The following is a 55588-nucleotide window of genomic DNA, read 5'->3' as shown; positions in this document are numbered from 1 at the left end:
CGCCTCCAGATCACGGCGGAAATGGTCCGGATGGGCACAGTTGATCATGTAGTAGGCGGGCGCCCTGCCGGTGGCCTCGTCCACCTGCGCGATCGCCGCGCGCAGGCTCTGGCCGGACGGCAGCCGGCCGTCGGTCTCGACGGTGAACGAGACCACGAGCGGCATCGCCGCTTCCCGGGCTGCCCGGGCGATGCCGACCGCCTCCTCGGCATAGGTGAGAGTCACAGCACTCACCATGTCGGCTTCCGTGCCGGCGAAGCTGTTCATCTGGGCGCCGTGGTAGGCCTGCGCCTCGTCCGGCGTCATCCGAGCCTCGGCACGGTAGCCGTCGCCGCGCGGGCCGATGATCCCGCTGATCACGATCGGGCCGGCCCCATCGGCGAACTCGTCCCGCAGTTCCTCCAACAGGGCCACGGAGCGACGGTTGATCTGGGCAAGCGCGGCGGCGCCGTAGCCCAGGCGGCTGCCCCAGTCGGGGCTCGCCCGCTAGGTCGGCGTGTCGAGCACGAAGCCGCGGCCGTGCTCTTGGGCGATCTGCAGATAGGGCAGGAAGTAGCGACGCAGGGCCTGGCGGCCGCGCTCGTCCGCCACCAGCGGGAACGAGGCGAACAGCGGCAGGTCCATCCCTTCCTGGAAGATCAGGGTGGTCTCCAGGCCGCCATCGGTCAGGAACAGGTCGCCGCCCAGCTGCGGCAGGTCGTGGCGATAGCGCGGCATCGGCATTCAACCTCATTGGTCGCAAAAGACGGATGAGGCGAAACTAGCCGACAGCGGCGGCTCATGCTGTGTCGGGCATCACCTGGTCAGCCGGCACCCGCGAGGCTGCCATGGGCGCGGGTGAGCGCGTCCAGGAAGTTCTGGATCTGCGCCTTGTCGATGTCGCGGACGATGAACACGAGCCGCGTGTCCCGGTCCGCCGACGGCCACCGGTCCAGCGTGACCGGCGGGTGCATCACATGCTGGACCGCGTGGAAGACCAGGGGCCGCTCCGGCTCCTCGGCGATGTGCACGATGCCCTTGACCCGGAGCAGGTCGGCGCCGCGCTGGGCGGTCAGGAGGTCCAGGAACAGGGAGAAGGCCTGGGCCGGGATCGGCTCCGACTTGCGGATGGCGAACGCGCGGATGTGCTCGTCATGGCGGTTCACGTCATGGGCGTGCTGGCCGTCATGGTGACGGTGGTCGTGCGCATGGTCATGGTCATGGTGATGACCGTGGTCATGGGTGTGCCCGTGATAGGCTTCTTCCGCCAGCCAGCGCTGGACGTCGATCGACTTGGTCGCCGGGTCGTAGAGGCCGCCGCACAGGAGCTGGTCGGGCGCGATCTGGCCATGAACGACCTTCAGGATCGGGGCTGCCGGGTTCAGCCGGCGCAGCCGGTCCTCCAGGGCCTGGATGCGGTCCAGGGATGCCAGGTCCGTCTTGGTCAGCACCAGCCGGTCGGCGACCGCCGCCTGCTTGACCGCCTCCGGCTGCCGGTCGAGCGTATCGGCGCCATTCACGCCATCCACCAGGGTGACCACCGCCTCCAGCCGGAAGAAATGGTCGATCGCGGCGTCCTGCATCAGGGTCTGCAGGATCGGCGCTGGGTCGGCGAGCCCGGTGGTCTCGATCACGACCCGGTGGAACGACCGGATCTTGCCCTCCCGCATCCGGCCATAGAGGCCGTGCATGGTGCGGGCGAGGTCGCCGCGGATCGTGCAGCACAGGCAGCCCGACGCCAGCTCGACCGTGCCCTCGGACTCGTCGCCCGCCTCCACCAGGTCGTGGTCCAGGCCGATCTCGCCGAACTCGTTGATGATCACCGCCGTGCCGGCCATGGCCGGGTCCTTGAGGAGCCGTGCCAGCAGCGTGGTCTTGCCCGAGCCGAGAAAGCCCGTCAGCAGCACGACCGGCAGCTTCTGCTCCGGTCCGGGAATCTCCACCTGCATCCTCGCTCCGTTCCCGCCTGGGCGCCACGCGAACGGCACCGCCTGACATGTGTGTCACCGAACAACATTCGGCGGGATCCCTCTGGCACGAGGACCCGGCCGATGCCTCGCCGCCTGCCCATGACCGTGCTGCCCGGCTTCCCGGCAGCGGCAAGGCGACGCCACTCCAGCATGTGCTCGCCCTGGGCGCAGGCCGCAAGGTGGCGGTGATCGTCAGCGACATGACGAGGCGAGCATCGATGAGCAGCCGGATCAGGCCGCCCGGTAAACCGTCAAGACACCTGGAATGGCTGCGGATGCGGAGCCGTCCGGATCGCGCATCCCTGCCATGAGGTGGGTGCAAGAGGCGCTGGCAACCGGACCCGGCCCCGCCTGGCCCGGTTGCGCGAAGATTGACAGAGGCTTGCGGAAACCTAGGTTGCGCGCCAGCGACCCGTTGATCATCTCTGCCGCTATCATGGCTTCGCGCACGCCGGAGGATGCGATCGTGCAGGCAAGACGGCCCCTTTCGCCGCATCTTCAGATCTACCGCTGGTATGCCAGCATGATGATGTCGATCCTGCACCGCGCAACCGGCATCGCTCTTTCTGTGGCGCTCCTGCTGCTGGTCTGGTGGCTGGTGGCGCTGGCTTCGGGTCCGGACGCATTCGAGCGCGTGCATTCCCTGGCCGGCAGCTGGTTCGGCCTCCTGGTGATGTTCGGGATCACCGTGGCCTGGGCCTATCACCTGCTGAACGGCATCCGGCACCTGGCCTGGGACGCGGGCTACGGCTTCCACCCGGCACAGTTCCGGCGGACCGGCATGATCGTGGCGGTTGGCACGGGCGTCCTGACCGTCCTGGTCTGGATCGCCTTCCTGATCGCCCGCTGAGGAGGCCGTTCATGGCAACGTCATTCCGCACCCCTCTGGCACGGGCACGCGGCCTCGGCTCGGCCAAGGAGGGGGTTCACCATTGGAAGCTGCAGCGGATCACCTCGATTTCCGAGCTGCTGCTCGAGATCTGGTTCGTCACCCAGCTCATCCGCATGGCCGGGTCCGGCTATTCGGAATGGGTGGCGTGGTTCTCGTCGCCGATCAATGCCAGCCTGATGTCGGCCTGGATGATCTCGATCTTCTACCACACCAAGCTCGGTGTGCAGGTGGTGATCGAGGACTATGTCCACGGCCGGCCCTACAAGATCGCGGCCCTGCTGGCCCTCAATCTGGTCGCGGTGGCGCTGGCCGTCGCGGCCATCTTCTCCATCGTGACCATCTCCCTGCGGGGTTGAGGCAATGAGCACCGCCTATCCGATCACCGAACATGCCTACGACGCACTGGTCGTGGGCGCCGGCGGCGCCGGCCTGCGTGCCGCGGTGGGCATGGTCGAGGCGGGGCTGAAGGTCGCCTGCGTCACCAAGGTCTACCCGACCCGCTCCCACACCGTGGCAGCGCAGGGCGGCATCAACGCTGCGCTCGGCAACATGAACGAGGACGACTGGCGCTTCCACATGTACGACACCGTGAAGGGGTCGGACTGGCTGGGCGACCAGGACGCCATCGAGTACATGACCAAGAATGCGCCGGCCTCGGTGATCGAGCTGGAGCATTACGGTGTGCCGTTCTCGCGCACCAAGGAAGGCAAGATCTACCAGCGGGCCTTCGGCGGCCAGTCGGTGGGCTTCGGCAAGTCCCAGGCTTACCGGACCTGCGCCGCTGCCGACCGCACCGGCCACGTCATCCTGCACACGCTCTACCAGCAGGCACTCAAGAACAAGGTCCAGTTCTTTTCCGAGTATTTCGCGCTCGACCTGCTCATGGACGACGAGGGGGCGTGCCGCGGCATCATCGCGATGAACATCGCGGATGGCTCGATCCATCGCTTCCGCAGCCAGCTCACCTGCCTGGCCACCGGGGGCTATGGCCGGGTCTACTTCTCGGCCACCTCCGCCCATACCTGCACCGGCGACGGCAACGCCATGGTCCTGCGGGCCGGTTTGCCGCTCCAGGACCTGGAATTCGTCCAATTCCATCCTTCCGGGATCTATGGCGCCGGTTGCCTGATCACCGAGGGCGCCCGGGGCGAGGGCGGCTACCTCACCAACAGCGAGGGTGAGCGCTTCATGGAGCGCTATGCCCCCTCGGCCAAGGACCTGGCGTCGCGCGACGTGGTCAGCCGCGCCATGACCATCGAGATCAACGAGGGTCGTGGCGTGGGCGAGCACAAGGACCACATCCACCTGCATCTGGAGCACCTGGACCCGAAGGTCCTGCACGAGCGCCTGCCCGGCATCTCCGAGACCGCCAAGGTCTTCGCCGGCGTCGACGTGACCAAGCAGCCGATCCCGGTGGTGCCGACCTGCCACTACAACATGGGCGGGATCCCGACCAACTGGCGGACCGAGGTGCTGACCCGCAAGGGCGACGATCCGGACGTGCCGGTGCCGGGCCTGATGGCGGTGGGCGAGGCGGCCTGCGCCTCGGTGCATGGTGCCAATCGTCTGGGCGGCAACTCGCTGATCGATCTCGTGGTGTTCGGCCGCGCGGCGGCGCACCGGGCAGCGGAGCTGATCACCCCCGGCAGCGCCCACAAGCCGCTGGCGAGGGACAATGCCGAGCAGGCGCTGGAGCGGCTGGACCGGCTCCGCCATGCCTCGGGCGGGTCGCGGGTCGGCGAGATCCGCCTCGCGATGCAGCGGACCATGCAGCGTCATGCGGCGGTCTTCCGCGAGGGCCCGATCCTGGACGAGGGCTGCGTGAAGATCGCGGAGGTCGCCGAGAGCCTGGCCGACATCCGCATCGACGACCGCTCCAAGGTCTGGAACAGCGACCTGGTCGAGGCATTGGAGCTGCAGAACCTGATGCTGCAGGCGGTCACCACCATGGAATCGGCGCGCTATCGCACCGAGAGCCGTGGCGCCCATGCGCGTGAGGACTATCCCGAGCGCGACGACGAGAACTGGATGAAGCACACGATCATCTGGATCGACGACCGGTACAAGACCGCGATCTCCGACCGCCCGGTGCACATGAACACGCTGAGCAACGAGGTGGAGACGGTGAAGCCTGCCAAGCGGGTTTATTGAACCTTGTTCAGCAGGTCCCCACATATCGCCTGCCGGCGGAGGGCATGTTCCTCCGCTCGGGCGGGCGATATGCCGGCCGGCACCTCGTCCGATCATTTCATGTCTATTCTCGGTGGAGCCCGCTGCCTGCGGCCGGCTCGTCGTAACGTGTCGCAGAACCGTCGGGCGTGGCGCTGACGTTCGGGCGACCTGGGACTGGAACTTCACATGGCCGAATTCGCCCTTCCGAAGAACTCCCGCCCGGTCGAGGGCGAGCGGCACAAGGCCGCCGACGGTGCCACGAACGTCAAGGAGTTCCGGATCTATCGCTACGATCCGGAATGGGGCACCAATCCGCGCATCGACACCTACGAGCTCGACCTGGACAAGTGCGGCCCGATGGTCCTGGACGCGCTGATCAAGATCAAAGGTGAGGTCGACGGCACGCTGACCTTCCGGCGCTCCTGCCGTGAAGGGATCTGCGGCTCCTGCTCGATGAACATCGACGGCGAGAACACGCTGGCCTGCCTGAAGGCGATCGACGACTGCAAGGGCGCGGTGAAGATCTACCCGCTGCCGCACATGGAGGTCATCAAGGACCTGGTCGTCGACTTCACCCATTTCTGGGCGCAGTACGAATCGATCCAGCCCTGGCTCAAGACCGAGAGCCCGGAGCCGGCGCGCGAGCGCGTCCAGTCGGTCGAGGAGCGCGAGAAGCTCGACGGCCTCTACGACTGCATCCTGTGCGCCTGCTGCACGACCTCCTGCCCGTCCTACTGGTGGAACGGCGACAAGTATCTCGGCCCGGCGACCTTGCTCCAGGCCCATCGGTGGATCGCCGACAGCCGCGACGAGGCCACCGGCGAGCGCCTGGACGACCTTGAGGATCCGTTCAAGCTCTACCGCTGCCACACCATCATGAACTGCGCCAACACCTGCCCCAAGGGGCTGAACCCGGCCAAGGCGATCTCCGAGATCAAGAAACTGATCGTCGAGCGGACCCTGTAAGCTTCCTTCGACAAGCCACTTGTGGAGTCATCAGAATCCAATAAGATCGGACCATACGAAGAGGCATAAGCCCACACACGCAGGTCCGAGTTGAAAAGGGAGGTGTAAGCCTCCCTTTTGTTTTTGCGCCACCTCTCGCCGCTGCTGCCGCGCGCACCGGGTTGCTTGGATGCGCCCGGAGGATGGCGACGGGAGCCGGCGGCAGGAAGCGGACGAAGATGGCCAGCACGAACGAGGACGCGGTGGTCCTGGCGAGCATCCGCCATGACGATCGGCTGCTGATCCTGCGCCACCTGCCCGACCGCGGGACGGTGGAACTCGGCTGGTGGACCCGCGACGAGGCCGGCTCGCCGGCCCAGGCCGATGCCATGGAGCTGGCCGCCGAGGCGATCGAGGTCGACGCCTTCCTCGTCTTGTGCCGCCAGGCCCAGGCGGGGCTGCAGGGCGAGCCTGCCGACGGCGTGGTGCTCGCCGGCTCGGGCCGGCTGGCCGATGGTGCCGAGCTGGTGGCGCGCCGGGTGGCCGGTGCGGTGCTGCTGGAACGGGCCGGCGAGGAGATCAGCCGGGTCGAGCTGCCGGCCGATGCGCTGGACCGGCTGGTCGAGCAGCTCCCGAAGGCACGTGGAAGGCTCGACCTGCTGGGCTTCGGCCTGCCGCAGCAGGGCTGACCCCGTCGCCCTGGCGAGTGACCCCCTTCCTTCCTAGGCTGACAACACGTCGTCCGGTGACGGCGGCAGGAGGGGCTCGGCGCCATGCGCCGATAAAACGTTTTGCGACAGAAGGAAGCGGTGGTCGTGAACTACGACTATGTGGTGATCGGGGGCGGCAGCGCTGGCTGCGTGGCCGCATGGCGGCTGACCCAGGAGTTCGGCGCCAAGGTGCTCCTGCTGGAGGCAGGCGGGCCGGACGACAACTGGCTGCTCCGGATCCCCGCGGGCTTCGTGAAGCTGCTTTCCAACAAGAAATACGTCACCCACTACGAGACCGTGCCGCAGCCGCAACTGGACAACCGGGTGCTGTCCATCCCGCAGGGTGCGGTGCTGGGCGGCGGCAGCAGCATCAACGCCCAGGCCTACATGCGCGGGCGCATTCGCGACTATGACGAATGGGGTGAGATGAGCGGCAGCCCGCTCTGGTCCTGGGCGAAGATCCTCCCGCACTTCCGGGCGCTCGAGGGCAATGTCCGCTTCAACAACGAGTTCCACGGCATCGATGGACCCCTAAAGGTCGGCCAGGGCGGCTTCGTCTGCGAGATGACCAACATCTTCCTGCGCACCGCGCAGGGGCTGGGCCTGCCGTTTCGCCACGACTTCAACAATGGCGCGCCCGGCGGGGTCGGCTACCTGCAGATCACCGGCACGCCCGGCCGGCGCTGCAGCGCAGTGGACGCCTTCCTGCGCCCGGTGATGGACGCGCCGAACCTCCATCTGCGCACCCGCGCGCTCGTCTCGCGGATCGTGGTGGAGAACGGCCGGGCGGTGGCGGTGGAATACCGGCACGAGGGCCGCCAGGAGACGGCCAGGGTGGACGGCGAGGTCCTGCTGGCGGCCGGCGCCTTCGTCTCGCCCAAGCTCCTGATGCTGTCCGGCATCGGCCCGGCCGACCATCTGCGGGAGCATGGCGTCGCGGTGCAGGTCGACCTGCCGGGCGTGGGCCAGAACCTCCAGGATCATCCGGGCTCGCCGGTGGTGGCCGCCACCAACGGCGACTACGGCCATTTCGGGCAGGATCGCGGCCTGAAGATGGCGCTCAACGGCGTGGAGTACCTCCTGTTCCGCCGCGGCCGGATCACCAGCACGGGCGTGGAATCCTGCTCCTTCCATGTGCCCGAGGACGGCCATGGCGACCCGGTCATGCAGGTCTACTGCGTGCCGACCACCAGCTATGCCGGCGACGTGCCGAACGTCGACGGGGTGACCCTGCACACCGTGCTGCTCCGCCCGCGCGCGGTGGGCTGGCTGAAGCTGCGCTCGGCCGACCCGGCGGACAAGGCCCTGGTCCACCCGAACTATCTGGGCCACCCCGACGACCTGCGCCATCACATCCTGGGCGTGCGCGCTGCCCGGCAGATTCTCGCGGCTCGGCCGATGCGCGACGTGGTCACGACCGAGCTCCTGCCGGGGCCGCAGGCGCAGAGCGACGAGGACATCACCCGCCACCTGCGCCGCACCGCCCGCACCGACTTCCACCCGGTCGGCACCTGCCGGATGGGCAGGGAGGGTGCTGCCGACACGGTGGTGGGTCCCGACCTGCGCGTGCAGGGGGTGGACGGGCTGCGGGTGATCGACGCCTCGATCATGCCCAAGCTGGTCTCGGCCAACACCAACGCCCCGACCATGGCGATCGCGGACCGGGCGATCTCGATCATGCGGGGCGTGGAGCGCGCCTGAGGCTCGACGGCCGGGCGAGGCATGCCGGAAACCTCGCCCGCCCCGATTGATTCCGCGGCGGGTTCGGGCGATCTGATTAGGTGAGCGCTTCCGCTCGGCCTGCCGGAGCACCGGATGTCCGACCAACGACTGCAGCAGATCGCCAACGCCAGCCTGTCCGGCTACCTGCGCTACAGCACGGGCGACCGGCGCGCGGACGAGGCGACCGGGCGCAGGCATGGTGCCGCCGGCGAGCCCAAGCCCAACGACCGCGAATCCCTCTATTATGCGAGCCTGGTCGGCGAGGCGAAGGCGGCACTGGCGGCCTATGAGCGGGAACGGGCCGAACTGGTCCAGGCCAAGGCGCGCGAGGCGGACCAGCTCGCCCGCGAGAGCGACGAGAACTACCAGAAGCGCAAGGCGGCAGTCCTGGAGGAGCGTGCCAGTGCGATCGCGGCGCTGGACAAGACGATCGGCCCGCGCAGCAGCCGGATGCAGGCAGCGGCCGAGCAGCAGGTCGAGGCGCGGGCGAGGGCCGCCCAGATCGAGGCCGATCTCGGCCGGCCGCTGCGCACCAGCATGGTGCCGGTCTACCCCTTCGTGCTGCTGGTGATCGCGATCGCCGAGATCCCGATCAACCGGCTGGCCTTCGAGCTGTTCTTCCAGGAAGCGCCGATCGTTTCCCTGTTCCTGTCGTTCGCGGTGGGCCTGCTCCTGGCCTTCTTCGCCCATCAGGCGGGGCTGTGGCTGCGCCAGGCGAGCAGCTACAAGACACTGGGCGGCAAGCTCGGCCATCTGGCCGGCGTGGTGCTGATCCTCGTGATCGCCCTGCCGCTCATCTATTTCATCGCGGCGATGCGCCAGCACTACCTGGCCCTGATCGAGGCCGAGGCCGCCAACGACTTCGGGGCCCTGCTGCGCCAGGGCCTGGAGGGCGGGCTCGGCAGTGCCCGGGAAGTGCTCTCGGTCGAGCTGGGCGGCCCTGGCTGGACGCTCCTGATCCTCAACCTGGCCCTGCTGGTGGTTGGCGCCATCATCTCCTTCATCCGCCACGACCCGCACCCCGACTACGAGGCGGCGGTGACCCGGGCGGAGCGGGCGCAGCGTCGGCTGAACCGCCTGCGCAGCGCCTATGAGCGCCAGGAGGCCAAGCTGTCCCGGCAGTATGACGAGCGGATCTCGACGCTCGACCGCCAGCTCGTGCGGATCGAGAACGAGCTGGAGATGGCGAGGCGCACGCTCCAGCAGGCGGGGGCCCACCGCCCGCAGATGATCCGGGCGATCGCCGGCACGTTGGTGCAGCGCTTCGGCGCCTACCGGCTGGGCAACCGGCTGGGCCGCACCGACGGCCAGAGCCCGGCCTGCCTCGATGATTTCAGCGAGTCTGCTCTCGTGCAGGCCTTGCACCGGAGCCTGGACGATGCGCCGATGGCTGGCATCGATGATGCTGACAATGTGGTGGGCATGCGGCCTGCCGGCTGAGGCCCGCGCCGCCACCGACTACTGTGCCGGCAGCGAGCGCGCGGTCCTGTTCCTGATCGACCGTACCACGGCCTATGACGAGCGGGACCAGGAGGTCCTGGTCGGCGGCATGGAGCGCTTCTTCGGCGAGCTCGGCACCGGCGACCGGCTGCTGCTCTACACGATCGGCGCCAGCCCCGCCGACAGCCGGCGGCTGTTCGATCGCTGCGTGCCGGGCTGCCCGGAGGAAGGGTTCCTCGGCAACCTGTTCAGCAGCTGCAAGGCGATGGTGGCGCGTGCCGACCGGCAGGTCTTCACCCGCGACCTGGTGACGATGCTGGTCGATCTCCTGCACGACCCCCAGGACTACGCGGCCTCGGCCATCATCGAGACGATCCGCAGCGTCGCCGCGAGCAACCGTGCCAGCCGCCCCGCCCGGATGGTCCTGTTCTCCGACATGCTGGAGAACACCGAGCTTTTGACCTTCGAGCAGCTCCTGCGCGAGGGCACCGGGCCGGCCCTCGCACGGGTCGAGCAGGCCGGCATGATCCCGGACCTGGCGGGCATGGAGGTGGACGCCTTCGGCCTCGGCCGCAGCCATGCGGTGGACCGGCCGGCCCTGTCGGGGGAGGCCATGCGCACCCTCACGGAGTTCTGGGAGGCCCTGTTCGCCAAGGCGGGGGCCGCGGGCATCACCATCGGCCCGGACTATGTCGAGGATGCGGGCTGAGCAGCGCTACTCGATCGCCGGCAGGGCCAGGTCGCCCACCAGGGTCGGTGCCCCGCCGAACCCTTCCAGCAGCAGCGGGCGCAGCCCCTCCATCCCCATCACCGGATGATCGCCATCGGGAAATGCGCCCGAAACGAAGCCGATGTCCCGGAAGGGCTGCACCAGTTCCGGCGAGGTGGCGAGCACGTGGACCGGGACGTGATGGCCCGGCTCGGTCCCCAGCACGCGGGCGGCCGGCTCGTGGTCACCCAGGATGATCGCCAGGCGCGGGCGAGGCACCGGCAGCGCCGCCCAGGACGCGATGACCTCGAGGGTGTCGGCGATCGTCCCCGCATAGGCCTGCCGCAGCGCTGCCGGGTCGGCCCACAACTCGACCGCACCCGGCCCCTCGGGCATCCGGCCGGCAAAGGCGCTGCCGTCGCCCAGTCCGTCCCAGGGCAGGAGCGGCGGCACGGGCGGGGTGAACGGCGCATGGCTGCCGATCAGCGCCACCTGGCCATACCAGGCAGGTGCCGCTTCCGAGGAGCCGGCCAGCAGCTCCTCGACCCGTTGCAGGGTGAACTGGTCGGGCATGGTGACATAGCCCGGGCGAGGGCCGGCATAGTCGAGCCCTTCGGCGAACAGCAGCCGGTCGAAGCCCAGCGTCAGCGCTTCGGGAAAGGGCCGCACGATCGCCGGCTGCACCATCATCGTGGCATGGCCGGCCCGGCGGAACAGATGGGCCAGGTCGGCATCGGCCGACTGCAGATAGACCCGCCAGCCGCCCTGCCCGGTAATGGGGATGCCCGAGGCCACCGTCGCGTGCGCCAGCCAGGACTGGCCGCCGACCGTGGGCGAGCGGAGGAAGCCGGAAACCAGGGTCTTGCCGCCCTGCCCGGCCGCCACCTCCAGCCGTTGGAGCGGCGGCCGGGCCAGGGCCGCCACGTCCGGCTGGTCAAAGGCCGAGCGGCCATAGGACTCGACGAACACCACGAGCACGTCGGCCCCGGCCAGCCCCGGGAACAGCCGGCTGGGCTCCGCGGTACGCCAGGGGTCGGCGGCGCGCGCCTCGGCAAAGCGCTGCTCGGCCGCCCGGGCCTGGACCGTCCGGTCGACCTGCCTGACCAGCTGGTCCAGGCCGAACCCGGACAGCGGCCCGCCGGCCAGCCAGACGCCCACCAGCGCCACCGCCGGCAGTGCCGCCAGCCTCGGCAGCCGGGCCGCGGCATCGATGCCATGGACGAGCGGCCAGGCGAGCAGGAGCAGGCAGGAAGCGCCCAGCGCCACCACGGCCGCCGCAGGCAGGAGGCGCCAGCCGCCCGAGCCGACCTCCAGGAGCGGCACCACCAGCTCCAGGTCGGTCGCCAGGACCAGCTCGCGGCCGAACCAGAGCCAGACCAGCCGGTCGACGATCCGGACCAGGATCATCAGGGCGAGGCAGGCACCCATCGCCCGGGCGGGCCAGGCGCCGAGCCGCCGGCCGCACAGGACGACGAGCAGCACGGCCAGCACGAACTCGACCGGCGGCCGCCAGAACCAGGACTGGGCCGCCTCGGTCACCGAGCCCGGCAGGTTGAGGCCGAGGCTGGTCAGCAGCAGGGCGACCAGGAACAACCAGAGACGGCCGATCATGCCGCTGGCCCCGGAACCCGTCGCTGCTGCCACTGGTGGGCGAGGTCGATCAGGAAGGATGCGGCCAGCAGCAGCACGGCCAGCGCGGCCGCCGGCACCGCCAGGCGCGATCCCGCCAGTGGCCAGGGGACGGCCAGCAGCAGGAAGATCGGCAGCGCGCACAGGATGCGGCGGCGCAGCGACGGCGGCAGCGGCCGCTCGAGCCAGGGCAGGGCCCGCCCGGCCAGGAGCCAGGCCGGGCGCAGAAGCGGTGCCGCCAGCACGAACGGGCCTGTGACCGGCATGGCGGCCAGGCTCGCGGCACCCAGCAGCACCGCGTCGGTCTCCAGGTCGAACCGCGCCCCGAACCTGGTGGCGCTGGCGGTGCGCCGGGCGATCCAGCCATCGGCCGCATCGGTGCTGAGCGCCAGCAGCAACAGGGCCGCGACCAGCCCGCCCGGAGGGCTGCCGCACAGCACGCTGACGCCGATGCCGATCGCCATGCCGAGCCTGAGACCGGTCACCAGGTCCGCCGGCCCCGGGCCGTCGCTGGACGGCTGGCTGGCTGCCGCCAGCACCAGCAGGGCTGAGCACGAGGCCAGCAGCACGACCGGCAGCAGCGTCGCCGCCCCCATCACCGCGGCGGCCGCGGTGGCGGCCAGAACCAGCTCGGCCAGGAGGCCCCCGAGTATCCAGGGAGCGCGATTCACGTTGGCCAGGCTGGCGATCGGCGAGACTCCCTCGATCATGTGCGGGCATAACGACATGACGCAGGCGCCAGCCCGTTTTCAATGGAAAAGCCGGGCTAGCGCCTGCGGGGGGCGCTGCCCACTTATCGATGTACGCGTTTCGGATTCAGTCGGATCTCGGGGAAAAGAATGCTCGGGCGGAGCGAGAAGGCGGACCAGGTCCCCGCAGCCAGTGAATCGATCCGACGACGGGTGCGGCTGGCGGCAGCCGAGGCAGTGCTGCGTGAGGGTGGGGTCGTCCGGATCGCGGCGCTCGGGCAGCCGGAGGTGGACTGCGTGGCACTCGACGGGGCCGGCACCGAAGCCTCGCTGGCCTTTGCCCGGAGTTCCGGGCCGACGGTCCGCATGGTGCTGACCGCCTCGCGCGCCCGGGCCCTGGGGCTGGATGCCGGCGGTGCCGTATGCGTGGCGCTGGCCGTGCCGCGTGCGGGCGGTGCCGAGCTTTTGGAAACCCTGGCCGGGCTGCCGGTGGGCAGCCGGCGGCCGGTGGCCCTGCCCGAGCTGGCGCTGGAGCCGGCCAGCCGGGCCGAGGCCGCCGCGGTCGACATCGCCAAGCGCGCCTCCCTCCTGCCCGCCCTGGTAGTGGCGCCGGTGGCCGAGCGCGAGGTCGACGTGATCGTCGAGATCGAGGTGGACGAGGTCGAGACGGCGGTGATCGACCCGCCGCTCGTGCCCACCGTCCAGGCCGAGCTGCCGATCAGCCTGACCGAGAGCGCCCGGATCGTGGCGTTCCGCGCACCGGACGTGGCCTATGAGCATGTGGCCCTGGTGGTGGGCGAACTCGGCAGCACGCCAGCACCACTGGTGCGGCTCCATTCGGAATGCCTCACCGGCGACGTGTTCGGCTCGCTGCGCTGCGACTGCGGCCCGCAGCTTCAGGCCGCGCTCGCCCAGATGGCGAAGGAAGGTGCCGGGGCCCTGCTCTATCTGCGCCAGGAAGGCCGCGGCATCGGCCTCACCAACAAGCTGCGCGCCTACCGGCTCCAGGAAACCGGCCTCGACACGCTGGATGCCAACACCCATCTGGGCTTCGAGCCGGACGAGCGCGACTTCCGGACGGCGGCCCGCATGCTCCAGGCGCTGGGGCTGCGCCAGGTGCGCCTGCTGACCAACAACCCGCAAAAGGTGCGCACGCTCGCCCGCCACGGCGTGGACGTGACCGAGCGCGTGCCGTTGTCGATCGCTGCGAACCGGCACAATCTCCGTTATCTTCAGACCAAGACGCAGCGTGCCGGCCATCTCGGGCTGCCGGCGGTGAACGACGAGGATGGTGGATGAGGCGACCGGTCGGCCTGCTCGCGTGCCTGCTGATGCTCGTGGGCGTGATGATGGTGCCGAAGACCGGTGATGCCGGCACCCGCTGGCGGCTCGATCCCGAGCATACCACCGTGATGTTCGAGGCGCCGCATATCGGCTACGCCCGCATTTTCGGCCTGTTCCAGCGGGTCGAGGGCGAGTTCGACTTCGACGAGTCGACCCGCGCTCTCACCTATCTGCGGGTCAAGGTCGACCTGGACAGCGTGTTCACCAACAACCAGCGGCGCGACCGCCATCTGCGCTCCGAGGACTTCCTCGACGCCTATGACCACCGGATCGCCGAGTTCGTGATGACCGATGCCGATCCTGGTTCCAACACGACCGGGCAGATCATCGGCGACCTGCGCTTTCGCGGCATGACCAAGCCCGTCACCCTGGACGTCACGCTCAACCGCATCGGGCCCTACCCGTTCGGCGGGAACTACGTGTTGGGTGCCTCGGCCACCACGGTGATCCGCCGGTCCGACTTCGGCAGCAGCTACGGCGTCGCGGAGGGCTGGGTGCCCGACGAGATCCCGGTGCGGATCGAGATCGAGGCGATCCGGGAGGATCCGGCGCGTTGAAGCGGGCGGCATCCGATTGGCGCTGGATCGCCCTGCTCGAAAGCCGCGCCACCGGCCGGCCGCTGCCGGACGGCGCTGCCGCATGGCCCGGGCTGTTCGCCCTCTACCGCGACCAGCTGCAGGCGGCGAGCGCCGATGGCCTCCATGTGGTGGCCCATCTCGGCCAGAGCCTGGACGGGCGGATCGCCACCGCGAGTGGCCACTCCGCCTATGTGACCGGGCCGGAGGACCTGGTCCACATGCACCGGCTGCGTGCCCTGGCCGATGCGGTGCTGGTCGGCGGCGGCACCGTGTTCCACGACGACCCGCAGCTCACCGTGCGCCTGTGCGATGGCCCCTCGCCGGTGCGGGTGGTGCTCGATCCCTGGCGCCGGCTGGGGACCGGCTACCGGGTCTTCCAAGATCAAGCCAGCCGGACCCTGCTCCTGACCCGCCCGGAGAACCTGGATGGCGGCCGGCATGGGCATGCGGAGGTCGTGGCGGTGCAGCCCGGCAGCGACGGCGCTGCCTACTGCCCGCGCTCGGTCCTCCGGGCACTGGCGGGGCTCGGCCTGCGCCGGCTGCTGATCGAGGGCGGCGGCGCCACGGTGGCATGCTTTTGGCAGCATGACTGCCTGGACCGCGTCGACCTGTGCGTGGCGCCGGTCGTGATCGGCCAGGGCCGCGACGCGCTGCCCCTGCCCTCGGCCATGTCGATGCAGGACGCCGAGCGCTTCCGGCCTGAATGCCTGCCGCTGGGTGATGACCGCCTCTACGTCCTTCGCCGGGCGCGACGCCCGGTAGGGCTAGGGCCGGGGCAGGAACAGGAGGTCGCGATGGCCGACCCGGAGCCCGGTGGTGCGCAGGTGGCGTCGCTCCCGCCATGAGCCTGGGGCGGCCGCCGCATCGGCGATGCCGTCGATCATCGCGTGGAGCATCGGTCCATCCGCCTCGCCCAGCCGCCAGGGCGAGTTACCGGACAGCACCTGGCCATGCCCTTCGAGCCGCTTGGCCAGAGCCTGGTGGGCATCTGCGCCGAGTGCCGGGCCGAAGCCCTTGTCGCGCCGCATGTCGGCGCTGAACGCGGCCAGCACCTCGGCATCGCCCTCCAGCGGCGGCGTGAAGGCGAGGTCGCCGTCGACGGTCAGCCCGATCCAGGCGGCGCAGCGATGGCGGCGCAGCAGCCCGGCCAGCCGGTCGAGCCAAGCGGCGGAGACCAGATCGATCAGGGCGGAGGCGGTGACCAGATCCACGCCTCCGCTCACCACCACCTCCAGGTCGCGCGCCAGGTCCAGCTGGTGGTAAGTGATCCGCCCATTCGCCGGAAGACGAGCAGTGCCGGCCGCCACCAGAGCCGGATCGTGCTCGACCAGGGTCCAGCGCGCATCCTCGGGCAGAAAGGGGCTCAGGGCTCGCCAGGCGCTGCCCGTGCCGGCCCCCAGATCGACCACCCGCAGCCCGCTGCGCCCGGCGGACCAGGCGGCCAGCGTATGGAGCAGCTCGGGTGCCCGGGCCGAGACGTCATGCGGCTCGCGCAGCTCCAGCCAGCCAGCGGCAAAGCCGGTCAAGCCTGTGCCACCCGGTCGAGTGCCGCGGCCACGGCGGCAGCGCAGGCTGTCCAGTCCGGCAGGTGGGCGCGGGCGGCCAGCGCCGCGGTGCGCAACCGATGGCGCCGGTCGGGCTCGGCCAGGACGGAGCGCAGCGCCAGCGCCAGCTCGTCCGGACGGTCCGGCGGCACCAGCACGGCGGCGTCGCGGTCCATCCAGTCGGCCACCGCCCCGCCGGCCACCGCGACCACCGGCAGGCCGGCCGCGACCGCCTCGGCCAGCGCCATGCCGAACCCTTCATAGCGCGAGCTGGAAACGAACAGGTCGCTGCGATGGAGGAGGGCGTGCAGCTCGTCGGCAGCAACCTCGCCTGTGAGCGACACCCGCTCCGCCAGCCCATGCCGGTCGATCGCGGCCCGCAACCGGCCGGCCTCGACGAGATCGCGCACGAGGCTTCCGGCGATCACCAGCCGCCAGGGCAGATCCTGGAGAGTCGCCAGCGCATCGACCAGGGCCGGGAAATCCTTGCGCGGCAGGACCGAGCCCACCGCCAGCAATGCGGGGGCAGCATCGCCGGAGCCCGTCGCCACCGGCAGCGGGTCGGTGCCGGGCAGGGCGACGGTCAGCTTGGCTTCGGCCACGCCGAACGTGGTCGCCAGTGTTTGCGCGGTGGTGGTGGAGGTGACCACCACATGGCGGGCATGGGCAAGCGCGGCGCGCTCGCTTGCCACCAGCCGGTCCGCCGCCTGCGGGGACAGGCCGGTCTCGTAGCCCAGCGGATGATGGACCAGGGCCACCAGGCGCAGCCGGGCGGCATGCCGCGCCACCACCTCCGGCATGGCGCCGAACGCCAGGCCGTCGATCATGACCGGCATGTCGTCGGGCAGGCCCGCCAGCAGCCGGTTGGTTGCCGCGAGATCCGCGGCATCGGGAAACGGAAAGCCGTCCGGCAGGCGCACCGGCCGCACCTGCCAGTCCTGCCGGGGCAGCTCCGCGGCGAGGCGACGGTCGTAGAGATAGCCGCCGGTGCGCTGGTCCGGATCGCCCGGGATGGCGAAGGCGAATTCAGCCACGCCCCGGGACCGGCGCCTTGTAGCCGGCCCTGGCGACATGGCTCTCGTGCAACTCCACGCCCACCGCGGTCACCTGGTCGGAGCCGGGGCCGAGTTCGCCGGCTTTCAGCGCATCCACGAAGCGGCCCCAGATCCAGCGGGACAGGAACTCCGTGGTGGTGTTCTTGCCCGCGAACATGTCGAGCTCGTCCAGGTTCTGGTAGTTGATCTCGGCGCAGACCGCCTTCAGCCGGTCGATCGCCCGGCCGATATCGACCACGATGCCGTCCTCGTCGATCTCCGGGCGCTCGAAGGTCACGTCGACCACGAAAGTGGCGCCGTGCAGCTTCTGCGCCGGGCCGAACACCTCGCCCCGGAAGCTGTGGGCGATCATCACATGGTCGCGGACGGTGACGCTGTACATCGGTCGAGGCCTCTCCTGGCTATTGGCTACCGGGGTAGACGACGAGCGGGGCGCGGCCGTCGTCCGGGTCCAGGAGCCTCGTCAGCGCCTGGGCCGGCAGCTCGTCGAAGGGTAGCGGCGGCCCGATCAGCGCGTCCAGGGCAGGGTCCGCCAGCAGCCGGGCAGCACGGTGCCGGCGCTCGGCGTAGTCGACCCGGGCGCGCATCGCCGGTGCCACCGCGCCGACCTGGGAGGAGACCAGGCGCAGCCGCTGGCTGTGGAAGGCGCCGCCAAGCGCCACCGGTGCCGTGTGCTCGCCGTACCAGGACAGGACCAGCAGGGTCGCTTCGCGGCCGCAGGCGGAGATGGCCGGCTCCAGCGCCTCCGGCCGGCCGGTCGCCTCGACCACCAGATCGCAGCCCGCGACCGGCACTTCTGCGAACGGGACGTCCAGGACGTCGGCCAGCATCCGGCGCCTGGGATCATGGTCGACCAGGACGATCTCGACCCCGGGCGTCTGCCGGGCGATCCGCGCGAACAGGCAGCCCAGCACGCCGGCACCCAATACCAGGACGCGCATGCCCGGCATCAGCGGGGCGTCCCAGGCGGCATTGAGCGCGGTTTCCAGGTTGGCGAGCAGCACGGCGCGCTCGGGCGGCACCCCGTCCGGCACCGGGGTCAGCGCATCGGCATGCCCGACGGCGAAGCACTCCTGGTGCGGGTGGAGGGTGAAGACGGTGCGGCCCTCCCAGCCGGCCGGGCCGCGTTCCACCTCACCCACCACGCAGTAGCCGTACTTGACCGGGAACGGGAAGCCGCCGCCCATGGCGGGGCAGGCCATCCGCTCCCACTCGCTTGGGGGAACAGCACCAGTCGCAACCAGCCGCTCGGTTCCGCGCGAAAGCGCGCCGTATCTGGCGCGGATCAGGAACGCGCCGTCGCCCGGCAGTTCCGGGCGCAGCTCGCCCTGCTCCTTGCCGACCCACCAGAACGCCCGCGCCATGCTGGACTTGATCAGCGGGTCAGGCCTTGCCGGTCAGCCAAGCCAGGCACTGCCGCCAGAGCTGGCCATAGCCCGGCCACTGCACGAAGGTCTCGGGCAGCCAGTGCGGGCCGATGTCCGAGGTCCAGGCGAGCGTGCGGCCCTGGCCGTAGCCGCCGGCCACCAGCAACGGATGGCTGCCCTGGTCAGCCGGCGTGCGCGCCAGGAGCTGCACGCCCGGCTCGTTCTTCACCACCACCTCGTTGATGCCGAGCAGCACCGGCCAGTCAGACGGCAGGCCCGCCAGGATCGGATGGCCGGGCTCGACGATCTCGGGCGCGAAGCCCTCCGGGATCTCGATGCGGTCGTCGACCTGGAGGCAGGTCACCGGCAGCACTTCCTCCACCGCGGTCCGGCCATAGCGGGCCGCCCCATTGATGCCCTGGAAGGACAGGTAGCCGCCAATCATGAACAGGCCGCCGCCCATCTCCACATAGTCGCGCAGCAGCTTCAGCCGGTTCGGCACGGTCTTGCCGTGCAGCCAGACATCCGGGTGCAGGAGCAGCGAGTTGGCGCCGATATCGGACAGGATCACGGCGTCGTAGCGCTGCAGATCCTCCAGCGTCAGCGGGAAGGCGGTCTGGGCCTCGTGGGAGGGCATGTAGCGCAGGGCGAACTCGCTGTCGGCCAGCGCCTTGACCAGCGGCTCGGCACCGAGATGGAAGGTGGTGGAGTTGAACTGGTCGAAGCCCTTGGTGTGGACGGCGGAGGTCGACCAGCTTTCACCGGCCAGGAGAACGTTCTTCTTCGACATCGAGAACTCCAAGGGCTTCTTCGTCAGGTGGTGGCGTCGAATGCGCTGCGCGGATTGTGGACCAGCATGCGCTGGATGGCATCCTCCGCAACGCCGTGACGGCGCAGGCGCGGCACGAAATGGCGCAGCACGAAGGCGTAGCCGTTGCCGCCATAAGCGGTGAGCATGTTCTTCAGGAACACGTCCTGCGAGAGCAGCAGCTTGTGGCCGTAGCCGTCGTCGACCAAGCGGCTTATGGCGCGGGCATATTCCTCGTCCGACGGGCACTGCACGCCCTGGTCGGCATAGAAGAAGTCCATGCCGATCATGTCGTACTCGATGAAGGCGCCCCGGTCGGCGCAGGCCTTCTGGTAGGCGGGATCGTCGAAGGACGGGTTCATGTGGCAGAGGATGGTGTGGTTGGGATCCGCACCCTCCGCCTCGATCAGGTCCAGCACCGGGAGGCCCAGGCGGAACCAGCCGGGCAGGTGGACCATCAGAGGCAGCCCCGTCCGCTTCTGCGCCCTGGCTGCCCCCTGGAGCGACTTGCGCTCCTCGGGCGTGAAGTCCGAGCTGACCCCGATCTCGCCGATCAGCCCGATGCGGACCCCGTCCACGCCTTCCAGCGCTTCCCGCACGATCTGGTCGGCCACGTCGTCCACCGACATGGAAGCGAGTTCCGGCGGATGCGAGCTCTGCAGATAGTAGCCCGAGCCCATCACGATCTGCAGGCCGGTGGCCAGCGCGATCCGCTGCAGTGCCACCGGATTACGGCCGATGCCCCGGCAGGTGGGGTCGACCACGGTGGCACCGCCGGCCCGGCGGAACGCCTTCAGCTCCTCGATCGCCAGCGCCTCGTCGTCCAGGCCGCAATTGTGCAGGTTGACGAACGGGTCCTGGCGCAGCTCGGACAGGATGCCAATCTCGACCTTGCCGTACGCCAGATACTGCCGCTCGGGTTCCTTGGGTGGATTCCACCAGCAGCGGCAGTCGTTGAGGATATGCTCGTGCGGGAGCGTGATGCCCATGCGCCCGGACGGGATCGGCCCCGCCACGGTCATGACTTGGCCCGAGCCGACATGGGCCGGGGATAGCTCGCTCATCGCCTGCGTCCGCCTCGGAAGACCTTGGTGTTGAGCCAGATGGCAGCCAGGATGATCAGGCCGGTCACGATCTGGGTGAAAAACGGCGAGATGTGCGCCAGGATCAGGCCGTTGCCGATCACGGCGATGGTGAGCGCCCCTAGGCAGGTGCCGAGGATGCTGCCGCGCCCACCCATGAGCGAGGTGCCGCCCAGCACCACCGCGGCGATCACGTCCAGCTCGAAGCCCACCGCCGCATTGGACGAGCCCGAGCCGAGCCGGGCCGCGATCACGATGCCGGCCAGCGCCGCGGCGGTCCCGGTCAGCACATAGACCGCCATCGTCACGCCCTGCACGCCGATGCCGGCCCGGCGCGCCGCCTCGGCATTGGCGCCGATCGCGGTGACGTAGCGGCCAAAGCGGGTGGAGGACAGCACCAGCGCACCCGCCGCCATCACCAGCACCGCCAGGATCGCGGGGAACGGCAGGCCCAGGAACCAGCCGCGGCCGATCTGGACGAACCAGTTGTCCGACGCGATCGGGATGGAGAAGCCCTGGGTGAGGAGCAGCGCCACGCCGCGCAGGATCGACAGCCCGGCCAGCGTCACGATGAAGGCGGGAATGCCTTCCCGTGCCACGAACCAGCCCTGGACGAGGCCGACCAGCGCGCCCAGCACCAGCATGGCCAGCACGGCGAGCGGCCAGGGCACGCCCGCCTGCAAGGCGATCGCCACCAGCGCATTGATCAGTGCCACGGTCGAGCCGACCGACAGGTCGATGCCGCCGGTCGTGATCACGAAGGTCATCGCGACCGCCACGATGATCAGCGGCGCCGACTGGCGCAGGAGGTTGAGCAGGTTGCCCTGGCTCAGGAAGGCGCCGGTGTTCAGGCTGAACAGCACCACCATCAGGAGGAAGAACGCGGCGATGCTGAGCACCTGGGCGTGCCGGGCGAGAAAGTCGTGGTAGCGGGGACCGGTCGGCCGGCGCTCATAGACGGGCGTCGTGCTCATGCATGGCCCTTCAGCTTCTCGGCCTTGCCACCGACGATCAGCCCGACCAGGTCCTCCAGGTCGGTCTCCCCGACCCTGCGCTCCGCGACCTTGGTGCCCTCGTACATGACCGCGATCCGGTCGCAGACCCGGAACAGGTCCTGGAGGCGGTGGGTGATCAGGATGATGGAGGTGCCGCCGTCGGCGAGGCGACGGATCAGCCGCAGCACCGCCTCCACCTCCGCCACGGCCAGGGCCGAGGTCGGCTCGTCCATGATCAGGACGCGCGGCGCGAAGGCGGCAGCGCGGGCGATCGCGATCGACTGGCGCTGGCCGCCGGAGAGCTGCTCGACATAGGCGTCCAGGCTCGGGACATGGATGTCGAGCGCATCGAGGTTGCGCCTGGCCTCCTCGCGCATCCGCCGGCGATCGAGCAGCTGCAGGCCGAGCACGGAGCGGCGTGGCTCCCGGCCGAGGAACAGGTTGCCGGCCACGTCGATCGTGTCGCAGAGCGAGAGGTCCTGGTAGACCATCTCGATGCCGATCGCGCGTGCCTCGGCGGGCGTGGTGTAGCCGGCCGCCTGCCCGTCCACCAGGATGCGCCCCTCGTCCGGCACATAGGCGCCGCTGATCACCTTGGTCAGCGTCGACTTGCCGGCCGCATTGTCGCCGACCAGGCCCAGCACCTCGCCCGGCATCAGGTCGAGATCGACCCCGCGCAGCGCCTGGATCGAGCCGAACTGCTTGCGGATGCCTTCCAGGCGGATGCGTGGGGTGGCAGCCGCCGCGGCGGCTGCCCGGTCGATCCCCCCGGTCACTTGAAGATGGCGCGGTAGGGCTCGACGTTGCTCTTGTCGACGATCTCCACCGGCACGTCGATCTGCTTCTCGACCGTCTCGCCCTTGGCGGCCTTGACCGCCGCCTCGACCGCGGCAGCCCCCATGCCGGCCGGGTCCTGCTGGACCACGCCCACCACATAGCCGTCGTCGATGCCCTTGATCACCGAGGCGGTGAGGTCCCAGCCGACCACCTTCACGTCCGCCTGGCGGCCCTGGCTCTCCACCGCGGCGACCGCGCCCACCAGCGCTGGCTCGCCGGTCGCGTAGATCGCGGTCAGGTCGGGATTGGCGGTCATCAGGTTCTCGGCGGCCGACATCGCATTGTCCTGGATGTTCCGGCCGTCCACCACGCCCGCCATGGTGATGCCTTCGGCATTGGTCACCACGTCCTCGAAGCCCTTCTGGCGGACGTTCTGGATGAAGGAGTTGAGCGCGCCAACGATGCCGACCTTGGCGCTGCCGCCCATGTCGTTCCTGACGATCTCCAAAAAGCGCTCGCCCATCATCTTGCCGGCCAGCGCATTGTCGACGCCGACCTGCGCCACCTGCGGGCCCTCGGGCAGGATCGCGTCCACCGCGACCACCGGGATCTTCGCCTCGCCCGCCGCCTGCACCGCCGGCATGATGCCGTTCACGTCGATCGCCACCACCACCAGCGCGTCGACGCCCTGGGCGATATAGGTCTCGATCGCGTTGTTCTGCGCGGCCGGGTCGTTGTTGGCGTTGAAGATCACCAGCTCGGCACCGAGCTCGTCGGCCTTCTTCTGGGCACCCTCGTTCATCTGGGTGAAGAACAGGGCCTGCTGGTTGATCTGCACGAGGCCGACCGTCGGCTTTTCCTGGGCCATCGGCCCGGTGCTGGCGAGACCGAGGCCGGCGGCGAGCGCCGCACCGGCGAGGAGGACACGTCGACGAAAGGTCATGGTCCGCAACTCCCCCAACTCGACGGCGCGACTGCCGCGAGATCCTGTCTTATGCGCCGAAAACGCTAGTAGCCCCGATTGAAACGTTCAAACTCCTTCTTTGGCTAGCGCGTCCGCCAGTTCGTCCGCCACCGGCCGATATTCCTGGGCACCCGGCACCAGCACCGAGCGGCTGGCGGCCAGCACGGCCAGCCGGGCCGCATCGGCGGCCGGGCGTCCCGACAGCCAGGCGGCCAGATAGGTGCCGACGAAGCAGTCGCCTGCACCGGTGCGGTCCGCCGGAACCACCGCGTCGGTTGGGACGCGGATCGGCCGCCGGCCGGGCTCCAGCAGGGCTGCGCCCTCCGCACCCAGCGTGACCACCAGCGTGGCCCTGCCCGCCAGCGCGCCCAGTGCGGGCAGGCAGTCGGCCGTGGCCGACATGCCGGTGACGGCGTGTGCGGTGGGGCCGTCCAGGAACACCAGGTCGAGCAGTTCGGCGAGCCGGCGGATGGCAGCCGGCGTGCGCAGGGCCGGGCGCAGCCCCGGGGCATGGCAGGACAGGAGGAGGCCCCGGCTCCGCGCTGCCGGCAGGGCGTCCAGCAGTTCCTCGAGCTGGTCGCCCTGGATGTGCAGGCAGTGGCGCCCGGCCTGCCTCGGCAGGCTGCCCAGCCAGGCCAGGAGGTCGGCCTTCGGCACTTGTAGCGGCTCGTTGACGATGGTGCGGCTGCCTTCGGCGTCGACCAGGACGATGCAGCGCGACAGGTGGCCGTCCGGCCGGCGTGAGCCTTCGGTCAGCGCCACGCCGCGGCTGGCGAGCAGGCCGGCCGCCCAGTCGCTGTGGGCGTCGGCGCCCAGGCGCGTCATCAGCTCTGTCCAGACCGCCAGCGGCGACCCGAGCCCGGCCGCGACCGCCGCGACATTGGCCGCGGCCCCGCCCAGCGTCTCCTCGATCAGCCGCGCCTGGGCCCGCTCGTCGGCGCCCGGCAGCACGTCCAGCCGCGCGGTCAGATCGGCGCACAGATAGCCGATCGCCGTCAGGCGCGGCATGCCGGGCGGCGGGGCAACAGGGCCACGCCGGCGCCGGCTGTTCAGCACCCGCCCTGCCTGGTCCGGCGCATAGCCGAGCCGCTCGATCGCCGCCTCGATCGCGATGCGGGTCGGGGCGGCGACCGGCCGGGCACCCGTCAGGACATTGCTGACCGTGCCGATCGAGACGCCGGCCGCCATCGCGACGTCGCGGATGGTGGCGCGCCGTTTCACGGCCGCAGCCTCTGGAGCTCGGCGGCGTCGGGAAAGGCGCGCAGCGTCCCCTGCCGACCGACCTTCAGGCTCGCCGCGGCCACCCCCCAGCGCAGGGCCAGGAGCGGCGCCATGCCCAGGCACAAGCCCGCGGCCAGCACGCCCGCCAGCACGTCACCCGCCCCGGTCGTGTCGACCGCCTGGACCGCCGGGGCAGCGACCTCGTCCTGGCGCCCCTGCCGGTCCCGCAGCACCGCACCGTCGGCACCGCGCGTGACCACCACCGCATCGGCCGGCCCCAGGTCGAGCATGGCCGCCTCGGGCTCATTGACCAGCACGAGGTCGACATCCGCCAGGAGCGGCGGCCAGTCGAACCAGAGGGGCGACGGGTTGGCGAGTGTCCGGGCGCCTCGTTGCCGAGCTGCGGCGAGCGCTGCCCCCGTGGCATCGGCCGGCAGGTTGCCCTGGACCAGGAGGAAGTCGCCCGGCGCCAGGCCGGCGCAGGCCGCCTCGGCCGCCGCGGCATCGACGCCACGCGCCTGATCCGCCGTGGTCACGATCATGTTCTGCCCGTCGGCGCCGACCAGCACGATCGAGCGGTCGGTGGGTGCCTCGACGCTCCGCAGGACCTCTACCGCCAGACCCTCCGCGGCCAGCGCTGCCCGGATCCGCTGTCCTTTGGCATCGGTGCCGAGTGCAGTGGCGAGCCGCACAGGCACCCCACATCGCCCGGCCGCCACCGCCTGGTTCAGGCCCTTGCCGCCGACATCACCGGCCTGGCCGTCGGCCAGCAGCGTTTCCCCTGGCAGCGGCAGCCGGGGCAGGCGAAGTGCCAGGTCCAGGGCGGCATTGCCCAGGACCAGGAGCCGCGTCATCGATACTTCGCCGCCTCGGCCATCAGCGCGCGCACGCGGTCGACCTCCACCTCGTTCCACCAGACGCCGTCGCGCTTGAGCGAGCTCGCCACGATCGCACCACTGGCATGGCGCAGGATGTTGCCGATATTGGCGATCGTGGCGCCAGAGCCGGTGAGCACCGGCAGGGAGGTAGCGCCCCGGATCTCGGCGATCTCCGCCTTGTTGGCGGCGTCGCCGGTGCGCTGGCCGGTAGCGATCACCACGTCCGCCCCCGACCATTCCAGGTCGCGGGTGAGCTCCGCCACGGAGCGGTCGGCAGTGATCGCATGGGCGCCGTGCTTGACGTGGCTGTCGGCGAAGATCCGGATGGAGGTGGCGGCCAGCGCCTTGCGGTAGCGCAGCGCCACCGCGGCCGGACCCTCGATGATCCCCTCGTTGGCGACATAGGCGTTGGCCCACTGGTTGACGCGCACGAAGCCGGCACCCCCGGCCACCGCCACCGCGAGCGCCACCTCGGCGGCATTGGCCAGCACGTTGATCCCGGTCGGCAGGCCCGCGGCACGGACCACCCGCTCGGTGGCGACCGCCATGCAGGCCGCCGTCTCCGGCCCGATCCGGTCCGGCTTGAGAAAGGGGATGTCGCCGTGGTTCTCGACGATCAGCCCGTCCACGCCACCCTCGGCATAGGCCTCAGCGTCGCGCACCGCCCGCTCATAGATGGCACTGACCGGCCCCCCATCATGCTCGGGCGACCCCGGCAGCGGCAGGAGATGCACGACGCCAATCACTACGCCGTCCTGGCGGCCGAACAGGTCCATCAGGGCATGGGCACGCGGCCGGACGACAGGAGCGCTGGACATGGGCAGGCCTGAATTGAAACGGTTCATACTGACCTGTCTCCTAGCATCGAGCGACCGTGGCGTCCTGCGACTTGGACGACCCGTCGAATAGGCCTAGCGTGACGGCGTGGCATGGCCCCTTGCGAAGGTCCGCATGCGCCCGATCCTCCCCCTCCTCCCCTGCCTGGCCCTGCTCCTGACGCCGCTCGGAGGCGTGCGGGCGGAGGTGGTACTGGACGGTACGGTCGGCAGCCGCGGCAGGCTCACCCTGAACGGCCAGGACGTGCGCATCACGCCGGACATGGGGTCCACCCGCGGCAGCAACCTGTTCCACAGCTTCGAGAAGTTCGGCGTGCCCGCGGGTGATGCCGTGACCTTCGAGGGGCCGGCCGGCACCGCCAACATCATCGGCAGGGTGACTGGGCCGGATGGCTCGCAGATCCACGGCACCCTGCGCTCGACCGCGGTCGGCGCCGGCCTGTGGCTGCTCAACCCCAACGGCATCGTGGTGGGCAAGGGTGCCACGATCGACGTGCCGGGCTCGCTGCATCTGTCGACCGCCGACGAGTTGCGCTTCGAGGGTGATGCGAAGTTCAGCGCCCGGGACATCCAGGGCAGCCAGCTCACCGCGGCGGCGCCAGAAGCCTTCGGCTTCCTCGGTGGGCCGATTGGCGAGCTGAAGGTGGAGGCGCCGGAACTCGACCGGGGCAATATCGGCTTCCTGACGACGACGTCCCTTACCGGCGGATCGGTCAGCATCGACGGGACGTTGCTGGTCACGGACGGCCCGCTGCTGATCGCCGGGCAGGCCGGGCCGGGCGAGGTCCGGCTGGATCAGGCCCATGCCGTGGCCCGGGACGGGAACGTCCGCATCGAGGGTGGTGCCGATCTCGTCGCTTGGTTGTTCTTCCCGGAGGAACTGCTTCGGGTGGAAGGAGGCAACGTCACGATCCAGGCAGCCAACCTGACTGCCCGCTCCTTCAGCAGCATCGGCCTGACCAGCGCCCCGGCAATCGCGATTGCGGGCCGCTCGGTGCAGATCGATGGCGGGGGTGACCTGTCCTTCGGCCAGATCTTCACCCAGGCAGTCGGCACGGATCGGGCACCGTCGATCATCATCACCGCCGACGACATCCTCCTGCAGCATGGCGCCGCCTACAGTCAGGTGTCGGAGACCGGCCCCTCCGGCGAGGTCGTCCTCAAGGGCGAGCGCATCACCCTGGCCGATGGAACCCTCGTCGGCAGCCCCTCGTCCGGAACCGGTACGCCCGGCAAGGGCGGACGCACCTTCATCGTCGCCGATGAACGCCTGGTGCTGCGCAACGGGGCCCAGATCCTGAGCTTCACCGAAGGGCTGGCCGGTGCCGGTGACATCGTGCTGAGGGTGGGGGCGCTCGATGTCACCGACGGCTCGATCGCGACCAGCAGCAACGCCGGGACGGGACGTGCCGGGCAGATCGACATCGTGGCCAGGGACAAGGCCTCGATCGACGGCTCGTCCACCCTGGGTGCGTTTACGATCACCCAGGCACCTGGCGGCAGCATCCGGATCGTTGCCGACGAGGTGGACCTTTCGGGAACGACCCGGGTCACGACCTCCACGGAAGCGTCCGGCAAAGCCGGCAATATCTCGATCAGCGGCGACAAGGTCACGCTCCGCGACGCTACCCTCGTAGATTCCACCTCCCGTGGCGGCACAGGATCGGCTGGCGAGATCACCGTCGCCTCCACCACCGAAACCCGTTTGGACGGAGGGGCGGTTTCGACTATCGCCGATCCCGGGTCGGGCGGGCGCATCCTCCTCCTGGTGGGTGACCGGCTGATCCTGGAGAACGGAGGAGCGATCGGCAGCCGGATCGAAGGGAACGTCCAGGGCGCACAGGCTGGCTCGGTCGCCATCCAGGGCATCGGCGGGGGCGATGGCGGCCCGGTCGTGCTGGACGCCAGCTCGTTCATCATCGCGGATGCCCCCAACGTGGGCGACGGGGGCACGATCCGGATCGCCACGGACGGGCTGATCGCAAGGCCCGGCCAGATCGATGCGTCCGCCCGGCAGGGCAATGCCGGCACCGTCGCCACCACCTCGCCGCAGACCGACATCGTGTCGAGCTTTGCCGGGCTCGATGCCCAGGTGGCGCCGGCCGACCGGCTGCTGGCGACCTCCTGCGATGCGCGGGAGATCGCCTCCAGCCTGGTAGTGGGTGCCGTACGGGGTGGCGAGGACGCGTTCGACCCGCGGCGGCCATTTGGCAGCCAGGCCCAGGCCGAGGGCTGCGCGCGCTAGGCGGCCTGGTTCATGAGCCAGTCGGCCGGCCGCGGCAGGTCGACATCCTCCAGCAGTGCCACGCGCAGGGCGGGATCGGCCATGGCGAAGGCGTCCACCCAGTAGCCGGCGGCGGCCGCGGCTCGCGCATCGGCGAACGGGGCGTGCGGGACGAAGCGCAGCGTGCCGCGTGCCGAGACGTCGGCGGTGCGCACCGTGGGATCGGGCACCAGCGTCAGGGCGAACACATGGTCCTGCCCCTCTGCCAGCCGCACGCCGACGTCCTTCAGGGAAAGGGCATGGATGCCGGCCGCGGCACCACGCTTCATCACCCGATGGAGCAGCGGCTCGGTGCCGCCGACCGGGGTGAGGCTCAGCTCGACGCGCAGGCCGTAATCGGCCGAGAGGTACCAGAACAGGTCGGGCTGGGCGGTGGCCGACAGCGCCGGCTCCTCGCTGAGCAGGACCTCCGGCTGCGCCTTGCCGCGGCCGGAGCGGGTGCCGCCCTGGACGCGGGTCTTGGGCGCGCCGAAGCGCTTGAGCAGGTTGCCGTCCGCGGCCTGGGCCGGCAGGGCGCCCAGTGCTGTCAGTCCCAGGGCCCCGAACAGGATCTCCCGACGGCCGAGCATCGCTTCACACTCCCAGCGGATCACCGACCTCGTCCGTGACCCGGAAGACAGGTACCGGCTGCGCCTTGCCCTTCAGGGTCAGGCTGCCGACCGGACGTGCATGGCAGTGCTCGTCCAGGTGGTGCAAGGTAGTTGCCGAGATCAGGATGCGGCAGTGATCTCCGTCACCGTCGGCACCCGGACCGGCCCAGCTCTCCAGCCGGGCCGCCGTGTTCACCGTATCACCCAGGATGGTGTACTGCAGCCGCGCCCGGCCGCCGATCGCACCCGCCACCAGGGGCCCGGTATGGATCCCGATCCGGATCGCGATGCCCGGCCGCCCGCTCGCCACGAGCTTCCCCGACAGGTCGGGCAGCCGGCGGCGGATCTTCAGCGCGGCCGCGACCGCGGCCCTGGCGTCCGCCGCCTCGCCGGCCGCATCGGTGCGCGGCACCGGCACGCCGAACGCCGCCATCATGCCGTCGCCCATGAAGTCCGCGACGATCCCGCCTTCCTCGGCGATGCAGTCGGCCATCAGCGTATGGAAGGCCTCGAGCCAGTCCAGCAGCTCGGCGGGCGTCATCCGCTCGGACACGGCGGTGAACCCGCGCACGTCGGAGAACAGCACGGTCGCGACCATGGTCTGCGGCACCGGCCGGCCTTCTTTCAGCAGCCGGTCGCGGCCGGCCCAGAGCGTGTCGGCCACGCTCGGCGGCAGGTAGGTGCGGAACAGGCCGGTCAGCCGCGCGCGCTGGCGCCGCTCGCGCCAGGCAACCAGCACGAAACCCAGGCCCGCCGCGCCGAGCCAGCCGAGCAAGGGCGGCACCCAGGCCAGCCAGATCCCCTGGACGAAGCCGTAGAGGGCGATCGCCGGCCAAGCCAGGGCGCCCAGGAGCAGGGCCGGCAGGCTCAGGGCCGGGGCGGCGATCAGCCCGCCGGCGGCGGCACCCAGCAGGCAGGCGAGGCCGGTCACTACCAGCCAGGCCCAGGGCGGTGCCGGGCGGAATGGTGGCACCTGCCCGCGCGCCTCCAGCAGGAGCTGGGCGGTGAGCTGGGCATGGGCTTCCACGCCGAACAGGGAGCGGCCGGGCAAGGCGGTTTCCGAGGCCCGGTCGAGCAGCGGGCTGGTGACGATGTCGCCGACGCTGCGCGCGGTGCTGCCGACCAGCACCACCTTGTCCCGCAATGCGTCCGGCGGCAGGCGCCCCGCCAGCAGGTCGGTGATCCGCAGGACCGGCAGGTCGGTCACCGGCCAGCTCGCCAGGAACTCGTAGCCGCCGCCGACACTCTCTGCCCCGGCATAGGGCCCGTCCTCGGCCCGCAGCGGCGCGACGGCGCGGCGGCCGATCGGCAGCACTTCCTCCGGCACCGCGCCGTCCGGGGCCAGCGCCTCGCCTGCGGTTGCGAGCTGGGCCAGCCGTGCGGCGAGCGACCAGATGCCGAGCACCGGCTCGGCCACCTCGGGATCGGGAAACACATCGCCCAGGATGCCGCGCCGCACCACGTCGTCCGGGTCCGGTACCAGGTTGGGCGATACCAGCCGGTCCATCTCCGCCAAGCTGGCCAGGCGCGGCGGCAGCTCTTTGGCGAAGGTGTCGAGCACGAGCGCCAAGTTGGGCGTGCGCTCCATCAGCGCCACCAGCCGCTCGGTGTCGGCCGGATCGGCCGCCTGCCCCAGGGGACCCACCGGCATGTCGCCGCGGAAGAAGTCCAGCCCAATCGCGGCCGGCTCCGCTGCGGCCAGGATCTCGATGATCCGGGCGACCGTGGCATCGGCGAGCGGCCAGCCGAGGTCGGCCTTGGCCCGGTCGTCCACGCCCAGCACCACCACGCCCGGGTCCGGCCGCTCCGTGACCTGGCGCGCCAGCGTCACGATCACGTCGTGGCCGACCAGCTCCGCCGGGCGCAGGGCGCCTGCGGTACGCAGCGCCACCACCCCCGCCATCACCAGGACGGCGATCGCCAGCAGCAGGACGAGCGGGCCGATCTCGATCCCCTGGCCACATCCGGGGCGCACGCGCTGCATCCTGGTATCCACGCCTCCATCCCCGTCTGGCTCTAGCGCCACGGCCGGGCGGCTGCGAGCGACTTCCGGTAACGATCCGCTGGCAATGGCGCACGGCTCCGCTAAGGCTGGAGCGGAGCGGACCCGTGGAGAATGCCGGTCTTGGGGGGATCCTGCGCGTGCGGCATCCGTGCCTGGATGCTCGGCTGTTGCCTGCTGCTGTGCCTGTTGCTGGCAGCGGGTGCCACGCCCGCGCGCGCGCAGGCCGAGCTTGCCTTTCCCGTGGACCGGATCGAGCTGCGGTTCTCGCCGGCCGATGTCGCTCCGCCGATCGACCGGGCCGGGCTGGCCGACCTGCTGGCGGCCCATGAGGGCCGCAGCCTCACCACCGGCGAGCTGGTCGACCTGCGCGACGCCATCACCGCCCGCTATGTCGAACGGGGCTATGTGAATTCAGGCGCGGTGATCGCCGGCCAGGACCTGCGCGACCGGGTGCTCGACATCGACATCGTGCTGGGCAGGCTCGGTGAGATCGACGTGCAGGGCGCGTCCGGCCTGGATCCCGCCTATGTCGCGGACCGGCTGCGGCTAGCCGCTGGCACGCCGTTCAACCTGGAGACTCTGCGCGCACGCCTCCAGGTCCTGCTCAAGGACCCGATGATCGCCGCGATCGATGCGAGCGTCCTGCCCGGCGGGGAACGTGGCGAGGCCAGGCTGCTGGTCCAGGTCGAGGAGCGGCCGCCCTTCACGATCGACGCCCAGCTCGCCAACGACCAGTCGCCCTCGATCGGCTCGCTCCGCCTGGATACCGTCGCCCTGTGGAAGAGCCTGACCGGCCAGGGCGATCCGCTGCGCCTGGAGGCGGCTGCGTCCGAGGGGGCCTGGAGCGTGGAGCTGGCCTATGAGCGGCCGGTGACCGCGACCGACCTGCGCCTGCGCGCGGTGGTCGACTATGCCGATGCGCGGGTGGTGGAGGATCCGTTCGACGCGCTCGACATCGAGAGCAACTCGGCCGGGATCGAGCTGGGCGCGTCCTACCCGGTCTACCGTACGGCGCAGGACGACGTGCTGCTCGACCTGTCGCTGGAGCGCCGGCGCGGCGAGAGCTTCCTGCTGGGCGACGGCTTCTCGTTCGCGCCGGGTACCAAGGACGGGGTGAGCGATGTCACCGCCCTGCGCTTCGCCCAGACCTGGCTGCGTCAGGACCGCATGTTCGCGCTCGCCGCCCAGTCGATCTTCAGCATCGGCCTGGATGCGCTGGGCTCCTCCGACCGCTGCTACGACGAGGATGGCGATCGCCAGCCCTGCAGCGAGTTCTTCACCTGGCAGGCGCAGCTGGAAGCGGTGCTGCTGCCGTTCGCCGCCCATCCGACGTGGGCGGTGGCCAACCACCAGATCGTGGTCCGCGCCGGCGGCCAGCTCGCCGCAGACCCGCTCCTGCCGTCCGAGCAGTTCACGATCGGCGGCATCGACACGGTGCGCGGCTATCGCGAGAATCTGCTGGTGCGCGACACAGGGTGGTTCGCCTCGCTGGAATACCGCATCCCGATCGCAAGGCTGCCGATCCCGGGCCTGGAGCGCACGGTGGCGGACGGGCTGGTCGAGCTGATCCCGTTCGTCGACGCAGGCGGCGGCGAGGATCGGATGAACCCGGAGCAGACCGACCACACCATCGCCAGTGCCGGGATCGGCCTGCGCTGGCGGCCGTCCGAACGGCTGGACCTGGCCCTGTACGTCGCCCAGCCCTTCGAGGGGCGGCCCGACGACATCGACGACCTCCAGGACCTGGGCATCCATTTCCGGATCCGCTGCGGGATCTGGCCCTGGCCGTTCGCCAGCACCGGGCGGTCCTGATGCGCCGGCTCGCCCGCCTGCTCCTGCCGATGCTGCTCTGGCCGGTGCTGTGCCTGGGGGGTGCCGGTGCTCGGGCGGACGAGGCAGGCGAGTTGATCAGGGCCCGCCAGTGCTTCCCGGCAGCCCTGCTCCTGGCCGGGCAGGCGGCCGGCCAGGGTGACGCTGCGCTTGGCCGGTTCTGCGCCCTGGCGACCAGCCGCTGCGATGGCCAGGACCATGCCTGGACGGTGCCGCCCGAGCCGATGCCGGCGGGTGCCGTCTGGCAGGCCTGCCTCGGCCGGATCGACGCCATGGCCCGCCGTCTGGCCGTGGTGCCGCCGGCCGATACCTGTGAGGAGCGGGCGGATCTGGCCGCCGTGGCCCGCCGGGTCCGTGATCGAGCGCAGGAAGCCTACCGGCGCCAGGACGACCTGGTGGCGCGGCTGGAAGCGGTGCGCGCCGATCTTGCCGCCCGGCCGCAGCCGATCGCGAACGACCCCTGCCCGCCGCCGCCCGTCGAGGTGGCGGAGACCGCGGCGCTGCATGAGGCTGGCGGCTCCCCGGAGGAGCAGCTGGTGGCGGCGCTTCTCGCCAGCGAGCTGACGGGCGATCCTGCCCCGCTGGAGGCCGCCGAGGCCGCGATCACGGCACACGGCCGTCCCGACCTGGCAGCGGTCGCCGTGGGCCTGGCGGCGGAGCGGCTGGCGGGGCTGGGCCGAGCCGAGGCCGCGCTCGCCGCTGCCGATCGGGCGATCCTGGGCGCCGGGCAGGCCGATCTCGGCCAGGTGGAGGCCGAGGCGCTGGCGGTGCGGGCGGCCATGCTCGACCGCCTGGGGAACGATCCGGCCGCGGCCAGCGACGCCTATGCCGCGGCACTCCGCGCCCTGGACCGCCGCCGCGCGGCACTGCTGGACTATGACTGGATCCGCCAGGGCTCCCCCTACCGGCTCCAGGTGGCCCCGCTGGTCGAGCGCTACGTAGCCCTGGAGATCGCACGTGCCGCCAGCCTGCCGGAGACGGAGCGGGTCGCGATCTATCGCGAGGTGATCCGGTTCGCCGACCAGGCCCGTGCGGCGGAGCTGTCCGACTATTTCCAGGACGACTGCGTAGCCGACCTGCGGGCGCGGACTCGGAGCGTCGGCGAGATCGATCCCCATGCCGCCGCCCTGGTGACGATCGTGCAGCGAAACGGCATCGAGCTGTTCATGATGCTGCCGGACGGGCGGATCCGGCACCACCGCTCGCCTTTGCCGGCCCGTGGCGAGCTGGAGGCCTACCCGTTCCGCCTGACCGACCCGACCCAGCCGGACGGCTGGAAGGCGCAGTCGCGGGAACTCTACGACCTGCTGATCCGCCCATTCGACGACGAGCTAGACGGTGTCGAGACGCTGGTGTTCGTGCCGGACGGGCCCTTGCGCCACGTGCTGCCGGCTACCCTGCTGGACGGGGACAGCTTCCTGCTCGAGCGCATGGCGGTGGCGCTCAACCCGGGCCTGGACTTCGTCGACACCGCACCCGCGCCGCGGGGCAGCGCCTCCTGGCTGCTCGGCGCCACCGCCAGGGCTTGCCCGCCCCGCTGGGACGCGCTGGACGGCACCGAGGCCGAAATCGAGGCGATCGCAGCGCTCAGCCCGCCGGCCGGCACCGTCACCCTGGTCGACGACGCGTTCGACCGCGCCGGGCTGTTCCAGGACCTGGCGACCCGGCCGCTCTCGGTGCTGCATTTCGCGACCCATGCCGAGTTCGCCCCGGAGGCCTCGGACAGCAAGGTCCTGCTCGGCACCTGCGAGGAGCTGGGCCTGGACGACCTGGAGCGGCTGATCAAGCAGGCTCGCTATCGCGACCGGCCGGTCGAACTCCTGGTGCTGAGCGCCTGCCAGAGTGCCTTGGGCGACGACCGTGCCGCGCTGGGTCTGGCGGGGCTGGCGGTGAAGTCCGGGGCGCGGGCTGCGATCGGCTCGATGTGGAAGGTCGACGACCAGGCGGCCGAGCGGCTGATGACCCTGTTCCACGGCGAGCTTGCCACGGGCGATGTCGGGAAGGCCGAAGCATTGCGCCGGGCCCAGCTTACCCTGGCGGCCGAGCCGGGCATGGCCGCACCGGTCTACTGGGCGGCGTTCCAGCTCGTCGGCGACTGGCGGTAGCCGGCCGGCTCCGGATCGGGTGGCGGACGAACGCGGGCGCAACGGAACGGCCTGCGCGGCAGGCGCTTTCTCCTCCGTCAACTGCAAAGCCACATCGCCCGCCGGCCAGGAGCTCGTTCCCGGATGGGGGCCTGGAGATCGTGATGACCAAGCTGAAGCCCCTGTCCGAGCAGGTGATCGTGGTCACCGGCGCTTCCAGCGGCATTGGCCTTGCGACCGCGCAGGCCGCGGCGGCGGCTGGCGCCAGGGTCGTGCTGGCCGCGCGCAGCGATGCCGCCCTCGATGAGGCGGTGCGGCAGATCACCGGGCGCGGCGGCGAGGCGATCTGGGTGCATTGCGACGTGGCGAGGCGGGACGACGTGCAGAAGCTCGCGGACACCGCCATCGACCGGTTCGGCCGCATCGACAGCTGGGTCAACAATGCCGGGGTCGGCATCTTCGGCCCGATCGAGAAGATCGACGAGGCCGACATGCGCCAGCTGTTCGACACGAACTTCTGGGGCGTCGTCCACGGTTCGCTGGTCGCCGTTCCTTACCTGGAGCGGCAGGGCGGGGCGCTGATCAATGTCGGCAGCGTGGCGTCGGACCGGGCCCTGCCGATGCAGGGCATCTACTCGGCAAGCAAGCATGCGGTGAAAGGCTTCACCGACGCGTTGCGGATGGAGCTGGAGGAGCGGAACGCTCCGATCGTGGTCACGCTCATCAAGCCCGGGTCGATCGGCACGCCCATGCCGCAGCACATGAAGAACTACACGAGCCACGAGGTGCAGCTCCCGCCGCCGATCTACGCGCCGGAGGACGCGGCCATGGCCATCCTGGACGCTGCGCAGCACCCGAGGCGGGACGTCTTCATCGGCTCCTCCGCCCGCACCGGAAGCACGCTCGGCCATGTCGCCCCACGCCTGCTCGACAAGGTCAGCGAGGAGTTGCTGTTCGACGCGCAGCGCGGGCCGCAGCCGCCCACCCCGACCGACAACCTCTACGAGGGGCGGGCCGAGGCGCAGGTCCGCGGCAGTCGCCCCGGCAGCATGATCCGCCCGAGCCTCTATACGAGGGCCACGCTGCATCCGGCGGTCGCCACGGCGGTCATGGCGGGTGTGGCGCTGCTTGCCAGCCGCATACTCCGGCCGCGCTGACCCCGGCGGCCGGTGCGGCTACGGGATCAGCCGGCCGGCGCGCAGCTCGCGGAACAGGTCGAGGAAGGAGGCCTCGGTCGGCTGGAACGCGGCAAAGCCCAGCCTGCGGCTGTTCTTCATGTCGGTCATCACCTCGATCGGCCGGCCGAGGTCCAGGTCGGTGTGCCAGGGCGAGGCCAGCCGGTCGAGCTCGGGCTCCGCGAGGCCGTGACGCCCGGCGATCTCGCGCCAGACCGGTGCGTCCTGCGCCATCTCGGCTTCCAGCGGCCGCAGCTCGCCCTCGTAGCCGATCCAGTCCACGCCGAAGCAGCCGGCCAGGCGCGGCCAGAGCCATTTCCAGCGGAAGATGTCGCCATTGACGATGTTGAAGGCCTGGTTCTGCGCCTCCGGCGTGGTCGCCGCCCACAGGAGCTGCTCGGCCAGGATCCGCGCGTCGGTGACGTCCGAGAGACCTTCCCACTGCGCCTGCGAGCCCGGCCAGCAGAACTTCCGGCCGGTTTCCCGGCAGATCGTGGCATAGACGGCGAGCGTCGTGCCGAGGTTCATCGCGTTGCCGACCGCCTTGCCGATCACGGTGTGCGGGCGATGGACGCTCCAGGTGAAGCCTTGGCGTTCCGCCGCCGCGTACACCTCGTCCTCCTGCGCGTAATAGAAGTTCTCGACGTCCAGCCGCGGCATCTCCTCGCGGAGCGGCGTCTCGGGCATCCGCCCTGCTTTCACGTACGAGTCGAACGGCCCCAGATAATGCTTCAACCCGGTCACCAGCGCCACGTGGCGGACGGAGTTGTGCCTGGCCAGCGCCGCCAGCACGTTGCGCACCATCGCCCCGTTGACCCGGATGTTCTCCGCCTCGGTAGGATTGCGCATCCAGGTCGCCAGGAAGACGTGGCTGGGTGCGACCTGCGCCAGCGCCGCGTCCAGGCTCGCCGGGTCGAGCAGGTCGGCCGCCACCGGCCGCAGGCCCTCCGGCTCGGCCGGCGATCGCCGCGCCAAGCCATGGACGGTCCAGCCCTCGGCCAGCAGCCGCTTCGCGAGCGCATTGCCGATGATGCCGCTGGCTCCCACCACCAGTGCCGTGCCGCTCATGTGTGATCCTTCCCGCTTCCCTGCCGGCTAGGATAGGCATGCCGCACGCACCGGACCAGCCGGCACCGGAACGGACATCGCCACCGGCAGGTCGCGGCCGTTCCCACTTTCGGCCAAACCCACTAAGAAGCCTGCCAGCCAAGCGTCGCCCGGACCGTCCATGCCCGTCGAGAACGCGCCCTCCATCGTCGCCCTGATCCCCGCCCGCAGCGGCTCGAAGCGGGTGACCGACAAGAACATCCGCCCGCTCCTGGGCCATCCGGCGATGGCCTACACGATCGCCGCGGCGCGCGCCTCGGGCGTGTTCGACAAGGTCTGCGTGTCGACCGACAGCGGCGACTATGCGGCGATCGCCCGGCACTATGGCGCCGAGGTGGTGATGCGGCCGCCCGAGATGGCCGGCGACCGCTCGCCCGACATCGAATGGGTCGAGCATGCGCTGGGCGCGCTGGAGCCGTTCGACTGCTTCTCGATCCTGCGCCCGACCTCGCCGTTCCGGCAGCCGGAAACGATCCAGCGGGCCTGGACCCAGTTCCTGGCGGAACGGGAGCAGTTCGACAGCCTGCGGGCCGTGCAGAAATGCCGGGAGCATCCGGGCAAGATGTGGGTGATCCGCGGCAACCGGATGTCGCCGCTCCTCCCCTTCGGCCCGCCCGAGCAGCCCTGGCACAGCTCGCAATACCCGACCCTGCCCGAGGTCTACGTGCAGAACGCCAGCCTGGAGATCGCCTGGAGCCGGGTGGTGCGGGACGGCCGGACCATTGCCGGGAACAGCTTCATGCCGTTCCTCACGCAAGGCTTCGAGGGCGTGGACCTGAACGATCCCGAGGACTGGTTCTACGCGCTCTACATCATCGAGCACGAGGGCGCGAAGCTGCCACCGATCGACCGGCCGCCGCCGCAGCTCGGCAATGCCTGAAGCGATCCGAACCGCCCTCCCCTCCGTATTCCCCTTCATGGAAGCAGCGTCTCATGGGTGAACTGACCGGCAACGCCGTCGAGGGCACGCTCTACTGGGTGGCCCCCGACGAGTTCGCGCGGATCCGCAGCCTCGCCATGCCGGCCGTGGCACGGGCCCGGCTGTTCGCCGACCTGGCGCGGCTGAACGTGCTCTACATGATCGCGCGCGCGGGCTCGGGCCATATCGGCAGCTCGTTCAGCTCGATGGAGCTGGTCACCTGGCTGCATCTGGAAGAGATGCGCGACGGCGACGTCTATTTCTCCTCCAAGGGCCACGACGCGCCCGGCCTTTACGCGGTCCTGACGGCGCTGGGACGGCTGCCGGCCGATCTCATGCACCGGTTCCGCAAGCTGGGCGGCCTGCCCGGCCATCCGGACGTGGGCACGCCCGGCATGGTCGCCAACACCGGCTCGCTCGGCATGGGCATCTCCAAGGCCAAGGGGATGGTGTTCGCCAACCGGCTGAAGGGCGGCAAGAGCCCGCGCATCTTCGTGATGCTGGGCGATGGCGAGCTGCAGGAAGGGCAGATCTGGGAGAGCCTGGTTTCGGCGGCGAACCGGGGCTACGACGAGATCACCGCGATCGTCGACCACAACAAGCTGCAGTCCGATACGTTCGTGCAGCAGGTCTCCGACCTGGGTGACCTCGAGGCGAAGTTCCGCGCGTTCGGCTGGCATGTGGCCCGGGTGGACGGCCACGACCTGCCCGGCATCGTCGCTGCCCTGGATGCGATCCGCGGGGTGAGGAAGCCCAAGCTGGTGATCGCCGACACGATCAAGGGCAAGGGCGTCTCCTTCATGGAGCACGTCGCCATGGAGAGCGACGCCGAGCTCTACCGCTTCCATTCCGGCGCCCCGCAGGCGGCCGACTACACCCGCGCCGCCCAGGAGATCATGGACCGGGTCAACCGGATCCTGCGCGAGGCGCGGCAGACCGAGCTGACCCTGGAAACGGTCGAGCGGCCGGTGACCGCACCCCCGGCCCAGGCGCCCGAGCGGCTGATCCCGGCCTATTCCGAGGCGCTGCTAAAGGTAGCAGCCGAGGACAAGCGGGTCGTGGCGCTGGATGCCGACCTGATGCTCGACTGCGGCCTGATCCCGTTCAAGGCGAAGCTGCCCGAGCGCTTCGTCGAGTGCGGAATCGCCGAGATGGACATGGTGAGCCAGGCGGGTGCGATGGCGCGCAAGGGCCTGGTCCCGGTCTGCCACAGCTTCGCCTGCTTTTTGGCGACGCGCGCCAACGAGCAGATCTACAACAACGCCACCGAGCGCTCGAAGGTCGTCTACCTGGCCGCGCTGGCAGGCCTGCTCCCGGGCGGGCCGGGCCATTCCCACCAGTCGGTGCGCGACATCGCCGCCCTGGCCGGCACGCCCGGCCTGACGCTGGTGCAGCCCTCCTGTGCCGCCGAGGTGGAGCCGCTCGTGCGCTGGGCGCTCGAGGCGAACGAGGGCAGCACCTATCTGCGCTTCGTCTCGATCCCCGTGGCTGTGCCCTATGCCCTGCCGGCGAACTACCGAGTGGAGCCCGGGAAAGGCTGGATCGCCAAGGACAGCGGCAGGGACCTCGTGGTAATCGCCTACGGCCCGACCATGGCGACCGAGGCCTGGCATGCGCTGGACCGGGCAGGCGGCGGCCGGCTGGTCATCCTGCCCTGGCTGAACCGGGTCGACGCCGCCTGGCTCGCGGAGGTCACCCGCGATGCCAAGACGGTGGTGACGGTCGACGACCATTATGTCGAGGGAGGACAGGGCGTGGTGCTGGGCGCTGCCTTGCAGGCGCAGCATTTCGGGGGCCGGGTCCTGCATCTGGGCGTTGACCGGATCCCGTCCTGCGGCGCCAATGACGAGGTGCTGGCCGATCACGGCCTGGACGCCGCCGGGATCGCGCGGGCCATCGGTGGCTGAGCCGATCCGGCTCGGCCTGTTCGCGGCGTTCGATCCGAGCTGGGGCGGCGGCGAGAGCTTCCTCGCCAACCTGCTCACGGCCATCGGCAGGCGACCGGAGCTGGAGGTGGTGCTGTTCCACCCGCGCGACGCCGGGGAAACCCGGGTGGCGCGCTGGCGGGCGCTGGGTGCGGTGCCGCGGGCGCTCGACCAGCTGACCCGCCACCACCCGGCGTGGTGGGCGCGCAAGCTCGGCGAGCGGCTGGACCTGCCCTGGCTGGACGGGTTCGACCGGGTGCTGGCGGGCCGGGTCGACGCGACCTTCCTGCGCCCGCTGCCCTGCCGCGCGCCGGTCGTGCCGAACCTGCACTGGATCCCCGACTTCCAGGAGCGGCACCTGCCGGAAATGTTCAGCGCCGCCGAGCGGCGCACCCGGGCCGCCGAGCACGAACGCTTCCTCGACCGTTCGGCACTGACCCTCGTGCAGACCGACGCCGCGGCCGAGGAACTGGCGGGCTGGTTCCCGATGCAGGCGGAGCGGGCACGGGTTCTCTCCTTCGCGGTCACCATTCCCAGCCGCGCGCTCATGGCCGACCCGGTGGCGCTGCTGGAACCGTTCGGCCTGCCCGAGCGGTTCGTCTACCTCCCGGGCCAGCTCTGGCGGCACAAGAACCACGGGCTGGTGGCCGAAGCCCTGGCGCGCGTGCCGGATCTCACCGTGGTCTCCACCGGCCATCTGGTCGATTACCGGGCACCGGACCATGTGGTGGCGCTGCGCGCCAGGCTGACCGAGCTGGGCGTGGAGCGGCGGTTCCGCCTGCTGGGGCCCGTGCCGCTGGACATCGTGTTCGCCCTGCACCGTCGCGCGATGGCGCTCCTGAACCCGTCGCGATTCGAGGGCTGGAGCACCACGGTGGAGGAGGCCAAGGCGCTGGGCCGGCCCCTGCTCCTGTCCGACATCCGCACCCACCGGGCCCAGGCCGCACCGGATCGCGCCGGCTGGTTCGGTGTCGACGATGTGGACGGGCTGGCTCGGCTGTTGACGGCGGTGCGCGACGAGGGCGTGCCCGGCCCGGACCCGATGGCCGAGGCGCAGGCACTCGATGCCTACGAGCTGGCGCGGGCGCGCTTTGCCCACGGCTTCGTGCGGGCCGTCGCCGAAGCCGTGGGCCGGCCTTTGGCTACTCCGCCGCCTTCTGGATGAAGGCGAGATTGGCCTCGCGGATCTTCTTGGCCGCCTCGTCGTACAGGAACGGCAGAAAGGCATAGCGCTTGCCGGCGGTGACCTGGCTCGCCTCGTGCAGGAGCGAGCAGGAGAACACTACGGCGCCACCGGTCGGGGCGCGGTAGGTGCGCCGGCCGAACTCCGGGAAGCGCAGGTCGCCGCCCTCGTATTCCTCGGCGTTCAGGTTGATCGACACGGCGAAGCGCCGGTGCGCGGTGCCCTTGGTGGTGTTGTCGCGATGCGCACGGAAATGCCCGCCTTCCTCGGCCGCATAGCAGGCCACGATGTAACGCTCCATGCGGGTGACGTCGAACTGGTAGGCCTTCTTGATCTCCGGGATCACCCGTCGGCTGAACCTGGTCTGGATCGCGCGGACGAGCTGCTGGTCCTCGATCACCCAGTCGCTGCGGACCTTGTGGCTGCGGTCCTTCACCTCGACGGTCTTGCCGTCGACCTCGCGCATGAAGCCGCTCTCCCTGCCGCCATTGCGCTCGTAGCCCTGGATCAGCACCCGGCACAATTCGGGCTCGAACACCTGCGGGATCACCATGACCGGCGCGTGCGCCAACATCGGCGGCAGGGCGTCGGTGCGCGGCAGGCTCGCCATCAGGTCCAGCACCGCCTGGGCATGGCGCGCCGGGTCGGCCTCGCGGATCTCGGCGGCGATCTGCAGGCGCGGGCTGATCACGACCGTGACGGGATCGTTGCCGGTCAGGCCGAACTGCTGCGCCACCTGGCGGTCCTGGTCCCAGAACGCGCGCACGCCCGGCGTGCGCAGCGGCAGGCGGCTACCGCTCTCGTCGGCAGGATCGGGGGTGACGAAGAACAGGCTGCCATGGCCATCATCGAACAGCAGCGAGGCCGCCAGGGCCTGGGCGAGTGCCGCCCCTGCCGGTTCATCCATGCCCCTGATGAAGGTGAGGATCAGCCAGCGGCCGGCGATCGTGTCGATCTTCAGGGTGGGCGAGTTGGACGAACGCGCCGTGAAGAGGGGGCAGGGGTCGCCGATCGCCATGGCGGCTCACATCCTTTCTCGTGCTCGGTCTGGATGGATTTGCTTACAGATCGTCCATGTGTTGTCAACCGCAGGTGGCTTCCACCCTGGTCACATCCCGTTCAGCGCAATGCGACCCGCGCTGCCTGGACGTCGTCGCGCACCCCCGAGCGGGTCTGGCGGCGCGCCAGGATCGCCACGATCATCAGGAGGGTCGGCGGCACGATCAGCGGGTCGATCAGCCAGGCGAATCCCGCCAGGCTGAAATAATAGGCCCGCAACCCATGATTGAAGTCGGTGGCGGCCCTGCTGAAATGGGCGGCGTAGATCCTGGCCAGCGGGGCGATCGTGGCGTCGGGCATCGGTGCCGGCGGCGCGGCCCCGATCAGGGCGATCATGTAGTTGTACTGGCGGATCGCCCAGGTGAACTTGAAGAAGCCGTAGATGAAGATCGTCAGGATCACGACGATCTTGAGCTGGGTCAGCCAGACGGTCGGCGGGTGGTCCAGCAGGAACTGGCCGAGCGTGGCCACGATCGTCTGCGCGTTGGCCAGCGCACCGATCAGCGCGCCGATCACCAGCACCGTCGTGGAGGCGAAGAAGGACGCGCTGGACAGGACATGGCCGACCAGCGCGGCGTCGGTGATGCGGTTCTCCCGCTGGAGCATCGACACCATCCAGTCCTGGCGGATCTCGACCATCGCCTCGTTCAGCGTGATGCGGCGGCGGGCGACCAGCGCCAGGACGTGGGGATAGAGCAGCCAGCAGCCGATCAGGGCCACGCAGGCGACGAGATCGGCCCAGCGCCCGGTGAACTGGATCACGTCCGCGGTCATGGGCTGGCGTCAGGCCGGCATGGCAGCGGAGACCCGGGCGGGAGGGACCGGCAGGGTATGGATCACGGCGCTTCGCCGCCCGGCCAGTGATTCGGTGCCTGCGGGTCGATCACCTCGTAGTCGGCCCGGTCCGCGACAAAGATGTGCCGCTCGATCACGAGGCCGGTCGGCTGGTCGAGAGAGCCGGCGCTGATCGAGATGTGCCGGCCATGCGCGGGCTTCCAGAACAGCGGCGAGCCGCACTGGCGGCAGAAGCCGCGCTCGGCCGAGGCCGAGGAGCGGTACCAGCCGAGCTGCGCGGTGTCGGTCACGGTCAGCCGGTCGGGTGCAGCCGCCGAATAGGCGCCGAGATAGCCGTGCGCCCGCCGGCACTGACCGCAATGGCAGATCGAGATCGGCTCCAGCGGCCCGTCCACCCGGTAGCGCACTGCGCCGCACAGGCAGCCGCCGCCGATCGATCCCGCCATGTCCCTGCTGGTCATTGCCTCGCCGTTCCGGGGTGCCCAGACTGTGCCGCAACCTTAGATCGACCGCCTCCGGAGGGCCAACCGTCATGACGCTCGTCCGCAAGACCTACGGAAAGGGGCGCGTGCGCGTGCTGCGTGTGCAGCGCCAGGTTCCGGGCCGGCCGGATGGCTGGCACGAGGTGCGCGAGGCCACGGTCAAGGCCATGGTGACCGGGGACTTCGCCGATACGTTCACCCATGCCGACAACACGAAGTCGATCTGCACCGACACGATCAAGAACATCGTCAACGTCGTGGCGCGCGAGCACCTGGACTGGAGCAACGAGGCGTTCTGCACCGCGATCGCGCGGCGCCTCCTCCACCAGTACCCGATGCTCGACGGGGCGAACATCACCAGCCAGGAGACGGTGTGGCGCCGCATCGTCACCGCCGGTCAGCCGCAGCCCCACGCCTTCACCCTGGACGGCAACGGCACGCCGTTCGCCCGCGCGACCATGACCCGCAGCTCGCTGCTCACCGAATCGGGCATCACCGGCTTCACCTTCATGAAGTCGACCGGCTCCGGCTGGGCCGATTTCGTGAAGGAGCCGTTCACGACGCTCAAGGAAACCGACGATCGCATCGCCGCCACCGCCATGGATGCGTCCTGGCGCTGGCACAGCGTGCCGCCCGACTACGAGGCGGCGCGGGCCCGGATCCTCGACACGATGCTGGATGTGTTCGGCAGCACCTACAGCAAGAGCATCCAGGACAGCCTGTACCGGATGGGCAAGGCTGCCCTGAAGGCGGTGCCGGAGATCGAGGAGATCACGCTGGCCTGTCCGAACAAGCACTACCTGCTGGTCAACCTGGAGCCGTTCGGGCTGGACAACGGCAACCAGGTGTTCACCGCGACCGACGAGCCGCATGGCCAGATCGAGTGCACGATCGGGCGGAACTGACGGCCCGGGGCGCGCATCCATTGCACAAAACCTCCCCGCGGCAGCGCCGTGGGGAGGTTTTGTCATCAGCAGGATCGGCCGGCCGGGCCTGACCCGGTGTCAATATACCCTGGCCCGTTCGCCGGTCGCCGAGTGCTGCTGGACGCGCAGGTTGTTCTGCACGTGCTTCACGCCGGACACGCGGTCCACGATGTCTTCCGCATGCCGCTTGTCGTCCGGGCTGTTCACCGTGCCGTTCAGCGTGACCTCGCCATTGGCGACCACCACCTCGATCTCGGTGGCATCGAGGTACGGATCATCCGTCAGGCGATCCTGGACATCCTCGCGGATCCGCTCATCCGAGCGGACATAGCCCTTCGGACCCTTCCCGCGATGATGCTGGGCACCCGTATCGCCCTCGCGGGCATCCTGGCGCCGGCGCCGCTCGGCGTCGTCGCTGCCGAACCAGGTCGCGATCTCGTCGCCGGCCCGCTCGAAGAAGCCACGGTCGCCGCGATAGCCCTCCTGACCATAGCCGCTGCGATAGGCTTCCTGACTATAGCCGCCACGGTAGGGGTCTTCCGCAAGGCCGCGGCCGTAGCCCTGGCGGAAGTCGCCGTTGTCGCCTTCCTCTTCGTAGAACCGGCCGTAATCACGACGGCCGTAGTCGCGTTCCTCGCTGGGGTAGCGGCCCTGGCCGAACCCACGGTCCCGGCCTCGGTAACTGCCGCGATCCTCCTGCCATCCGCGCGGGCGATCATGGTTCGCCATGGTGCCGTGCCTCCTTATCGAATCGGGAAGCCATTACTGGCGCGTCTACCGAACCAAACCACTCGCAGCGACAGGGTTCCTTTGAAGGTCGCGCCTCCGGTCCCCGCCAGTCAGCCTGCCACCGGCCGGACCGCGCGGCCGGAAGTGACCTCGCAGTCGATGCCCAGGGGGCGCCACGACGCATTGTTCAGCACCATCTCGCAACGGGCGAGCTGCCGCTTCCCGTCGACCTCCAGGCACACGACGTCGCCCTGCTCCGCGGTGCCGCCGGCATGGCGGCAGGGACAGGCGCGGTCAGCATGGCCATCGGACGATGCCGATGGCAGCCCCGTCAGCAGGACGACGAGCCAGCCCAGGTGCAGGAAGCGCGTTCGGTTCATGCGCGCACCGCCGTCGCGAAGCGGCCAGGACGGTCTGGCCCGGCCGGCAGCGTCGCATGTTTTCGCAAATCCGGTAAGCTCGTACCCTCGAGGCCGAGGACCGCCACCGGCTGGTCCCCGGCGCCACTCAGGGAGCAGGCCGATGTCCACCTACATCGCGCTGATGAACTACACCGACAAAGGCATGGCCAACATCCAGGAGTCGCCTGGCCGGCTGGACAAGGCCCGGGCGCTCCTGCGGGAGATGGACGGCGACTTCCGCCAGGTGTTCCTCACCATGGGCGGCTACGACCTGATCGTGATCTACGATGCGCCGGATGACGCCACCTCGGCGCGCTTCGCCCTGCGCCTGGGCATGCTGGGCTATGTGCGCACCACGACGCTGAAGGCTTTCCCGGAAGCCGCGTATCGCGAGATCATCGCGCATCTGGACGGCTGAACCAGCGGCCCGGCCGGAAAAACATCTCGCCGGGCCGCCTGCCCTGAGGCAGACGACCCGGCGAGCCGGACTGAAATTATCCGTCGACGGGCGGCAGACGTCTTCGGTCGCCGCAGACTATACGAGTGGAATTCATAATGGTGTGCATCGCGCAGACCTGGAGCGGCCAAGTCGATAGTGATCGCATGAATAAAAACGATCCCGAACCGACAACCGCTTGTCTCCAGTTCCGATGCGATTCGTAACCACACTCCGTTTCCGGGCCGGCACCTGAGTGTCGATGCCCACGCAGCGTCCGTACGTGAAAATGTTGACCTTCACTTGTACAAATCGACGCAGGGACATTGCCACGGCGGTCGGCCCCTTCACAACCTCGAATTGTGGTAAATTCGTATTAATTTTTGGCCCTTCCTGGAACTTCCAGTCTCGCCCCAGGTAGACGCCTAAATTTTCCCGTATAAGGTGAACTCGTGACTACCTCTCGATGGTGCTGCTGCCAGGGCTTGCCAGGGCGATGCAGGACCGTCATGCACCGGAGGCCAAATCGACCAGGCGCATATTTTCGTCCTGGTCCGTTCGCATTGTTCGTCGTCCCGCGGCCGTCACCGGCCAAGAGGGAAAGGATACTCGATGTCGTACATAAAGAGCCCTGATGCCTTCGATGCCTCCGGCCGCCTCGGCGGCCGATGCAGCACGGAGGGCGGTGCCGCCTTCGACCAGCCGAACCTCCTGGAGCTTTGGCACGAGCGCAACCGGCTGATCGACCGGCTCAGGGCGATCGACGAGTACGCGCAGCAGGACCTGCACGCCATGCTGAGCCGGAGCTGGGACCAGCTCGACCAGCGGATCGTCACCACGGCCAGCCGCAGCGTCGACGACCTGCGGGGAAAGCTGGCATTCATGCGCTGGTGGCTGAAGGAGCCGGATGACAGCCAGCAGTACCAGCTCATGCTGAGCATCGTGAACGATATCGAGCGGCTGATCCTGCCGAGCACCGCCCCGGACGAGGACCCGCCGCGCGGGAGGTGACCGCCCGCCCGTGGTTCAGGCCAGCTTCTCCCCGTCGCGCAGGATCGCGTCCACCGCCTCGGGATAGAAGGCGATCAGGTCCTTGATCCGCGGGATCTCCGGGATCGGGTTGCGGTAGGTCCAGGCGACGTTCTCGCGGATCGTCCCGTCGATCACCGCCGACCAGTAGGACGCCGTCCCCTTGTAGGGGCAGCGCGTCGTCCTGGGCGAGAAGGCCAGCAGGTCCAGGCGGCAGTCGTCCGGCGGCAGATAGTAGCGCACCGGGTGGTTGGTCTCGACCAGCACGAGCGGGCGGTGGCTGTCGGCCAGCACGACGCCCGCCAGCACCACCTGGATGTGCGCCGAGCTTTGCAGCGTGTCGATGCGGACCTGCGGGTCGCGCGGATGGACGAACACCTCCTCGTCCTCCTCGAACCAGGCGTCCACCGCGCCCCAGACGAAGGCGATGTAGTCCTTGAGCGGCGCCAGCGCCGGATCGGCCGGCTGCGGGTGGCTCCAGGCCGCATCGCGCACCTCGCGGTCCCCGCTGGCCAGGTCGAAGCGCTCGATCGGCCCTGCCCGGCCGGGGCCGCCGCCCAGGCCGGTCGAGCGCAGATGCGCCGGCTTCACGTCGATCCGCGGGAAGTAGTAGACCGGCAGGATGCCCTGGCCGCGCAGGATCAGGACATTGCGGCTGTCGGCCACGACCTCGCCGGCGAACAGGGCCCGGACCCGCTTGTGGCAGGGCAGGACCATCAGGACGCCGCTGCCCAGCTTGTCGTCGTCCAGCAAGGGAGGCTCCTTCAGCTGGCCGGGCCCGCGGCGAACCGGTTGGCGGGGCGAGGCAGGCCCAGCCGGCTGCGCAGCGTTCCGGGCGCATAGTCGGTGTGGAAGACGCCCCGCCGCTGCAGTTCCGGCACGACCCGGCCCGCGAAGAGGTCGAGCCCCTCGGGCAGGAGCGGGAACATCAGGTTATAGCCGTCCGCCGCACCCGCAAGGAACCATTCCTCCAGCCGGTCCGCAACGTCGGTGGCGGTGCCCGAGACGGTGGCGACCGAGCCGGTATTGGCCATCTTGCGGCCGAGCTCGCGGATGGTGAGCCCCTGCCGCGCCGCGTCGCGGATCAGGCCCAACTTGGTGTGCCCCGATGCGAACCCGTCCTCGCCCGGCAAATCGGGCAGCGGCCCGTCGATCGGGTAGCGGGACAGGTCGGTGCGGGTCCAGTAGGAGAGGAGGTCGACCGCGACCTTGTCGAGCAGCAGGTCCTTCAGCGCTTCCGCCTTCTCCGCCGCCTCGTCCCGGCTGTCGGCCACGATCGGCTGGAGGCCGGGCAGGATCTTCAGGTCCGAGGGTGCGCGGCCGTGCTTCGCCAGGCGCTGGTTCATGTCGGCGCGGTAGGCCAGGCCCTCGTCGAGGCTGCGGAAGATGCCGAAATGGATGTCGGCGTGACGGGCGGCCAGTTCCTTGCCGTCATGGGAGGAGCCGGCCTGGACCAGGAGGGGATGGCCCTGCGGCGGGCGCGGGATGTTGAGGGGGCCGCGGACCTTGAAGAACGCACCCTGGTGGTCGAGATGGTGGACCCTGGCCGGGTCGGCGAAGCAGCCGCTCTGCTTGTCGATCAGGAGCGCCTCGTCCTCCCAGCTGTCCCAGAGTGCCTTCACCACGTCCACGGCTTCATGGGCGCGCGCATAGCGGGTGCCGTGCTCGAGCTGCCGGTCGCGGCCGAAGTTCAGCGCCTCCTCGTCCATGGCCGAGGTAACGATGTTCCAGGCAGCCCGCCCCTGGCTGATGAAGTCGAGCGAGGCGAACTTGCGGGCGATGTGGAACGGCTCGTTATAGGTCGTCGACGCCGTGCCGATCAGCCCGATCTCGCTGGTCACCGCGGCCAACGCCGACAGCAGGGTGAACATCTCCAGCCGCACATTGGCATAGTGCGCGATGCCGCTCGGCAACTGGTCCCAGATCGCGACCTCGTCCGCCACGAACAGCACGTCCAGCTTCGCCCGCTCGGCGGTCTCGCACAGCCGGCAGTAGTAGGCGAGGTCCAGTATTTCCGCGCCCGGTGCGTGCGGATGCCGCCAGGCCACCCGATGGTCGCCCTGCGGGTTGAAGAAGAAGGCGCTCAATATCATCGAGTTGCGTGGTGCCATCGCTGGACGTCATCCCGATCTTGGGCCCCGCAGGAGAATGAGCTCGCCCGGCCCGATTATCACCGGAGGGTGACGGCAGAAACCGGCGAGGCGGCGATCAGGCCGTGCCGGCCGGCTGCCTGCTCCAGCTGCCGGCGATCGCCTGGACGAAGGTCGCCGCCAGGATCAGCATGCCGCCTAGCAGTACCGCCGGCGGCGGCACCTCCGCCACGACCAGCCAGACCCACAAGGGCGAGAGGGCCAGTTCGGCCATGGCGACGAGCTGCAACTGAGCGGCCGGCATGTGCCGCGCGCCGCGCGTGTAGCAGACCATGCCCAGGCCCAGCTGGACCACGCCCATGGTCACGCACAAGGCGAGGTCGCGGCCGGTGACGGCGAAGCCGGTACCGATGCCCCCGGCACTGCCGAGCAGGACGGCCAGTGCCAGCAGGGAGGAGATCACGCCGGAGGCCAGGCTGGCCGGCAGCATGTCGCCCTGCCGGCCCCGGCGCAGGAAAAAGCTCATGAGCGCGAAGCAGATGGCACTGCCCAGAGCCAGCAGGTTGCCGACCAGCCGGTCGAAGCTCACTGCACCCTCGACCATCACCAGGATGCCGGCCATGGCCATGATCATCGCGACCCAGGTGACGGCCGGGATGGGCTCCTTCAGGAACATCCGGCCGAGCAGGGCGGTGACGAAGGGCGCTACCCCGGACATGAAGAGCGCGTTGGCGACCGTGATGGTCTCGAGCGACAGGATGAACAGGACCAGCGTGCCGCAGGAGGCGGCACCGGCCAGGAGCGCGTCCCAGCCGGCCTCGCGGATCGCGGCCACCAGCCGGTGGCGATAGTGGATCGCGAGCAGGGCCAGCATGGTGCCGGTGAGTGCCAGCGAGCGGTAGAAGATGATCTGCCAGCTCCCGGCCGCCTCCGTCAGCCGCACGAGCACGCCGGACAGGCTGAAGAAGCAGGTGGCCAGCACCACGAGCAGGACGCCCTGGCGATAGGCGGCGCTGTCCGGAACCGCCGCGAGCACCGGGACGGCCTGCCGCCGGAGGCTCACAGCGGGATGTCGTACGTTACCCACTTGGTTTTCACGCCTACCCGGTCATAGACGCTGCGTGCGCGGTAATTGTCCTCCGCGGTGATCCAGCGGATCACCGACCAGCCACGTTTCCGGCCTTCTTCGGCAATCGCGGCGAAGATCGCCTGCGCGGCACCGGAGCCGCGGGCCGCAGGGTCGACGAACAGGTCGTCGAAGAAGCCGCCGGTGCTGGCGGCGAGCGGGCGGGCGAAGGGGCGGAAATGGGCCAGTGCGATCGGCTTGCCGTTGTCGTCCAAGACCAGGAAGCCGGTCACCTCATGGTCCGGGTCCTGCAGCCAGCCCCACACCCGGGCACGCATCTCGGGCGTCTGCTCGACCTTGTAGAAGGCGGCGTAGGCCGCGTAGAGGCACTCCCACTCGTCCCGATGCTCCGGCGTGATCGGGACGATGCGGGTCATGCACGGGCCTCCAGGATGGCGTCGACCAGTTCGACGAAACCGGCACCAGCTTCGGACGGAGTGACATAGGCTGGCAAGGCCGGCATGCGGTCGGCAAAGCGCAGGACGTTGGCGACCCCCACCGCGTTGGGGAACCAGCCGAACATCGGCGCGTCGTTCGGGCTGTCGCCGGCATAGATGAAGCGCTCCCGCTCCGCCGCCAGGTCGATGCCCAGCGCCTCCAGGGCGAAGATCCTGGACATGGTCAGCTTGTCGTGGTCGCCGAACCAGCCATTCACGTGGATCGAGGAGACCTTGGCCACGGCACCGGCCTCCTCGAAGATCTGGACGATCCGGTCGACCGCCTCGCGCGGCAAAGGCGGGACGTCCTCGCAGAAGTCGATGGCCAGATCGGTCTCACGGTAGAGCTGGTCGGAGGCGACGGCGGCACCCGGCACCTCTGCCAGCACCCGCTCGCGGATCGCCACCAGCCGTGCGCGATTGGCGGCACGCACCGCCTCGTCCTGGGCAAAGCGCCGGATCATCCGGCGCTGCCTGTGGTCGTAGCGGAAGGAGAAGGCCCCGTTCTCGCCGACCACCCCGTCGACCGGCCAGAAACGGGCCACCATGTCGCACCAGCCGGCCGGCCGACCGGTGATGGGCACGACCGTGATCCCCGCCTTCTGCAGCCGGCCCAGCGCCGCATAGGCCGCAGGTGTCAGCCGCCCCTCCGTCGTGATCGTGTCGTCGATGTCGGTGAACAGGCCGGCACAGGCGCTTCGGGTGGCAGCGGGCATCGCGGCCAGGGGTTGCATGTCGTTCTCCTAGGAAGCCGCCTCGGTGCTCGGGCGCATCCGCTGGACCAGGTGATAATGCTTGGAGCGGCAGCGCAGCGGGTCCAGCGGGTGGATCCAGCGGGCGTTGAAGGCATTGTGCCAGTCGCGCGGGGTGTGGCCCAGCACCGGCTCCAGCGCATTGATGTTCAGGCGCGGGCGCAGGAAGGGCACGGCCCGCAGGAGCTTCCAGGCATAGAGCTTCAGCTTCCAGCCGCGGATGTCGCCGCCCAGGTCCTTGTGCTTGGCCGCCAGCAGCCGGCGCGCCCGCTCGTGCTTCTCGGCCAGGCGCTTGGCCTCGGGGCTGTTCGGGTCGCTCGGCCAGCCGCGCCGGTGCAGGATCGCGATCTCCTTGGTGAACACCACCTCCTTGCCGGCCTTGAGCACGCGCAGGGTGAGATCGGGATCGATGCCGTAGTCGCGCAGTTCCTCGTCGAACCCGCCCAGCCGGCGCAGCAGCTCGGTCGGCAGCACGCCCTGGTTGACGTTGAGCACGCCCGCCACGCCGATCCCGCCGATATAGGGCGCCTTGACGAACGGCCCGACCAGGTCGCGGACCTTGAGGCCGACCATGCCGATGTTCGGGTTGTTCTCCAGGATCTCCACCGCCCGGTCGAGGGCACCCTCGGTCACCAGATTGTCGTCGGACACCCAGCAGACATAGGGGGTCTCGACCCGGGCGAAGACCTCGTTCAGCGCCCGGGCCTGGCCGCGCCGCTCGCCTTCCCGGACCACCACGAGGTTGGCCTGTTTGCGCCGCTCCAGCATCTCCAGCGTGCCGTCCGTGCTGCCGGCATCGCTCACCACCACCAGATGCGGCACGTGGGTGTGGGTCTCGATGCTGTCCAGCAGGTCGGAAAGGTCGCCGCAGCGATCGCAGGTGCCCACCACGACGGTGAGCTTGGCGGTGGAGTGGTCGGGCAGGCGCAGGCCCTCGCGCACGCCGAGCTCGTTGAGCGCCCAGCGGGCGTAGAGGCCGATCCCCTCGGCCAGCGCCACGCCCGGCCGGAAGCCCAGCTCGCGGGTCATCCGGTCGGCGTTGGCGACCAGGCTCTTCGGGTTGCCGCGATGCTCTTGGCCATCGAAGCTCAGGCTGACGAACCTGCCGGTCGCGGTGGCAAGCCGGTCGGCGATCGCGCGCACCGTGGTGGCCGTGCCGGTGCCGCCATTGACCAGCACGCAGTCGCCGAGCCTGGGATCGGCCAGCCGCACGATCAGCCGCGCGGCATCCCGGCCGTGCATGAAGTCGCGGGTCTCCTCGCCCGTGCCGAACATCGGCAGGTCGAGCCGGCCGTCCGCGAGCTTGACGCAGGTGTCCCAGAGCAGCTGCTTGCGCAGCCCCTCGCCATAGAGCGAGAAGAAGCGCACGATCCGGGTCTTGAGCCCGAGGTCGCGTGCGGCCGAGCGCAGCAGTTCCTCACAGGCGACCTTGTGGCTGCCATAGACCGAGACCGGCCGTAGCGGATCGTCCTCGGCGGCCGGGTGGCCGCTCTCGCCATAGACCGCCGCGGAGGAGGGATAGACCAGCACCGCGTCCGGCGCCGCCTCGCGCAATACCTCGATCACGTCCGCCGTCAGCACCACCGAGCGCTGGAACTCGCCGAACGGATCGGCCTGCGCCCTGCCGACACTGCCGGTGCCGGCACAGTGGACCACCAGCTGCGGCTTGCCCGAGGACGCGATCAGCTCCTGGAGGCTCGCCTTGGTGACCTCGCCCTCCACCGCCGTGGCGAGCGGCAGGCCGCGCCGGCCATGGCCGATCCCGACCACCCGCCAGCCCGCCTTCACCAGTTCCTCGACCACCATCCCGCCGAGGAAACCGAAGCAGCCGGTCACCAGGGCCAGGCGGTCGACCCGCTTGCCGGTCATCGTCAGTACTTGCGGATTGCGAAGCCTACGCCGTAGCCGGCGTCCGCGAAGGTCCAGGCGGAAAAACGCGGGTCGTTCGCCACCTGCGTGCGCCAGACCTCCGCCAGGCCCGGATGGGCCGGATGGCTGACATCGTCGAACACCACGGCACCGCCCACCGCCAGATGCGGCAGGACGTCGGCCAGGTCCTCGGCGGCACCGGGATCGGTATGGTCGCCGTCCACGGTGATCAGGTCGAAATAGGTGCCGGGATTCTCGGCGAAGTACTTCTTCACCGTGACGTGGCTGTTGCCGTCGATGAACTCGGCCTTGCCGGTATGGCCGACCTTCTTCAGCTCCGCGCGGACGAAATCGGGGCCGGGATTCTCCATCCCGGCATAGTTCTTCATCCACATGTCGAACAGGACCACGTCGACGCCGGGCGTCTGGCTCGCCACCGTGCAGACCGAGCGGCCGCGGCGCACGCCGATCTCCAGGTAGCGCTGGGGCTTGAGCGCCTTGGACATGGTCAGCAGGACGGTCACGATGTCGGCATAGATCCAGTCGTCGCCGAAGCGCTTCAGGCCTTCGGTGTAGAACCGGGTCAGGTAGCGGGTGTAGTCGTCGGGCGAGAGCTTGCCCATGATCTCCAGCGCCTGCCGGAGCGTTTCGGCAGACGCGGCATCGAGCGCGAAGGTCTCGGCACCCGCCATGACCGGCGGGTACCATTCGGTCTCGCCCTGGGCCGCGCTGTAGCAGACGGCTTCGCAGCGCGCGGCGTCCTTGCCATAGGCAGGCTTGGCCCAGGCGGCGCGTTCCTCGGGCGTGGAGACGGGGGTCTGGGCGGGCTGGGAACGGAACAGGCGCCGGATCATGCGGCAACGAACTCCTTGAGGTTGCGGACCGGCACGGCCGGGTTGCCGCTGGCGATGACGCCGGAGGGAAGGTCGGTGGTGACGACCGAGCCGCCCGCCACCACGGTATCGTCGCCGATCGTGACGCCGCGGAACACGATGGCGTTCATGCCGAGCCAGCAGCGTCGGCCGACCGTCACCGGTGCATGGGCGATCCGATAGTCGGTGTTCTTCGACAAGCCCAGGATCTTCGCGAAGTGGCGCTCGCGCTCCTCTGCGTCGATCGGATGGGTGTTGTTGTCGAACACCTGCACGCCATGGGCGAACAGGGTGCCGTCGCCGATCTGGATGTGGTTCATCGCCGAGATCAGCACGCCGTCGCCGAAATAGCAGCGCTCGCCGACCGTGAGCCGGCCGGTGGGCTCCAGGCGCATGATGGCGCGGCTGACGGTGTGGCGGCCGATGCTGACGGCCTCGCGCTTGTTGCGGTTGACCAGCCGGGCATCCAGGCCCAGCCGGATGTCGGGGCCGAGCTGCCCCGCCGCATGGAACGAGCGCCAGACCGCCTGCAGCCGGCGTGCGGCGGCCAGCGAGCGCGTCATCTTGAAGGCGGCGAGAAAGCCGGACGGCTCCAGGAACACGGGCCCGTCGGCGAACGCATGGTCAAAGGGAGAGAGTGCCGGCATGCGGCCTGGTGACCGTTCGCGAGGGGGTGGATCTTCGCCCGGGCGCCAAATGGTCGGCGCGGATGGCGTCTCATCGCGAGAGGTTCTAGACGGGCACGGCAACCGGTTCAAGAACGCGAGTCTGTCCTGCTCATGCGCCTGACCTGGCCGTTTGGCCGCGCCACGTCCGGGGGTCCGCCGCCCCAGCCCTCGACGCCCCGGCCGACGGCGAACGCGCACCGGCCGACCGACCTGTCGAAGATCTCGGTGGTGCTGGGCACGCTCGACCGGATCCACCTGCTCGTACCCGCGATCGAGAGCGTGCGGGCGCAGCAGGTGGCGGCCGAGGTCGAGATCGTGGCGATCGACGGCGGCTCGACGGACGGGACGCTGCCCTGGCTCACCGCGCAGAAGGACATCATCACGATCGTCCAGCACAATCGCGGGGAATGGCAGGGCAGGCCCTTGCCCAAGCGCAGCTGGGGCTTCTTCATGAACCTCGCCTTCCGCGCGGCCAATGCCGAGATCGTCTGCATGATCTCCGACGACTG

The 55588-nt window shown here is 70.0% G+C and carries 53 protein-coding genes and 1 pseudogene (2 of these 54 only partly in view); 22 read left to right on the top strand and 32 right to left on the bottom strand.

Annotated features, from left to right (window positions below; translation table 11 throughout):
- Both HLA95_RS11560 and HLA95_RS11555 read right to left on the bottom strand, forming a co-directional pair.
- Window positions 1-717: pseudogene (locus HLA95_RS11560) on the bottom strand (homocysteine S-methyltransferase family protein) (it extends 234 nt beyond the left edge of the window).
- Window positions 718-803: 86 nt separating this feature from the next.
- On the bottom strand, window positions 804-1928 hold the full coding sequence (locus HLA95_RS11555; RefSeq protein WP_191060229.1) for a CobW family GTP-binding protein: 1125 nt from the start codon (window positions 1926-1928) through the stop codon (window positions 804-806).
- Window positions 1929-2385: 457 nt separating this feature from the next.
- On the opposite strand from HLA95_RS11555, the gene sdhC reads away from it, so the two are divergent.
- The 8 genes from sdhC (at window position 2386) to HLA95_RS11515 (ending at window position 10539) form a co-directional block, all read left to right on the top strand.
- Window positions 2386-2799: a succinate dehydrogenase, cytochrome b556 subunit gene (gene sdhC, locus HLA95_RS11550; protein WP_191060230.1), complete on the top strand. Its 414-nt coding sequence runs from the start codon at window positions 2386-2388 to the stop codon at window positions 2797-2799.
- An 11-nt stretch (window positions 2800-2810) separates the two neighbouring features.
- Entirely contained in the window at window positions 2811-3197 is a 387-nt protein-coding gene (gene sdhD / locus HLA95_RS11545; protein ID WP_191060228.1) for a succinate dehydrogenase, hydrophobic membrane anchor protein, read from the top strand.
- 4 nt (window positions 3198-3201) lie between these two features.
- Window positions 3202-4992 carry a succinate dehydrogenase flavoprotein subunit gene (gene sdhA / locus HLA95_RS11540; protein ID WP_191060227.1) on the top strand — a complete coding sequence of 597 codons (1791 nt, stop codon included), beginning with the start codon at window positions 3202-3204 and terminating at the stop codon, window positions 4990-4992.
- A 207-nt stretch (window positions 4993-5199) separates the two neighbouring features.
- Window positions 5200-5979, top strand: a complete 780-nt coding sequence (locus HLA95_RS11535; RefSeq protein ID WP_191060226.1) for a succinate dehydrogenase iron-sulfur subunit — start codon at window positions 5200-5202, stop codon at window positions 5977-5979.
- A 218-nt stretch (window positions 5980-6197) separates the two neighbouring features.
- Complete coding sequence (locus HLA95_RS11530; RefSeq protein WP_222183396.1) at window positions 6198-6647, top strand: hypothetical protein; 450 nt, start codon at window positions 6198-6200, stop codon at window positions 6645-6647.
- 126 nt (window positions 6648-6773) lie between these two features.
- Window positions 6774-8369 (top strand): GMC family oxidoreductase, encoded by a 1596-nt coding sequence (locus HLA95_RS11525; RefSeq protein WP_191060709.1) that lies wholly within the window; start codon window positions 6774-6776, stop codon window positions 8367-8369.
- A 114-nt stretch (window positions 8370-8483) separates the two neighbouring features.
- The gene (locus tag HLA95_RS11520; RefSeq protein ID WP_191060708.1) at window positions 8484-9830 is read left to right on the top strand and encodes an ATP synthase subunit B family protein; all 1347 of its coding nucleotides are present in this window, start codon (window positions 8484-8486) and stop codon (window positions 9828-9830) included.
- Window positions 9790-10539: a hypothetical protein gene (locus HLA95_RS11515; RefSeq protein WP_191060707.1), complete on the top strand. Its 750-nt coding sequence runs from the start codon at window positions 9790-9792 to the stop codon at window positions 10537-10539. Before HLA95_RS11520 ends, HLA95_RS11515 begins: the two co-directional genes overlap by 41 nt.
- Before the next feature lie 6 nt (window positions 10540-10545).
- On the opposite strand, the gene HLA95_RS11510 is transcribed toward HLA95_RS11515, so the two are convergent.
- Window positions 10546-12150 (bottom strand): alkaline phosphatase family protein, encoded by a 1605-nt coding sequence (locus tag HLA95_RS11510; protein WP_222183394.1) that lies wholly within the window; start codon window positions 12148-12150, stop codon window positions 10546-10548.
- Window positions 12147-12896 carry a CDP-alcohol phosphatidyltransferase family protein gene (locus HLA95_RS11505; protein WP_222183392.1) on the bottom strand — a complete coding sequence of 250 codons (750 nt, stop codon included), beginning with the start codon at window positions 12894-12896 and terminating at the stop codon, window positions 12147-12149. Before HLA95_RS11505 ends, HLA95_RS11510 begins: the two co-directional genes overlap by 4 nt.
- Window positions 12897-13007: 111 nt before the next feature.
- Between HLA95_RS11505 and ribA the strand changes: the two genes are divergently transcribed.
- The 3 genes from ribA to HLA95_RS11490 are packed head-to-tail and all read left to right on the top strand — an operon-like array spanning window position 13008 to window position 15624.
- Window positions 13008-14156, top strand: coding sequence for a GTP cyclohydrolase II (gene ribA / locus HLA95_RS11500; protein WP_222183390.1), 1149 nt, complete (start codon window positions 13008-13010; stop codon window positions 14154-14156).
- Entirely contained in the window at window positions 14153-14758 is a 606-nt protein-coding gene (locus tag HLA95_RS11495; RefSeq protein WP_191061648.1) for a YceI family protein, read from the top strand. The genes ribA and HLA95_RS11495 overlap by 4 nt, the downstream gene beginning before the upstream one ends.
- Window positions 14755-15624 (top strand): RibD family protein, encoded by an 870-nt coding sequence (locus tag HLA95_RS11490; protein WP_191061647.1) that lies wholly within the window; start codon window positions 14755-14757, stop codon window positions 15622-15624. The genes HLA95_RS11495 and HLA95_RS11490 overlap by 4 nt, the downstream gene beginning before the upstream one ends.
- Here the strand turns inward: HLA95_RS11490 and HLA95_RS11485 are convergent.
- From HLA95_RS11485 to HLA95_RS11430, 12 genes are all read right to left on the bottom strand, one after another.
- Window positions 15544-16305 carry a methyltransferase domain-containing protein gene (locus HLA95_RS11485; RefSeq protein WP_191061646.1) on the bottom strand — a complete coding sequence of 254 codons (762 nt, stop codon included), beginning with the start codon at window positions 16303-16305 and terminating at the stop codon, window positions 15544-15546. The two genes, HLA95_RS11490 and HLA95_RS11485, sit on opposite strands and share 81 nt — an antisense overlap.
- Window positions 16302-17357, bottom strand: a complete 1056-nt coding sequence (locus HLA95_RS11480; RefSeq protein WP_322100127.1) for a glycosyltransferase family 4 protein — start codon at window positions 17355-17357, stop codon at window positions 16302-16304. Before HLA95_RS11480 ends, HLA95_RS11485 begins: the two co-directional genes overlap by 4 nt.
- Complete coding sequence (locus HLA95_RS11475) at window positions 17350-17760, bottom strand: 6-pyruvoyl trahydropterin synthase family protein (protein ID WP_191062423.1); 411 nt, start codon at window positions 17758-17760, stop codon at window positions 17350-17352. The genes HLA95_RS11480 and HLA95_RS11475 overlap by 8 nt, the downstream gene beginning before the upstream one ends.
- A 19-nt stretch (window positions 17761-17779) precedes the next feature.
- A complete protein-coding gene (locus HLA95_RS11470) occupies window positions 17780-18742 on the bottom strand; it encodes a zinc-dependent alcohol dehydrogenase (RefSeq protein WP_222183386.1) in 963 nt (320 codons plus the stop codon).
- Between the two features lie 19 nt (window positions 18743-18761).
- Window positions 18762-19535 carry a glutamine amidotransferase gene (locus HLA95_RS11465; RefSeq protein WP_191060595.1) on the bottom strand — a complete coding sequence of 258 codons (774 nt, stop codon included), beginning with the start codon at window positions 19533-19535 and terminating at the stop codon, window positions 18762-18764.
- Between the two features lie 23 nt (window positions 19536-19558).
- Window positions 19559-20617 carry a phosphotriesterase family protein gene (locus HLA95_RS11460; protein WP_191060596.1) on the bottom strand — a complete coding sequence of 353 codons (1059 nt, stop codon included), beginning with the start codon at window positions 20615-20617 and terminating at the stop codon, window positions 19559-19561.
- Window positions 20614-21609 carry an ABC transporter permease gene (locus HLA95_RS11455; RefSeq protein ID WP_191060597.1) on the bottom strand — a complete coding sequence of 332 codons (996 nt, stop codon included), beginning with the start codon at window positions 21607-21609 and terminating at the stop codon, window positions 20614-20616. The genes HLA95_RS11460 and HLA95_RS11455 overlap by 4 nt, the downstream gene beginning before the upstream one ends.
- Entirely contained in the window at window positions 21606-22406 is an 801-nt protein-coding gene (locus HLA95_RS11450; protein ID WP_191060598.1) for an ATP-binding cassette domain-containing protein, read from the bottom strand. Before HLA95_RS11450 ends, HLA95_RS11455 begins: the two co-directional genes overlap by 4 nt.
- Entirely contained in the window at window positions 22403-23350 is a 948-nt protein-coding gene (locus HLA95_RS11445; RefSeq protein WP_191060599.1) for a substrate-binding domain-containing protein, read from the bottom strand. Before HLA95_RS11445 ends, HLA95_RS11450 begins: the two co-directional genes overlap by 4 nt.
- An 87-nt stretch (window positions 23351-23437) precedes the next feature.
- Window positions 23438-24592, bottom strand: coding sequence for a PfkB family carbohydrate kinase (locus HLA95_RS11440; protein ID WP_222183384.1), 1155 nt, complete (start codon window positions 24590-24592; stop codon window positions 23438-23440).
- Window positions 24589-25446: a PfkB family carbohydrate kinase gene (locus HLA95_RS11435; RefSeq protein WP_222183382.1), complete on the bottom strand. Its 858-nt coding sequence runs from the start codon at window positions 25444-25446 to the stop codon at window positions 24589-24591. Before HLA95_RS11435 ends, HLA95_RS11440 begins: the two co-directional genes overlap by 4 nt.
- Window positions 25443-26288, bottom strand: coding sequence for a BtpA/SgcQ family protein (locus tag HLA95_RS11430; RefSeq protein ID WP_191061381.1), 846 nt, complete (start codon window positions 26286-26288; stop codon window positions 25443-25445). The genes HLA95_RS11435 and HLA95_RS11430 overlap by 4 nt, the downstream gene beginning before the upstream one ends.
- Window positions 26289-26421: 133 nt before the next feature.
- On the opposite strand from HLA95_RS11430, the gene HLA95_RS11425 reads away from it, so the two are divergent.
- Window positions 26422-28551, top strand: a complete 2130-nt coding sequence (locus HLA95_RS11425) for a filamentous hemagglutinin N-terminal domain-containing protein (protein WP_222183380.1) — start codon at window positions 26422-26424, stop codon at window positions 28549-28551.
- Here HLA95_RS11425 and HLA95_RS11420 read toward each other — a convergent pair.
- Window positions 28548-29159 (bottom strand): DUF928 domain-containing protein, encoded by a 612-nt coding sequence (locus tag HLA95_RS11420; RefSeq protein WP_191062633.1) that lies wholly within the window; start codon window positions 29157-29159, stop codon window positions 28548-28550. The two genes, HLA95_RS11425 and HLA95_RS11420, sit on opposite strands and share 4 nt — an antisense overlap.
- 4 nt (window positions 29160-29163) lie before the next feature.
- A complete protein-coding gene (locus HLA95_RS28825; RefSeq protein ID WP_222183378.1) occupies window positions 29164-31164 on the bottom strand; it encodes a CHASE2 domain-containing protein in 2001 nt (666 codons plus the stop codon).
- Window positions 31165-31341: 177 nt separating this feature from the next.
- On the opposite strand from HLA95_RS28825, the gene HLA95_RS11410 reads away from it, so the two are divergent.
- The 3 genes from HLA95_RS11410 to HLA95_RS11400 all read left to right on the top strand — a co-directional run bounded on the left by HLA95_RS11410 (window position 31342) and on the right by HLA95_RS11400 (window position 36256).
- Window positions 31342-32997 carry a ShlB/FhaC/HecB family hemolysin secretion/activation protein gene (locus HLA95_RS11410; protein WP_191061689.1) on the top strand — a complete coding sequence of 552 codons (1656 nt, stop codon included), beginning with the start codon at window positions 31342-31344 and terminating at the stop codon, window positions 32995-32997.
- Window positions 32997-35120: a CHAT domain-containing protein gene (locus tag HLA95_RS11405; RefSeq protein WP_222183376.1), complete on the top strand. Its 2124-nt coding sequence runs from the start codon at window positions 32997-32999 to the stop codon at window positions 35118-35120. Before HLA95_RS11410 ends, HLA95_RS11405 begins: the two co-directional genes overlap by 1 nt.
- Before the next feature lie 143 nt (window positions 35121-35263).
- Window positions 35264-36256: an SDR family oxidoreductase gene (locus HLA95_RS11400; protein ID WP_222183374.1), complete on the top strand. Its 993-nt coding sequence runs from the start codon at window positions 35264-35266 to the stop codon at window positions 36254-36256.
- Between the two features lie 18 nt (window positions 36257-36274).
- Here HLA95_RS11400 and HLA95_RS11395 read toward each other — a convergent pair whose 3' ends face one another.
- Entirely contained in the window at window positions 36275-37342 is a 1068-nt protein-coding gene (locus HLA95_RS11395) for an SDR family oxidoreductase (RefSeq protein ID WP_222183372.1), read from the bottom strand.
- Between the two features lie 160 nt (window positions 37343-37502).
- Between HLA95_RS11395 and HLA95_RS11390 the strand changes: the two genes are divergently transcribed.
- From HLA95_RS11390 to HLA95_RS28925, 3 genes are read left to right on the top strand one after another with little or no spacing between them, the layout of a single operon-like run.
- The gene (locus tag HLA95_RS11390) at window positions 37503-38261 is read left to right on the top strand and encodes an acylneuraminate cytidylyltransferase family protein (protein ID WP_191061452.1); all 759 of its coding nucleotides are present in this window, start codon (window positions 37503-37505) and stop codon (window positions 38259-38261) included.
- A gap of 53 nt (window positions 38262-38314) precedes the next feature.
- Window positions 38315-40207 (top strand): thiamine pyrophosphate-binding protein, encoded by a 1893-nt coding sequence (locus tag HLA95_RS11385; RefSeq protein WP_191061451.1) that lies wholly within the window; start codon window positions 38315-38317, stop codon window positions 40205-40207.
- Window positions 40200-41390 (top strand): glycosyltransferase, encoded by a 1191-nt coding sequence (locus tag HLA95_RS28925; protein WP_222183370.1) that lies wholly within the window; start codon window positions 40200-40202, stop codon window positions 41388-41390. Before HLA95_RS11385 ends, HLA95_RS28925 begins: the two co-directional genes overlap by 8 nt.
- Here HLA95_RS28925 and HLA95_RS11375 read toward each other — a convergent pair.
- The 3 genes from HLA95_RS11375 to HLA95_RS11365 all read right to left on the bottom strand — a co-directional run bounded on the left by HLA95_RS11375 (window position 41368) and on the right by HLA95_RS11365 (window position 43723).
- A complete protein-coding gene (locus HLA95_RS11375; protein ID WP_191059956.1) occupies window positions 41368-42426 on the bottom strand; it encodes a 2OG-Fe(II) oxygenase in 1059 nt (352 codons plus the stop codon). The genes HLA95_RS28925 and HLA95_RS11375 overlap by 23 nt on opposite strands.
- A gap of 101 nt (window positions 42427-42527) precedes the next feature.
- Window positions 42528-43241, bottom strand: coding sequence for a DUF599 domain-containing protein (locus HLA95_RS11370; protein WP_191059957.1), 714 nt, complete (start codon window positions 43239-43241; stop codon window positions 42528-42530).
- Window positions 43242-43303: 62 nt separating this feature from the next.
- The gene (locus HLA95_RS11365) at window positions 43304-43723 is read right to left on the bottom strand and encodes a GFA family protein (protein WP_223861532.1); all 420 of its coding nucleotides are present in this window, start codon (window positions 43721-43723) and stop codon (window positions 43304-43306) included.
- 71 nt (window positions 43724-43794) lie between these two features.
- Between HLA95_RS11365 and pucL the strand changes: the two genes are divergently transcribed.
- Window positions 43795-44649, top strand: coding sequence for a factor-independent urate hydroxylase (gene pucL / locus HLA95_RS11360; protein WP_191059958.1), 855 nt, complete (start codon window positions 43795-43797; stop codon window positions 44647-44649).
- A 99-nt stretch (window positions 44650-44748) separates the two neighbouring features.
- Here pucL and HLA95_RS11355 read toward each other — a convergent pair whose 3' ends face one another.
- Together HLA95_RS11355 and HLA95_RS11350 are read right to left on the bottom strand one after the other, a co-directional pair.
- Window positions 44749-45399 carry a BON domain-containing protein gene (locus HLA95_RS11355; protein ID WP_191059959.1) on the bottom strand — a complete coding sequence of 217 codons (651 nt, stop codon included), beginning with the start codon at window positions 45397-45399 and terminating at the stop codon, window positions 44749-44751.
- A gap of 110 nt (window positions 45400-45509) precedes the next feature.
- Window positions 45510-45779, bottom strand: a complete 270-nt coding sequence (locus tag HLA95_RS11350) for a hypothetical protein (RefSeq protein ID WP_191059960.1) — start codon at window positions 45777-45779, stop codon at window positions 45510-45512.
- A 142-nt stretch (window positions 45780-45921) separates the two neighbouring features.
- Between HLA95_RS11350 and HLA95_RS11345 the strand changes: the two genes are divergently transcribed.
- Complete coding sequence (locus HLA95_RS11345; RefSeq protein WP_191059961.1) at window positions 45922-46218, top strand: GYD domain-containing protein; 297 nt, start codon at window positions 45922-45924, stop codon at window positions 46216-46218.
- Between the two features lie 630 nt (window positions 46219-46848).
- The gene (locus HLA95_RS11340; protein WP_191059962.1) at window positions 46849-47247 is read left to right on the top strand and encodes a hypothetical protein; all 399 of its coding nucleotides are present in this window, start codon (window positions 46849-46851) and stop codon (window positions 47245-47247) included.
- Between the two features lie 15 nt (window positions 47248-47262).
- Here the strand turns inward: HLA95_RS11340 and HLA95_RS11335 are convergent, their stop codons facing one another.
- From HLA95_RS11335 to HLA95_RS11300, 8 genes are all read right to left on the bottom strand, one after another.
- Window positions 47263-48018 (bottom strand): DUF427 domain-containing protein, encoded by a 756-nt coding sequence (locus HLA95_RS11335; RefSeq protein ID WP_222183368.1) that lies wholly within the window; start codon window positions 48016-48018, stop codon window positions 47263-47265.
- Between the two features lie 11 nt (window positions 48019-48029).
- Window positions 48030-49376 (bottom strand): LLM class flavin-dependent oxidoreductase, encoded by a 1347-nt coding sequence (locus tag HLA95_RS11330; protein WP_222183366.1) that lies wholly within the window; start codon window positions 49374-49376, stop codon window positions 48030-48032.
- A gap of 97 nt (window positions 49377-49473) precedes the next feature.
- Window positions 49474-50418: a DMT family transporter gene (locus HLA95_RS11325; protein ID WP_222183364.1), complete on the bottom strand. Its 945-nt coding sequence runs from the start codon at window positions 50416-50418 to the stop codon at window positions 49474-49476.
- Entirely contained in the window at window positions 50415-50858 is a 444-nt protein-coding gene (locus HLA95_RS11320; protein WP_191059187.1) for a GNAT family N-acetyltransferase, read from the bottom strand. The genes HLA95_RS11325 and HLA95_RS11320 overlap by 4 nt, the downstream gene beginning before the upstream one ends.
- Window positions 50855-51652 (bottom strand): HAD-IIB family hydrolase, encoded by a 798-nt coding sequence (locus HLA95_RS11315; RefSeq protein WP_191059188.1) that lies wholly within the window; start codon window positions 51650-51652, stop codon window positions 50855-50857. Before HLA95_RS11315 ends, HLA95_RS11320 begins: the two co-directional genes overlap by 4 nt.
- A 9-nt stretch (window positions 51653-51661) precedes the next feature.
- Window positions 51662-53539 (bottom strand): NAD-dependent epimerase/dehydratase family protein, encoded by a 1878-nt coding sequence (locus HLA95_RS11310; protein ID WP_191059189.1) that lies wholly within the window; start codon window positions 53537-53539, stop codon window positions 51662-51664.
- Between the two features lie 2 nt (window positions 53540-53541).
- The gene (locus HLA95_RS11305; RefSeq protein ID WP_222183362.1) at window positions 53542-54393 is read right to left on the bottom strand and encodes a class I SAM-dependent methyltransferase; all 852 of its coding nucleotides are present in this window, start codon (window positions 54391-54393) and stop codon (window positions 53542-53544) included.
- On the bottom strand, window positions 54390-55058 hold the full coding sequence (locus HLA95_RS11300) for an acyltransferase (protein WP_191059190.1): 669 nt from the start codon (window positions 55056-55058) through the stop codon (window positions 54390-54392). Before HLA95_RS11300 ends, HLA95_RS11305 begins: the two co-directional genes overlap by 4 nt.
- A gap of 132 nt (window positions 55059-55190) precedes the next feature.
- Here HLA95_RS11300 and HLA95_RS11295 point away from each other — a divergent pair, with 132 nt between their 5' ends.
- A protein-coding gene (locus tag HLA95_RS11295; RefSeq protein WP_191059191.1) for a glycosyltransferase family 2 protein crosses the window boundary here: on the top strand, window positions 55191-55588 show its 5' portion. 514 nt of this gene lie beyond the right edge of the window; only the first 398 of its 912 coding nucleotides appear in the window; its start codon is at window positions 55191-55193; the stop codon falls past the right edge of the window.

It is taken from the genome of Geminicoccus harenae (assembly GCF_019800005.1).
Taxonomy (GTDB): domain Bacteria; phylum Pseudomonadota; class Alphaproteobacteria; order Geminicoccales; family Geminicoccaceae; genus Geminicoccus; species Geminicoccus harenae.
This window is presented reverse-complemented; position numbering and strand designations above follow the sequence as displayed.

What these genes read in the sequence shown, in the direction of transcription:
- HLA95_RS11390 (WP_191061452.1), top strand. Translation starts at nt 37,503, where the DNA reads ATGCCCGTCGAGAACGCGCCCTCCATCGTCGCCCTGATCCCCGCCCGC.
- HLA95_RS11505 (WP_222183392.1), bottom strand. Translation starts at nt 12,896, where the DNA reads ATGTCGTTATGCCCGCACATGATCGAGGGAGTCTCGCCGATCGCCAGC.
- HLA95_RS11395 (WP_222183372.1), bottom strand. Translation starts at nt 37,342, where the DNA reads ATGAGCGGCACGGCACTGGTGGTGGGAGCCAGCGGCATCATCGGCAAT.
- HLA95_RS11305 (WP_222183362.1), bottom strand. Translation starts at nt 54,393, where the DNA reads ATGATCCGGCGCCTGTTCCGTTCCCAGCCCGCCCAGACCCCCGTCTCC.
- HLA95_RS11510 (WP_222183394.1), bottom strand. Translation starts at nt 12,150, where the DNA reads ATGATCGGCCGTCTCTGGTTGTTCCTGGTCGCCCTGCTGCTGACCAGC.
- HLA95_RS28825 (WP_222183378.1), bottom strand. Translation starts at nt 31,164, where the DNA reads ATGCAGCGCGTGCGCCCCGGATGTGGCCAGGGGATCGAGATCGGCCCG.
- HLA95_RS11355 (WP_191059959.1), bottom strand. Translation starts at nt 45,399, where the DNA reads ATGGCGAACCATGATCGCCCGCGCGGATGGCAGGAGGATCGCGGCAGT.
- HLA95_RS11340 (WP_191059962.1), top strand. Translation starts at nt 46,849, where the DNA reads ATGTCGTACATAAAGAGCCCTGATGCCTTCGATGCCTCCGGCCGCCTC.
- HLA95_RS11345 (WP_191059961.1), top strand. Translation starts at nt 45,922, where the DNA reads ATGTCCACCTACATCGCGCTGATGAACTACACCGACAAAGGCATGGCC.
- HLA95_RS11375 (WP_191059956.1), bottom strand. Translation starts at nt 42,426, where the DNA reads ATGGCGATCGGCGACCCCTGCCCCCTCTTCACGGCGCGTTCGTCCAAC.
- HLA95_RS11330 (WP_222183366.1), bottom strand. Translation starts at nt 49,376, where the DNA reads ATGGCACCACGCAACTCGATGATATTGAGCGCCTTCTTCTTCAACCCG.
- HLA95_RS11350 (WP_191059960.1), bottom strand. Translation starts at nt 45,779, where the DNA reads ATGAACCGAACGCGCTTCCTGCACCTGGGCTGGCTCGTCGTCCTGCTG.
- HLA95_RS11425 (WP_222183380.1), top strand. Translation starts at nt 26,422, where the DNA reads ATGCGCCCGATCCTCCCCCTCCTCCCCTGCCTGGCCCTGCTCCTGACG.
- HLA95_RS11535 (WP_191060226.1), top strand. Translation starts at nt 5,200, where the DNA reads ATGGCCGAATTCGCCCTTCCGAAGAACTCCCGCCCGGTCGAGGGCGAG.
- HLA95_RS11470 (WP_222183386.1), bottom strand. Translation starts at nt 18,742, where the DNA reads ATGGCGCGGGCGTTCTGGTGGGTCGGCAAGGAGCAGGGCGAGCTGCGC.
- HLA95_RS11400 (WP_222183374.1), top strand. Translation starts at nt 35,264, where the DNA reads ATGACCAAGCTGAAGCCCCTGTCCGAGCAGGTGATCGTGGTCACCGGC.
- HLA95_RS11460 (WP_191060596.1), bottom strand. Translation starts at nt 20,617, where the DNA reads ATGAGCGAGCTATCCCCGGCCCATGTCGGCTCGGGCCAAGTCATGACC.
- pucL (WP_191059958.1), top strand. Translation starts at nt 43,795, where the DNA reads ATGACGCTCGTCCGCAAGACCTACGGAAAGGGGCGCGTGCGCGTGCTG.
- HLA95_RS11365 (WP_223861532.1), bottom strand. Translation starts at nt 43,723, where the DNA reads ATGACCAGCAGGGACATGGCGGGATCGATCGGCGGCGGCTGCCTGTGC.
- HLA95_RS11475 (WP_191062423.1), bottom strand. Translation starts at nt 17,760, where the DNA reads ATGTACAGCGTCACCGTCCGCGACCATGTGATGATCGCCCACAGCTTC.
- HLA95_RS11320 (WP_191059187.1), bottom strand. Translation starts at nt 50,858, where the DNA reads ATGACCCGCATCGTCCCGATCACGCCGGAGCATCGGGACGAGTGGGAG.
- HLA95_RS11310 (WP_191059189.1), bottom strand. Translation starts at nt 53,539, where the DNA reads ATGACCGGCAAGCGGGTCGACCGCCTGGCCCTGGTGACCGGCTGCTTC.
- HLA95_RS11410 (WP_191061689.1), top strand. Translation starts at nt 31,342, where the DNA reads ATGCTCGGCTGTTGCCTGCTGCTGTGCCTGTTGCTGGCAGCGGGTGCC.
- HLA95_RS11445 (WP_191060599.1), bottom strand. Translation starts at nt 23,350, where the DNA reads ATGACCTTTCGTCGACGTGTCCTCCTCGCCGGTGCGGCGCTCGCCGCC.
- HLA95_RS11495 (WP_191061648.1), top strand. Translation starts at nt 14,153, where the DNA reads ATGAGGCGACCGGTCGGCCTGCTCGCGTGCCTGCTGATGCTCGTGGGC.
- HLA95_RS11300 (WP_191059190.1), bottom strand. Translation starts at nt 55,058, where the DNA reads ATGCCGGCACTCTCTCCCTTTGACCATGCGTTCGCCGACGGGCCCGTG.
- HLA95_RS11430 (WP_191061381.1), bottom strand. Translation starts at nt 26,288, where the DNA reads ATGTCCAGCGCTCCTGTCGTCCGGCCGCGTGCCCATGCCCTGATGGAC.
- HLA95_RS11385 (WP_191061451.1), top strand. Translation starts at nt 38,315, where the DNA reads ATGGGTGAACTGACCGGCAACGCCGTCGAGGGCACGCTCTACTGGGTG.
- HLA95_RS11420 (WP_191062633.1), bottom strand. Translation starts at nt 29,159, where the DNA reads ATGCTCGGCCGTCGGGAGATCCTGTTCGGGGCCCTGGGACTGACAGCA.
- HLA95_RS11465 (WP_191060595.1), bottom strand. Translation starts at nt 19,535, where the DNA reads ATGTCGAAGAAGAACGTTCTCCTGGCCGGTGAAAGCTGGTCGACCTCC.
- HLA95_RS11455 (WP_191060597.1), bottom strand. Translation starts at nt 21,609, where the DNA reads ATGAGCACGACGCCCGTCTATGAGCGCCGGCCGACCGGTCCCCGCTAC.
- ribA (WP_222183390.1), top strand. Translation starts at nt 13,008, where the DNA reads ATGCTCGGGCGGAGCGAGAAGGCGGACCAGGTCCCCGCAGCCAGTGAA.
- HLA95_RS11515 (WP_191060707.1), top strand. Translation starts at nt 9,790, where the DNA reads ATGATGCTGACAATGTGGTGGGCATGCGGCCTGCCGGCTGAGGCCCGC.
- HLA95_RS11435 (WP_222183382.1), bottom strand. Translation starts at nt 25,446, where the DNA reads ATGACGCGGCTCCTGGTCCTGGGCAATGCCGCCCTGGACCTGGCACTT.
- HLA95_RS11315 (WP_191059188.1), bottom strand. Translation starts at nt 51,652, where the DNA reads ATGCAACCCCTGGCCGCGATGCCCGCTGCCACCCGAAGCGCCTGTGCC.
- sdhA (WP_191060227.1), top strand. Translation starts at nt 3,202, where the DNA reads ATGAGCACCGCCTATCCGATCACCGAACATGCCTACGACGCACTGGTC.
- HLA95_RS11370 (WP_191059957.1), bottom strand. Translation starts at nt 43,241, where the DNA reads ATGACCGCGGACGTGATCCAGTTCACCGGGCGCTGGGCCGATCTCGTC.
- HLA95_RS11405 (WP_222183376.1), top strand. Translation starts at nt 32,997, where the DNA reads ATGCGCCGGCTCGCCCGCCTGCTCCTGCCGATGCTGCTCTGGCCGGTG.
- HLA95_RS11520 (WP_191060708.1), top strand. Translation starts at nt 8,484, where the DNA reads ATGTCCGACCAACGACTGCAGCAGATCGCCAACGCCAGCCTGTCCGGC.
- HLA95_RS11530 (WP_222183396.1), top strand. Translation starts at nt 6,198, where the DNA reads ATGGCCAGCACGAACGAGGACGCGGTGGTCCTGGCGAGCATCCGCCAT.
- HLA95_RS11555 (WP_191060229.1), bottom strand. Translation starts at nt 1,928, where the DNA reads ATGCAGGTGGAGATTCCCGGACCGGAGCAGAAGCTGCCGGTCGTGCTG.
- sdhC (WP_191060230.1), top strand. Translation starts at nt 2,386, where the DNA reads ATGGCTTCGCGCACGCCGGAGGATGCGATCGTGCAGGCAAGACGGCCC.
- sdhD (WP_191060228.1), top strand. Translation starts at nt 2,811, where the DNA reads ATGGCAACGTCATTCCGCACCCCTCTGGCACGGGCACGCGGCCTCGGC.